Here is a 54,406-nt window from a genome sequence, read left to right as displayed (position 1 = left end):
CAGAGCCGAGCCCGCGATGATCGGGATGTCGTCGCCCGGATACTCGTAGGAGCTCAGCAGCTCGCGGATCTCCATCTCGACGAGCTCCAGAAGCTCCTCGTCATCGACCTGGTCGACCTTGTTCATGAACACGACCATGTAGGGGATGCCCACCTGGCGGCCCAGAAGGATGTGCTCGCGCGTCTGCGGCATCGGCCCGTCCGCGGCGTTCACCACCAGGATCGCGCCGTCCATCTGCGCCGCACCGGTGATCATGTTCTTGACGTAGTCGGCGTGGCCGGGGCAGTCCACATGGGCGTAGTGGCGCGCGTCGGTCTCGTATTCCACATGCGCCGTCGAAATCGTGATCCCGCGCGCCTTCTCTTCCGGAGCGCCGTCGATCTCGTCATATGCCTTGAAGTCGCCGAACTGCTTCGTGATCGCAGCCGTCAGCGTCGTCTTGCCGTGGTCAACATGCCCGATCGTACCGATGTTCACATGCGGTTTCGAACGCTCAAACTTTTCCTTAGCCATGATGCACGGCGCCTCGTCTTTGGGGGTCGTGTGGGACCCGTTGCTGTAATCGCGCGCTGCCTACTTTTGTCTGAGGGAAAAATCAAGCGCTCAAATGCCCGGGCGGTCCGGTGCGGCGGGACGGGCGGGCGGGCGTGAGATGGACGCCGTCCCGGCGGCCGCTTCCGGGGTGATCTCGGTGACATCGACCTCGAAAGTCATGCCCTCTTCGAACGGGTTACGGACCACCTCGTAATCGAACCACTTGGGGTTGTCCTCCAGCCAGGTTTCGATCTGCCCCGCGGCGTTCTGGGCAAGGTTCAGAAGCTGTTCCTCGGCGGTCATGGTGAAGCCCGACCCGACCACAGCATCCCCCGTGAGGCTTTCGAGCACGGTGAACTGCTTGCCGCCGGGCACAAGGTTCTCGCCCAGCGCGTCGTCGAACACGTTGACCGTCAGGACCATGACCGATTTCGGGGCGGCGATCACCGGCACGCCCGGCGGGGCCAGGAGGTAGCCCTCGACGATGATGCCGAGGTGATAGAGCCGCCCCCCGTCGTAGCGGCGGAAGCGGCGATCGATCTCCGAGGTGATGGCCGCCTCGATCTGCTCTTCGGTGGCGACACGTCCGCCGGGCACGGTCTGGGCATTGTCCGCGATCACCACGTTGAAGCCCAGCTCGAAAGCGCCGAGATTGCGCTGTTCGCGCAACTCCGCATGGTTGCCGCATGCGGCCAGAAGTGCTGCGAGCGCGAGTGCCGCGCTGCTCCGGACCCAAACCTGCATCGTCTCGCTCCTGCTCGTTCAGGTGAACTTGTTGTCCCGCGGAAAGCCGCGCGGCGCCATCCGGCCCGTGCCCGCCCGTTTGCCCGACCATTCGGCCAGTTCCGGGTCGGCCACGGTGCGGGTGCGCCCGCCCGCATCCAGCCATTGCAGCCCCTGCGCCCGGTCAAAACTGCGCAGGTCCGATAGTCCGCCATCCTTGTATTTCTGCAAGCGCACCCCCTTGCCGCGGCCCATCTCGGGCAACTCGTCGGCGGCAAAGACCAGCAGCTTGCGGTTCTCGCCGACCGCCGCGATGGCATCGCCCGCCACCGGCCGGGCCAGCAGCGCGCGGTGGGGGGATTTCACGTTGAGCACCTGCTTGCCGGTGCGGGTCTGGGCCAGCACCTCTGTCTCGGGCACGATGAAACCGTCGCCCGCATCCGAGGCCACGATCAGCCGGCGCCCGGGCACGTGCAGAAACAGGTCCACCAGTTCGGCCTCGTTCGGCAAATCCACCATCAGCCGGATAGGCTCGCCCATGCCCCGCCCGCCGGGCAGGGCCGCGCAGGACAGGGTGTAGAACCGGCCATTGGCGCCGAAGGCCAGGAGCTTGTCGGTGGTCTCGGCGTGGAAGATGAACCGACCCTCGTCGCCATCCTTGAACTTCAGCGCCTGATCGAGCGCCACATGGCCCTTCATCGCGCGGATCCAGCCCATTTTCGAGCAGACCACCGTGATCGGTTCGCGTTCGATCATGTCCTCAAGGCTGACCTCGGCCATCTCGGTCGCCACGGCGAAATCCGTGCGGCGCTTGCCCAGGGCCGTGCCCTTGCCGAACTGCTTGCGCACCTCGCGCAGCTCGTCGGCGATGCGCGCCCATTGCAGGGCCTCGTCGGCCAGAAGGTCTTCGAGCTCTGCCCGCTCGGCCATCAGCGCGTCACGCTCGGAGATCAGCTCCATCTCCTCCAGCCGCCGGAGCGAGCGCAGGCGCATGTTGAGGATTGCCTCGGCCTGCACCTCGGTCAACTCGCCCTCGCCCGGCGCGGGGGTCTTGTAGTCGGCCTCGTCCGTGGCGCGGACATGCTTCAGGCTCCAGTCCTCGCGCATCAGCGCGGCCTTCGGATCCTCGTCGTAGCGGATGATGTCGATCACCCGGTCGAGATTGAGGAAGGCCACGAGGAAGCCTTCGAGCACTTCGAGCCGGTGGTCGATCTTGGCCAGCCGGTGACGCGACCGGCGCCCGAGCACGTCGCGGCGGTGATCGAGAAAGGCACGCAGCACCTCGCGCAGGGAGCAGACCTTGGGCGTGCGCCCGTCGATCAGCACGTTCATGTTCAGCGAGAATCGCGTCTCCAGCTCCGACAGGCGAAAGAGCGTGCCCATCAGAACCTCCGGGTCCACGTTCTTGGAGCGTGGCTCCAAGATGATGCGGACGTCATCGGCACTCTCGTCGCGGATGTCGGCGAGGATCGGCACCTTCTTGGTCTGGATCAGGTCGGCGATCTTCTCGATCAGCTTGGATTTCTGGACCTGGTAGGGGATCTCGGTAATCACGATCTGCCACTGACCCCGGCCCAGATCCTCGCGCGCCCAGCGTGCGCGCAGCCGGAACGCCCCGCGCCCGGTGGCATAGGCCTGGGCGATGCTCTCCTTCGGCTCTACGATCACGCCGCCGGTAGGGAAATCGGGGCCGGGGATCATCTCCAACAGGGTCTCGTCGCGGGCGTTGGGCGCGCGGATCAGGTGCAGGCAACCATCGATCAGCTCATGCAGGTTGTGGGGCGGGATGTTGGTCGCCATTCCCACGGCAATCCCGCTCGACCCGTTGGCCAGCAGGTTGGGAAACGCCGCGGGCAGCACTTCGGGCTCGGTCAGGGTGCCATCATAGTTGTCGCGGAAATCGACCGCGTTCTCGGCCAGCCCTTCCATCAACGCCTCGGCGGCGGCGGTCAGGCGGGCCTCGGTGTAACGAGAGGCGGCGGGATTATCGCCATCGATATTGCCGAAGTTCCCCTGCCCATCCACCAGCGGGTAGCGGACGTTGAAATCCTGCGCCAGCCGGGCCATCGCGTCATAGATCGCGGCATCCCCGTGGGGGTGGTAGTTGCCCATTACATCGCCGGAGATCTTGGCGGATTTTCGGAACCCCCCGGTGGCGCTCAGCCGCAGCTCGCGCATGGCATAGAGGATCCGCCGGTGCACGGGTTTGAGGCCATCGCGGGCATCGGGCAATGCCCGGTGCATGATCGTGCTGAGCGCATATTGCAGGTACCGCGCCCCGATCGCGCGGCGCAGGGGCTCGGAGGTCTGGGCCGCGCCCGGCTCTTCGGCGTCCGGATCGTCCATGTTGGGGTCGTCTGTCGTGTCGCTCATAGATGCTGTGTAGCCGCGTCGATTGTCCGGGTAAAGCCGCGCGTGGCGTGATCGAGGCTTGCTCTCCACGCGGCGCGGGGGCACTCAGGGGGCATGACGCAACGCTCCCTCCTTATCACAGGCTGTTCGTCGGGCATCGGCCTCGATGCGGCCCGCGGCCTGCGCGCCCGCGGCTGGCAGGTCTTCGCCGCCTGCAAGAAGCCCCGCGATTGCGCCCGGCTGGAAGCAGAGGGCTTCGTCAGCCCGCGCATCGATTACACCGACACCGCCAGCATCGAGGCCGGTCTGGCGCAAGTGCTGGAGGCGACGGGCGGCAAGCTCGACGCGCTGTTCAACAATGGCGCCCACGCGATCCCCGGCGCGGTGGAGGATTTGCCCACGGACGCCCTGCGCGCCAATTTCGAGGCGAATTTCTTCGGCTGGCACGAGTTGACGCGCCGGGTGATCCCGGTGATGCGCGCCCAGGGCCATGGCCGGATCGTGCAGAATTCCTCGGTACTGGGCTTCGTCACCCTGCCCTGGCGGGCGTCCTACGTGTCGACCAAATTCGCGCTGGAAGGGCTCACCGATACCTTGCGAATCGAGATGGCCGATACCCCGATCCACGTGATCCTGATCGAGCCGGGGCCGATCACCAGCCGGATCCGCGAGAACTCGATCCCCCATTTCGTCAAGTGGATCGACTGGCGCGCCTCGCCCCGCGCGGCACAATACGAAAGCCGACTGCTCAAGCGGCTCTATAACGACAGCGGCCCGGACAAGTTCGAGCTGCCCGCGCAGGCAGTGACCGACAAGCTGATCCACGCACTGGAATCGCCCCGCCCGCGGCCGCGCTATTACGTCACCACGCCGACCTACATCATGGGCGCGGCACGGCGGCTTCTGCCGACCCGCTGGCTCGATCGCTTGATCCGCAAGGCCGGTTGAGCGGTTTTCACCCGCGCGGCCTTCGCTTTTCGCGCGGACCCGACTAGGTAGCCCTGCAACGCAACGACACCGGAAGGATGCCCCATGGCCCAGGACCCTCTTTTCATCGTGATGGCAATCGCCATGCTGGCCGTGGTGGGCATCCTGCTGTTCGGGATCGGCAGTTTCGCCAAGGGCGGCGACTTCAACAAGAAATACGCCAACAAAGCAATGCGCTGGCGGATCGCGGCGCAGTTCATCGCGGTGCTGCTGATCCTGCTGTTCGTGTTCGTGCGTCGGCAAACGACAGGTGAGGGATAGGACATGGTCGTTCTCAACAAGATCTATACGAAAACCGGCGATGCGGGCGAGACCGCCCTCGGCAACGGGGCACGGGTGGCCAAGCATGCGATGCGGGTCGCCGCTTACGGCACGGTGGACGAGACCAACGCCACCGTGGGGCTGGCGCGCCAGCACGCGACCGGCGAGATGGATGCGCAACTGGCGATGATCCAGAACGACCTGTTCGACCTGGGCGCGGACCTGTGCCGTCCGGACATGGAAAAGGACGCAGAGGCCGAATACCCGCCCCTGCGCATGGCCGACAGCCAGGTCGCCCGGCTGGAGGCAGAGATCGACGCGATGAACAAGGATCTCGAACCGCTGCGCAGCTTCATCCTGCCCGGTGGCTCGGCGCTGGCCGCACAGCTGCACCTGTGCCGGACGGTGTCCCGCCGAGCCGAGCGCCTGTCGGTGGAACTGGCCACGATCGAAACGGTCAATCCGGCGGCGGTGAAATACCTCAACCGGCTGTCGGACTGGTTTTTCGTGGCTGGCCGCGTGGCCAACAGCAACGGCGCGGATGACGTGCTCTGGGTTCCGGGTGCGAACCGCTGACCTCAAGGGGCAGCGGCAAAACCATGGGCTTTGGCGCCCGGAAGCGCAGACCGCTGATACCACCCCGTTCCGACCAGTGATGGTCATGGCAGGCTTGGACGAAACGCGGCGTCGCGGACGGAATTGAGGTCGATTTTGACCTGTTTTCCCTGCGCGTAACCCGCTACATCCCTGCCAGAGAGTTTTTGCGCCCGCCCCGGCGGCGCCAAGATAGGAGAGACCCGCTCATGAAGGTTTTGGTGCCTGTAAAGCGCGTGATCGACTACAACGTGAAGGTTCGCGTGAAGGCGGACGGGAGCGGGGTCGATCTTGCCAACGTAAAGATGTCGATGAACCCGTTCGACGAGATTGCCGTCGAGGAGGCGATCCGCCTGAAGGAGGCCGGTGTCGCCACCGAGATCGTCGCCGTGTCCATCGGCGTGAAACAGTCCCAGGAAACCCTGCGCACCGCGCTCGCCATGGGGGCGGACCGCGCCATCCTGATCGTGGCCACCGATGACGTGCACACCGATATCGAACCGCTCGCCGTGGCCAAGCTGCTGGCAGCGGTGGTTCGGGAGGAAGAGCCGGGGCTCGTGCTGTGCGGCAAGCAGGCGATCGACAACGACATGAACGCCACGGGCCAGATGCTCTCGGCGCTGCTGGGCTGGTCCCAGGCGACCTTCGCCTCGGAGGTGAAGATCGACGGCGCGCACGCCCATGTCACCCGCGAGGTCGATGGCGGCTTGCAGACGATCAAGGTGAAACTGCCGGCCATCGTGTCGGTGGATCTGCGCCTGAACGAGCCGCGCTATGCGTCGCTGCCCAACATCATGAAGGCCAAGAAGAAGCCGCTGGATGAAAAGACCCCCGCGGATTACGGAGTGGACATCACCCCGCGGCTGAGCGTGCTGAAGACCGCCGAGCCGGCGGAGCGCGCGGCCGGGATCAAGGTGGGCTCGGTCGACGAGCTTGTGGCGAAACTCAAGGAAGCAGGAGCTGTCTGATGGCTGTTTTGTGTCTTGCGGAAGTGACCGATGGAACCCTGGCCATGGACGCCACCGCCAAGGCGGTCACCGCCGCCGGGGCGCTGGGGGACGTGACGCTGCTCTGTGTCGGGGCGTCGGCCAAGGCGGCTGCCGCCGAGGCCGCGACGATCTCGGGCGTCGCCAAGGTCCTGGTGGCTGAGGATCCGTTGTATGGGCACCGTCTGGCGGAGCCCGTCGCGACCTTGATCGCGTCCCTGGCGGGGGACTATTCGCATGTGGTGGCCCCGGCGACCACGGATGCCAAGAACATCATGCCGCGGGTGGCCGCACTGCTCGACGTCATGGTGCTGTCGGATGTGACCGCGGTGGTGGATGCCGACACATTCGAGCGCCCGATCTATGCGGGCAACGCGATCCAGACGGTGAAATCGGCCGATCCCACCAAGGTGATCACGTTCCGGACCTCCACCTTCGATGTCGCACCGTTGGGCGGGTCCGCCCCGGTCGAGGAGATCGCGGCGGCCGACAACCCGGGCCTGAGCGAATGGGTCGAGGACAAGGTCGCCGAGAGCGACCGGCCCGAGCTGACCTCCGCCGGGGTGGTGGTCTCGGGGGGTCGCGGTGTCGGGTCCGAGGATGACTTCGCCCTGATCGAGAAGCTCGCCGACAAGCTCGGAGCCGCCGTGGGCGCCTCCCGCGCTGCGGTGGATTCGGGCTACGCGCCCAACGACTGGCAGGTCGGGCAGACCGGCAAGGTCGTGGCGCCGGAGCTTTACGTGGCCGTGGGCATCTCCGGCGCGATCCAGCACCTGGCGGGCATGAAGGACAGCAAGGTGATCGTCGCGATCAACAAGGACGAGGAGGCCCCGATCTTCCAGGTCGCCGATTACGGCCTGGTCGCGGACCTGTTCTCCGCCGTGCCGGAACTGACCGAGAAACTCTGAGGCCGGAAACCCGGAAAGAACAAAGCCCCGCCTGCCGCGCGGGGCTTTTTTTCGCCTGGCCCGGGACTACCCGGCAAGGGTCTCCTGCACGCCGGCCCGCCCCGGGCCGATACCGATCCGGTGCAAGGGATCGAGCAAGGACAGAGCGGCTTCGTCCAGAAGGGCTGCCCGCGGCAGGGCCGACAGGATCCGCGCATGGGTGTCGGGCACCTGCATCCCTGCAAAGCCTCTTGCACGCAGCGCAGCCGTCTCCCGCACCTCTACGACGCTGTCGGCCAGTTCCGAGACCGCATGCACCGCCGCGCGGTCTACGAGGAAGGGTTCCTGAGCCATGCGGTCGGTCCCCTCGGCTGGTTTCGGCACCAGCCAAAGCAGGATCCTCGGCCCTTCGAGGGCACGTAGCAAGGCACACATGCCTTCGACCCAGGAGGCGCGCAGTTCCTCCACCACGGTTTCGAACCGGGCGGGGGAAGTCATCTGCATCAGGCGCAACAAGTGCCGCGTGAAATGGATCTCCGAAAGGTCAAGTTCGGGGAAGGCCTTCCGCAGAAGGCGGGTCGGCGCCACGAAGCGGTCGTTGCGACGCGGGTGCACCCGGTAGAACCGGTTGGACATGTTCTGCGCCGCGACCAGCTCGATGACCGTGGCCGCCCCCTTTTCGGCTACGGAAAGCATGGGGTCCGATCGCATCAGGTCGAGCCCCGCATTCATGACACCAAGGTTGACGCAGGCATGGCCCGTGACCGCCTCCACCCGGTCGGGGATCGCGGTTTCGGCATACTTGCCATAGAAACTCGTCCCTCCCAAAAAGGTCACATAGGGCCCTTCGAGGGACCGTTCCGGCCCCCGAAAGGCCATATCGAGGCCGGGATAGAAACACGGCGCGGACTCCGGCGGCGCCACGCCATGACGTTCATATGTCATCTCGCATAACTCATTTTCGACTCACCCGGACCCAACTTGCGGCCAAAGCTTTAGCGAACCCCTAACCCTCTATTTTACCGATATTTTTATCTTTCTGTTTTCCTTGCAGTCGACTCGACGCGCACCGTATGCTGCGACGGCACAAGGATTGAGGCACAGAATGGACATCAAGTCGGTGGGCGTGATCGGCGCCGGGCAAATGGGAAATGGCATCGCCCATGTTTTTGCAGTTGCCGGGTTCGACGTCATGATGACCGACATATCCCAGGACGCGCTGGACCAGGCCATGGCGCTGATCCGGCGAAACCTGGAACGGCAGGTCAGCCGCGAGAAGATCAGCCGTGAAGACATGGAAACCGCCATGGCGCGGATCACCACCACCCTGAAGCTGCCGGAACTGGGCCAGACCGACCTGGTCATCGAAGCCGCGACGGAACGGGAAACGGTCAAATCCGCGATCTTCGAGGACCTGCAACCGCATCTGAAACCCGAGACGATCCTGACCTCGAACACCTCTTCGATTTCGATCACCCGGCTGGCAAGCCGCACGGACCGGCCCGAGCGGTTCATGGGATTTCACTTCATGAACCCGGTGCCGGTGATGCAATTGGTGGAACTGATTCGCGGCATCGCGACGGATGAGGCGACCTACAAGACGCTGCTGGGCGTGGTCGAAAAGCTGGGCAAGACGGCTGCGAGCGCCGAGGATTTCCCCGCCTTCATCGTGAACCGGATCCTGATGCCGATGATCAACGAGGCGGTATATACGCTCTACGAGGGCGTCGGCTCCGTGCGGTCGATCGACGAGTCGATGAAACTGGGCGCGAACCACCCCATGGGGCCGCTGGAGTTGGCGGATTTCATCGGGCTGGACACCTGCCTTGCGATCATGAACGTGCTCCATGACGGGTTGGCGGACACCAAGTACCGCCCCTGCCCGCTGCTGACGAAATATGTCGAGGCCGGCTGGCTCGGGCGCAAGACACAGCGGGGCTTCTACGACTACCGCGGCGAGGTGCCGGTTCCGACCCGCTGAGCGGAGTAACGGCCTTGGAAGGCCGTTGACAAGGATTTTGCAAAATCCTTGCACTAGCGGCCCCTGAGACACAAAAAGCCCCGTTCTGCCGAACGGGGCTTTGTCTTGGGCGGGGCGGCGGCTCAGCCGATGGCGACCGCTTTCACGTCCTCGTCGATATAAGGCACGTATTGCGCGAAATTCTCCGCGAACATCTCCACCAGCTTCTGCGCCTGTGCATCATAGGCGGCGCTGTCCTCCCAGGTGCCCCTGGGATCCAGAAGCGTGGCATCGACCCCATGCACCGTCACCGGCACATCGAAGCCGAAATTCGCGTCCTTGCGGAAGGTGGCATCGGCCAGCGAGCCATCCAGCGCCGCGGTCAGCAGCGCTCGGGTCGCCTTGATCGGCATCCGCGACCCGGTGCCATAGGCGCCGCCGGTCCAACCGGTGTTCACCAGCCAGCAGGTCGCGCCATGCTTGGCGATCTTCTCCTGCAGGAGCTTGCCGTAGACCTCGGGCCGCCGCGGCATGAAGGGTGCCCCGAAGCAGGTCGAAAAGGTCGGCTCCGGCTCGGTCACGCCCCGCTCTGTCCCCGCCACCTTGGAGGTGAAGCCCGACAGGAAATGATACATCGCCTGCGCCGGGGTCAGCCGCGAAATCGGGGGCAACACGCCAAACGCGTCACAGGTCAGCATGATGATGTTCTTGGGATGCCCGCCAAGCGCTGTCTCGGACGCGTTCGATATGTAGTTCAGCGGATAGGCGCAGCGCATGTTCGCCGTCAGGCTGTCATCCTCGAAATCCAGGTCCAGCGTTTCGGGATCGAACACCATGTTCTCGATCACGGTGCCGAACATCTCGGTCGTGGCGTAGATCTCCGGCTCGGCTTCGGCACTCAGATTGATCGTCTTGGCGTAGCAGCCGCCTTCGAAGTTGAAGGTGCCGCGCTCGGACCAGCCATGCTCGTCATCGCCGATCAGGACCCGTTCGGGATCCGCCGACAGGGTCGTCTTGCCGGTGCCCGAGAGGCCGAAGAATACCGCGGTGTCCACCGGATTGCCGACCGCGTGATTGGCCGAGCAATGCATTGGCATGATCCCCTTCTCGGGCAGCATGTAGTTCAGCAGCGTAAAGACCGATTTCTTGTTCTCGCCGGCATATTCCGTCCCGCCGATCAGGATCAGCTTGCGGTCGAAATTCAGCGCGATCACCGTGTCGGACCGGCAGTCATGCTTGGCCGGGTCGGCCTTGAAGCTCGGGCAGTTGATGATCGTGAAATCCGCGGTGAAACTGTCGAGTTCGCCCCGCTCCGGACGGCGCAGCATGTGGCGGATGAACAGCCCGTGCCACGCGAGCTCGGTGATCACGCGCACATCGAGGCGGTGCGCCGGATCGGCCCCCCCGAAAAGGTCCTGAACGAAATATTCCTTGCCCTTCATGTGGGCGAGCATATCCGCATACAGCGCGTCGAAGCCCTCGGAGGACATCTCGGCATTGTTGTCCCACCAGATCGTGTCCGCCACGGAAGGAGTCTTGACCACGTGCTTGTCCTTGGGGGAGCGGCCGGTGTACTTGCCCGTCTCGACCAAGAACGCACCGCCCTTGCCCAGCGTGCCTTCCTCGCGTTTGAGCGCTTCCTGGATCAGCGCAGGCTCGATCAGGTTATAGTGGACTGCGCCCAGCCCGTTGATACCCTGATCCTCCAACGTGAAAGTTGGATTCACCCGTCCATTTGCCATGTCTGAGCTCCTGCTTCGTTACACACCGCCGCCGCGGTCGGGACCCGAAATTCATCGAAGGCGGCGCTCCCGCAGGGCGCCCACCACATGTGCAGGCCGTATACCATGGGGTCCGCGGCGAAGAACAGGACCGTTCGGCACAGTTAGCGCAACCACGCCAGGGTTTAGCGCAATCAGATTTCGTAAAAGTCGCGAAATTAGAGCTTTGTTATTCGATTTGGTGTGATTTGGGGGCGTCATACCCCTGTCTTGACGAGAAACACGTTGATTCTCAGGCGGCGAGCCAACATCGTCGCGACCAAAGGAAGGCAGGCAGCAGCAGAAGGAATTCGCTCATGTCGCGGATCGCACTGGTCGACGACGACCGCAATATCCTGACGTCCGTCTCCATCACACTGGAAGCCGAAGGGTTCGAGGTGGAAACCTATAATGACGGGCAATCCGCGCTCGATGCCTTCACGCGCAGGATGCCGGAGCTGGGTGTTTTCGACATCAAGATGCCCCGTATGGACGGGATGGACCTGCTCCAGCGGGTCCGCCAGAAAAGCCGGATGCCGGTGATTTTTCTGACCTCCAAGGATGATGAGATCGACGAGGTTCTGGGCCTGCGAATGGGCGCGGACGACTATGTCAAGAAGCCGTTTTCCCAGCGCCTGCTGGTGGAGCGTATCCGTGCCCTGCTGCGCCGCCAACAGGCCGTGGCGAACCACGAGGCCGGGGATATCGATGAAAGCAAGGTGATGGTGCGGGGCAACCTGACCATGGACCCGCTGCGCCACGCGGTCAGCTGGAAAGGCGAGGACGTGGCCCTGACGGTGACGGAATTCCTGCTGCTGCAGGCGCTCGCGCAACGGCCAGGCTTCGTCAAGAGTCGGGACCAGTTGATGGACGTCGCCTATGATGATCAGGTTTATGTGGATGACCGGACCATCGACAGTCACATCAAGCGGCTGCGCAAGAAAATGCGATCGGTGGACGAGAACTTCACCGCGATCGAAACGCTCTATGGCATAGGGTACAAGTACAACGAAGAATGACCTTGGCAGCAGACCCCGACCCTTCGCAGAGCGGCCCCTCCGGATCCCTGCATCCGGCGGATGGCGGCGGCGTGGATGCCAAGCGGGCGGACCGGAAGGCCGCGCGCTCGGGTCGGGAACGCTTGCAGCGCGGACTGGCGATCAACAGCTCCCCGCTGGCGCGCAAGATCATCTCCTTCAACCTTCTGGCCCTTCTGGTGCTGGTGGTCGGGGTGCTCTACCTCAACCCGTTCCGCGACAGCCTGGTGTTCCAGCGCGAGCAGGGCCTGGTGTTCGAGGCGCATCTGATTGCGGATGTGTTCGAGGCCGTGGCGGACACGCAAGAGGCGGACGCGGATCTCCGCAGTATCGACATCACGCGGCTGGTGGCATCCCTCGACCTGGCGCCGTCTCTGGAGCTGTTCGTCTTCGATCCGGCGGGCAATATCCTTGCGCGCGCCGAGGGTGCCAAACGATCCGAATGGGTCGCCCTGTCGGAACAGAACGCGCCGAAGCCGACGATCATCACGGATTTTCTCAACGGTATCTGGGAGCTGATCGCCAAGCTCGTTGGACAGGAAAGGTTGCCCCTGTTGCCTCCCGGGGCGGACCAGGCCCGCAGCCTGCTGCCCGGCGCGTTGTCGGGACGCACCACCATCGAGAACAGCGTGGACCCCTCGGGCAACCAGATCTTCGCCGTGGGCACCCCGATCCTGCTGGGCGGGGAGGTCAAGGGGATCGTCGCCCTGACCACGGCGTCGGGGGAGATCGACGCGCTGGTGCAGAACGAGCGGGAGCAGTTCCTGCAGATGTTCATGGTGGCGCTGCTGGTCTCGATCGGCCTGAGCCTCGTGCTCGCCGGGACCATCGCCAATCCGCTGTCCGACCTCGCCGCCGCGGCCGAACTCGGCCGTGATCGCAACGCCCGCAAGATGAACCCCGGCCGCGTCCGGATCCCGGACCTGACCGCGCGCCCGGACGAGATCGGCCGCCTGAGCGGCGCGTTGCGAGGGATGGTTGCCGCGCTTTATGACCGGATCGACGCCAACGAACAGTTCGCGGCCGACGTGGCCCATGAAATCAAGAACCCGCTCGCCTCCCTGCGCTCGGCGACCGGGACGCTGCGGGTGGCCAAGCGCGAAGACCAAAGACAGAGACTGCTTGAAGTGATTGAACACGATGTGCGGCGCCTGGACAGGCTTGTCTCGGATATCTCCAACGCCTCGCGGCTCGACAGCGAACTGGTCAAGGAGGAGGAAGAGACCTTCGACCTGATCCGGATGCTCCGGGCGCTGACCGACTTCCATGCGGAAGAAGCGCAAACCCAGGGGATCGATTTCATCACCGACCTGCCGCCCGGACCGATGACCATCCAGGGGCTGGAGCCGCGCCTCGCACAGGTTTTCGTCAACCTGCTGAGCAATGCGATCTCCTTCTGTGAGAGCGGCGATGCGGTACGGCTCTGGGTGCGCCGGCGCGACAACCGCGCGTTGATCGTGGTCGAGGATACCGGACCAGGCATTCCCGAAGAGGCCCTGACCAAGATCTTCACCCGGTTCTATTCCGAACGCCCGGAGCGGCAATTCGGCAACCACTCGGGCCTCGGCCTCGCGATCTCGAAACAGATCATCGATGCCCATGGCGGCGTGATCTGGGCCGAGAACATCCGCCCCACCGAAGACGACATCACCTCCGCCCCCCTCGGCGCGCGGTTCGTGGTCGGCCTGCCTCTCTGACGATGCACGATGCCGAGATGCTCCACGCCACCAGCGTCGCCGCCTCGGGCCGGGCGTTGCTGATCGCGGGGGCCGCGGGGGCGGGCAAATCCAGCCTGGCGCTGCAATTGATCGCCTTCGGCGCGCGGCTGATCTCGGACGACCGGACCGAGCTGCGCGCGGTGGACGGCACCCTCGTCGCCCATCCCGCGCCCAATATCGCCGGCAAGATCGAGGCCCGCGGGCTCGGGATCCTGTCGGTTCCCGCCGCCCCACCGACGCCGGTCGCAGCCCTCGTCGACCTGGACCAGATCGAGACCGCCCGCCTGCCCCCGTTTCGCATCCGCCGCATGCTTGATGTCGACCTCCCGCTGCTTCACAAGGTGGACAGCCCGTCTTTTGCTGCGGCCCTCTGGCTCTACCTTCACCATGAACGATGGGCCCCGCACCCGCCCGATTGAGCCTGACCCGACATGACCGATACAGCGCCAACGCCCGAAAAGATGCCGCAGAAGATCGTGCTGGTCACCGGGCCGTCCGGCGCCGGCCGGACCACGGCCATCCGCGCCCTCGAAGATCTCGGCTTTGAGGCCATCGACAACATGCCGATCTCGCTGGTTCCCCGGCTGCTGGACGGCCCGCCGTTGGCGCGCCCGCTGGCGCTCGGGCTGGATGCCCGCACGCGGGATTTCAGCGTGACCGCGGTCGCGGACCTGTTGCACCTGCTCGCCGAGGATCCAAGGGCCGATGCGCAACTGCTGTTTCTCGATGCCTCCCCCCGGGTTCTGACGCGCCGGTTCTCCGAGACCCGCCGCCGCCATCCCCTCGCGCCGCTCGAAAGCCCGATGGACGGCATCGCGCGGGAGACCGATCTGCTCGCCCCGATCCGGGCGCGGGCCGACGTGGTGATCGACACCTCCGAGCTGTCCCCCCACGACCTGCGGGCCGAAATGCTGCGCTGGTTCGGCGACCGCGACAGTTTGCGCCTGGCGATCACGGTCCAATCCTTTTCCTACAAACGCGGCGTGCCCCAGGGCACGGACATGGTGTTCGACGTCCGCTTCCTGCGAAACCCGTATTGGGAGGACACCCTACGCCGCCTGGACGGACGCGACGCCCGGGTGCAGGACTATGTGTCCGCGGATCCGCGTTTCGACAGTTTCTTTGACAATATCGCCTCGCTCGTTCGATTGTTGCTGCCCGCCTACCGCGAAGAGGGAAAATCGCACCTCTCCATTGGCTTCGGTTGCACCGGCGGGCAACATCGCAGCGTCACCGTCGCAGAAAAGCTCTCCGCGGCTCTTGTCGCCGAGGGGTGGCAGGTATCTAACAGACACTTGGAACTGTCGCGCCGATCCATCGGGGCGCAGTCCTGAGTGTCAGTTCACCCAATCTGAGCCCAAGGGAGGCCACGTGATTGGAATTGTAATCGTTGCGCACGGGGGTCTCGCGAAAGAGTATCTTCTGGCTGTCGAGCACGTGGTCGGCAAACAGGATGGCATGCGCGCGATCTCGATCGCGGCCGATTGCGACCGCCCGGCCAAGCAGGCGGAAATCTGCGCTGCGGCGGATGCCGTGGATACCGGCGGCGGCGTGGTGATCGTGACCGACATGTTCGGCGGCTCTCCGTCCAACCTTGCGCTGAATGCCTCTGCCCGGGAAGACCGGAGAATCGTCTACGGCGCCAACCTACCGATGCTAATCAAGCTCGCAAAATCCCGCAACGCCCCGGTGCAGGATGCCGTGAGGCTTTCACTCGAGGCGGGGCGCAAGTATATAAACAGCTTCGACGGCAAGGTCTGAGGGAGGCCGGATGATCCGCCAGGAACTGAAGATTATCAACGAGAAGGGCCTGCATGCGCGGGCCTCTGCGAAATTCGTCGAATGCGTCGAAGCCCATGATGCCAGCGCCGAGGTCGAAAAGGACGGGCTGTCGGCGTCGGGCGACTCGATCATGGGGCTGCTAATGCTGGCTGCTTCCAAGGGCACATCGATCCAGGTGGAAACGAAGGGCCCCGCCGCCGAAGAGCTTGCCAAGGCCCTCGAACAGCTCGTCGCCAACAGGTTCGGGGAGAACTACTGACACGCCCGCGCGCCCCGCGTCGGCTTTCCAGTGAGGGACAGCCATGTTAAGCGACCCCATCTCGCTGAAGGATTTGCAGAGTGACTGACAGTTCCGGCCCTTCGAGCCCGTTGGCCGCGCCTTCCACGGACCAGATGCCCGACCGCATCGAGCAACCCTATGACGGTCGCAACCTGTCCTATGCCAAGACCTTCACCAACCCCTGGGCCTCGGCGCTGATCCGGACCATGGAATGGGGGACCGGCAAGATCCGCCTGCTGCGCCTGATCCGAAAATTCGAGAAACAGGGCGTGCCCTCGGGCCAGGGCTTCTGGCGCCCGGCACTCGACACGATGGGGATTGCCCTGACCACGCCCGCAGAGCAGATCGCCCGCATCCCCAGGACCGGTCCGGTCATCATCGTGGCCAACCACCCGCACGGGCTGGTCGACGGGATGATCCTCGCGGACCTGATCGGTCGGGTGCGCACCGATTACAAGATCCTGACGCGCTCGCTGCTCACGGATGTGGAAGAGATCCAGCAATTCATGATCCCCGTGCCCTTCCCGCACGAGGACGATGCGCTGCAGAAAAACCTCGACATGCGCAAGCAGGCCATGGCCCACTTGGCCGCGGGCGGTGTCATCGTGATTTTCCCGTCCGGAGTGGTCGCCTCGTCCGAGACCATGTTCGGCCCGGCGATCGAAGCGGAATGGAACCCGTTCACCGCCAAGATGATCCTGCGCAGCGGCGCCAAGGTGGTGCCGATCCGGTTCACCGGCCAGAATTCGCGTTGGTACCAGATCGCCAATCAGATTTCTCCGGTACTGCGCCAGGGGCTGCTGCTCCATGAGGTCGTACACTCCCTGAACAAGCCGCAGGCCCCGATCGTGGGCGAACCGCTCACCGCCGACGAAATCGCGGCGCGCAAGGACAACCCCCGCGGCTTCATGGAATGGCTGCGCGAGAAGACGCTCAGCCTCACATAATCCCGCGCCGCACCAGGTTCAGACCTGCCAGAAGCAGGAAGACCAGCGTCGCCTGCCGGAACCGATCCTGATCCATCCGGTCCTGCAACCACAATCCCATCGCCATGCCCGCCGCCGCCGGCACCAGAAGCATCGCCGAAAAGGTCAGGGTTTCCACATTGGCCACCCCGGTCCGCAAATGCGTCAGCACCAGCGCGCAACTCGCCAGACCGTACAGAAGCCCCTGCGTCCGCACCTGCTCGGCCTTGGGCGTATCCAGCGCCACGAGATAGGCCACGATGGGCGGACCCCAAATCCCCGAGAACCCGCCGAAAAAACCGGCTATCACGCCCGTCCCCAATTCGGCCCGCCGCCGATAGGCAGGCGCGATGCGCAACCGCCAGCCCAGAAGTTGGCTCGTGGCATAAAGCGCGATCGGGACCCCGATCATCAGCGACAAGATCCGCTCCGGCACAGCCAGCACCAACTGTCCCGAAAGCGCGATGAACACCAGAACCAGCGCCACCAGCCGCCAATGCGTCCGCGCCGTCAGCGACAGGGCGCCCACCCCGCCGCGCAGCGCCTGCCACAGGTTCATCACCAGCGACGGCACCATCAAACCGGCCAGCGCCACCGGCACCGGCACCACCGCCGACAGCCCGGACATCAGGATCAGCGGCATCGCGAACCCCACCGCCCCCTTCACCACACCGGCAAAGACCGCACAAAGCACCAGAAACGCGAGCGTCAGCTCGGACAGGGACAGAAACAGATCCATGGGGGGCTCCTTTGTCTCTGGCCTTAGCCCCCGGCGCCCGAGGCGGCAAGCCGGGACGAATCGACTCGCACGATTTTGCAGCGCAGCGTCGCGGCTGCTCCGAAACAACGCATGGAAACTTTCCGGTTTTTATGCGTTCATCCCTTGCAACAGCACGGCCGCACACTAGGACAAAGACATAATACTTCGTGTGTCGCTGCGCTCGCGAATTTTTCTTGCGCTGCGCTTGCGAAGTCCTTATCCCGGACCAAACCGGAAAACGCTGGAGAACGCCAATGCCCCATGATGGACAGGATCTTTCCCTGAACGATGCCCAGACCGTGGTTCTGCCGGACCTGCTGAACCTGACCGCGGCTGCCGTGCCCCCGGTCGAGGCGGTGCTCGAAAAGGCCGTCGCGATCCTGAAGACGCAACTGGCCGTGGACGGACGCATCTCCGGGGCCCTGGTCGAAGAGCACCAGACCGCCTCCCACGGGCTGGCTTGGCTGGCGACCTATGCCCAATCCCTGCGCCAGATGCAGAAGTGGGCCGAAACCCTGCAAGCCGACGGCAAGTTCGGCGAGGTGGAGCAGCTGATCCACCAGATCGCCTTCGGCGAATACCTCTGGCAGCTCTATGGCGGCATTCCGATGTCCCAGGGCGAAATCCTGCGCCTTCAGGATATCGGGCTGAGCCAGGACGACCAGCGCGGCCTGATGACCCCCGAGATCCAGACCCTGACGCGGTCCGGCAACACCCAGGCCGCCCGCACCCGCCTGGTCGAGCTGATGCAGGAACGCGCGGCGGAAATCACCGTCGGCGCCACCGGCCTCGATGACGAGCTGGAGATGATCCGCGAGCAGTTCCGCCGCTTCTCCGTCGACAAGGTCGAGCCACACGCCCATGAATGGCACCTCAAGGACGAGCTGATCCCGATGGAGATCATCGAGGAGCTTGCCGAGATGGGCGTGTTCGGGCTGACCATCCCCGAGGAATATGGCGGTTTCGGCCTGTCCAAGGCCTCGATGTGCGTCGTCTCGGAAGAGCTGTCGCGCGGCTATATCGGCGTCGGCTCCCTCGGCACCCGGTCCGAGATCGCCGCTGAGCTGATCATCTGCGGCGGCACCGAAGAGCAGAAGCAGAAATGGCTCCCGCGCCTGGCCTCCGCCGAAACCCTGCCCACCGCCGTCTTCACCGAGCCCAACACCGGCTCGGACCTCGGTGCGTTGCGCACCCGCGCGGTGCAGGACGAGAATGGCGACTGGAAGGTGACCGGCAACAAGACCTGGATCACCCACGCCGCCCGCACCCATGTGATGACCCTGCTCGCGCGCACCAAGCCGGACACGACCGACCATCGCGGCCTGTCGATGTTCCTGGCCGAAAAGACCCCGGGCACCGACGAGGCCCCCTTCCCGACCGAAGGCATGACCGGCGGCGAGATCGAGGTGCTCGGCTATCGCGGCATGAAGGAATACGAGCTGGCCTTCGACAACTTCCACGTCAAGGGCGAGAACCTGCTGGGCGGCGAAGAAGGCAAGGGCTTCAAGCAGCTCATGGAAACGTTTGAGTCCGCCCGCATCCAGACCGCCGCCCGCGCCATCGGCGTTGCGCAATCCGCGCTCGATGTGTCCATGCAGTATGCGATCGACCGCAAGCAGTTCGGCAAGTCGCTCATCAACTTCCCCCGCGTCTCGGGCAAGCTGGCGATGATGGCGGTCGAAATCATGGTCGCGCGGCAGCTGACCTATTTCTCGGCCTTCGAGAAGGACGAGGGCCGCCGCTGCGATGTGGAGGCCGGCATGGCCAAGCTGCTCGGTGCCCGCGTGGCCTGGGCCGCCGCCGATAACGGGCTGCAGATCCACGGCGGCAACGGCTTTGCCCTGGAATACGGCATCAGCCGCATCCTGTGCGACGCGCGGATCCTCAACATCTTCGAGGGCGCCGCCGAGATCCAGGCCCAGGTCATCGCCCGCCGCCTGCTCGGCTGACCTGCCCTTTCCGCGTTCCCCAAGCCCCGCGCCACTCGCGCGGGGCTTTTGCGTGCCCGGCTCAGCGCGCCCGGGACAGCACGTCGATAAACCGCGCCCGCGCCTCGGGCGGGGGCCGATTGCCCAATGCGGGCGCAAGTTTGTGTTCCAGGAAATGCCCGGTGGTCGTCAGCCCCTCCAGCACCCCGTGCAGATGCGCTGGCCCGCCCAGCATCACCTCCGGCAAGGGCAGCAGCCGGTCGACCCAGGCCCCGGCGGCCTGTCGCGACACCGCCCGCCCGGTCCGCGGCGAGACGAAGGCCAGGTCCTCGTTCACCCCGCGCACCGCGCAGCCCGACAAATCCAACCCGAACCCCATCTGATCGAGCAGCGCCATCTCCCAATCGAGATAGGCGGGCAACCACCCGGTGCCTTCGGCCAGTGCATCCAGCAGGGCGACCGTCTGGTCGTAGAAGCCGGGGTAGGCCGCCCGCTCCGCCAGGGAAAACCGCGCCAGCGCCAGGGCCGAACTCATCGCCGACAGGGCCAGCCGGTCGCCCAGCACCGCCGCCGCCCGCCCGCGCACCGGCTCCACCGTGAACGCGCCCATGTGATCCTCCAACCGCGCCTTCCAGCGCAGGTCGAGCTGCGCGCCGGGCTGGAGCACCGGGGCCAGCTTGCGCGACACCCCGCCCCGCACCACGCCCAGATGGCGGCCATGGGCCCGGGTGAAGGCCTCGACGATCACCGAGGTCTCCCCATGGGGCCGCACGGACAGAAGCACACCCTCTTCCCGCCACTCGATCAAGCGCGCGCCCCTTTCCTCAGTGTTCCGCAAATACTCTCGCCGAAGGCATCGCCGGGCTCAACCCGCGCTCAGCCCTCCAGCCCGGGCTGGTCCAGCAGATGCCGCCCGGCGCGGTCCTCCACCGCGACGATCCACAGGTCCGGATCCCGCGACCGGGCGCGGGCCAGGGCCGCGTCCACCTCCGCCTCGTCGCCCTCGACCAGAACCTCCCAGGACCGGGTGTCGCGCATCAGATCATAGCGCCGCTCATAGGCGCGGGCCTTGCCGTCCAGCGTGCACAGCTTGACGATCACCGCCCCGGCGGTGCCGTCGCCGCGGGCCTCCACATAGACCGGGATGCCCTCGATCTGGCAGCGCATCATGTAGGCCTGCACCCACAACCCGGCCGCCAGCCGCGCCACGGCTCAGGCGTTCCCGTCCCGGAAATCGAGCCCCATCTCGTCGAAGCGCTCTTTCTCCTCCAGCCAGTTGGGCCGGACCTTCACCTGCAAGAACAGATGCACCTTGCGCCCGAGAAACTCGACCAGCTCCTCCCGCGCGGCCTTGGACACGGCCTTGGCGGTCTCGCCCTTGTGGCCCAGCAGGATGCCCTTGTGCCCGTCCCGCATCACGTAAACCACCTGGTCGATCCGCACGGAGCCATCCTTGCGCTCTTCCCAATTCTCGGTCTCGACGGTCAACTGGTAGGGCAGCTCCTGATGCAGTCGCAGTGTCAGCTTCTCGCGGGTGATCTCGGCGGCGATCATGCGCAGGGGCACGTCGGCGATCTGGTCTTCCGGGTACATCCACGGCCCCTCGGGCAAGGACGCGCCGAGCCAGGCGCGCAGGTCCGCAACCCCGTAGCCCTTCTCGGCCGAGATCATGAAGGTCTCTGCAAACGGGTAGGCCGCGTTCAGGTCCTGCGTGAGTTTGAGCAAGACCTCGGACTTCACCCGGTCGATCTTGTTGATCGCGAGCGCCACGATCTGCTTGGGGTCGCGCCGTTCGTTCAGGGTTTCCAGGATCGCGCGCACCCCGTCGGTCATCCCGCGATGGGCCTCGACCATCAGCACCACGATATCCGCATCCGCCGCCCCGCCCCAGGCCGCCGCGACCATGGCCCGGTCGAGCCGCCGCCGCGGCCGGAACAGTCCCGGCGTGTCCACGAACACGATCTGCGCTGCCCCTTCCAGCGCCACGCCCCGGATCCGCGCCCGCGTCGTCTGCACCTTGTGGGTGACGATGGACACCTTGGCCCCCACCATCGCGTTGGTCAGGGTCGATTTGCCCGCGTTGGGCTCCCCGATCAGGGCCACGAAACCCGCCCGCGTGGGCGCTGCGTTCTCAGTCATGATTGCTCTCTACCTGGGCCAGAAGGGCCTTCGCCGCCGCCTGCTCCGCCTGTCGTTTGCTGCCCGCCTGCGCCTCGGCGCACGCGCCGGTCTCAAGTCGGGCCGAGATCGTGAAGACCGGCGCATGGTCCGGCCCGCTCCGGGCACTTTCGATATAGGCCGGGGGGGGCAGGCCGCGCGCCTGCGCCCATTCCTGCAACGCGGTCTTGGGGTCGCGGGCATCGGCCTCCACTGCCCCGATCCGCTTGCCCCAGAGCCGCAGGATCAGCGCCTTGGCCGCCTCGAACCCCGCATCCCGGTAGACGGCGGCAATCACCGCCTCCATCCCGTCGCCCAGCAGCGCGTCCTTGCGCCGCCCGCCGGTCAGCATCTCCGACCTGCCCAGCCGCAACACATCGCCCAGCCCGATCTCGCGGGCGACCTCGGCGCAGGTCTCCTTACGCACCAGCGCGTTGTAGCGCGGCGCCAACTGGCCCTCGCGGGCCTGCGGGTCCGCCTCCAGCAGCGCCTCGGCCATCACCAGGCCGAGCACCCGGTCGCCGAGGAATTCCAGCCGTTGATTGTCGCTGCGCCCGGCGGTGCTGCGCGAGGCATGGGTCAGGGCCCGCACCAGAAGCTCGGGCCGGTCAAACCGATGCCCGATCCGGTCGCAAAACGCGGAAATCTCCTTGGACAGCTTCACTCCAGCGCCTTGAAGAAACGATCCCCGCGCCAGGTCCAGAAATACAGCATCCGCGATCCCGCGGAACTGAAGATCACCCGGTCCGCACGGCCGATCAGGTTCTCGAACGGCACGAAGCCGACCCCGCCCACGGATTGCGCATAGCGGCTGTCCTGGCTGTTGTCGCGATTGTCGCCGACGAAGAAGAAATGCCCCTCCGGCACCGTGAACTCGGGGGTGTTGTCGCCGAAGCTCTGGTCGATGTTGAGGATCGAATGGCTGACCCCGCCCGGCAGGGTTTCCACGAACTTCTCTTTCTCGCACACCCCGCCCTGGCCCACCGGCGCATTGGCGCAGCGCGGGAAGGACCCGATGGGGCCCTGCCGCTCGAAGATCTCGTCGAAGGTGCCGTCGGGCTCGGTCGGCACCGCCTCGCCATTCAGGATCAGCCGCCCGTCACGGAACTGCACCGTGTCGCCGGGAAGACCGATCAGCCGCTTGATGAAGTCCGAGCCGTTCACCGGATGCCGGAAGACGACGATATCGCCGCGCTCGGGATCCGAGGCGAAGATCCGGCCCGGGATCGGACACATCGAGAACGGGCAGGAAACCTGGCTGTAGCCGTACGCCATCTTGTTGACGAACAGGAAATCCCCGACCAGAAGCGTGTCCTTCATCGACCCCGACGGGATCCAGAACGGCTGGAAGAACAGGGTGCGGAACACGCCGGCAATGACCAGCGCGTAGACCACGGTCTTGACCGTTTCCATGATGCCGCCTTCGGCCTTTTCGGTGGATGCCATATGGTGCCTCGTCGCCCGGGTTTGGCCCGCTTCATGGGCGCGCCGGGACGAGGAGTCAAGCCGAGCGCGCCGCCGCTTCCAGCGGGATCGCGGAGATCACCACATAGGCCTGCGCCCAGGGGTGATCGTCGGTCAGCGACACGTGGATCACCGCCTCGTGCCCTTCCGGCGTCAGCTGCTTGAGCCGCTCGGCCGCCCAGCCGGTGACATACATGGTGGGCTGGCCGGTCTCCAGGTTCTGCACCGCCATGTCGCGCCAGGAAATTCCCATCCTCAGGCCCGTGCCCAGGGCCTTGGAGCATGCCTCCTTGGCGGCCCAGCGCTTGGCATAGGTGGCGGCGGTCTGCTGACGGCTGTCGGCCTTGCGCTGCTCACGCTCGGTGAAGACCCGGTGGCGGAACCGGTCTCCGAACCGCTCCAGCGTGCGCTCGATCCGCTCGATATTGGCGAGATCCGTACCGATGCCGATGATCATGTTGCAGGGACCGTTTTTCTGACTTTCTGGTGCAGCAAAAGTGATGCGCCAAATGCTCCTGCGGCGCAAGGGCCCGCGAGACATTCCCACCGTCAGGCAAAGATGACGAGATCCGCGTGGGCTACCGCCCCGTCGGGGATCACTCAGCGCCTGCGGGCGCCCCGCCCGAGATCCATCCATAAAGATCGCCGAGCTTGCCCTGCATCCATCCCAGCGGAACGCTCGGATCCCAGTCGGGCAGCCCCTCGTAATACCCTGTCGCACTCTCCCAGGCCTGCTGCGGGGCCTCGGACATGGCGTTCCAGATCGTCGCACGGTCCGGCAAGGTCTCCACTTCGGGGATCAGATCGGCACAGTCGAAGGCCGCCACCGCCGCGTCAAAGGCCGCTTGCGGGTCGCCATCCGTGCTGGCCGCGGCCTCCAGCCCGGCCATGTCCCGGGCGGTATCGCAGGTATCCTTGATGTCGTAGGCCAGCGCCCCGGCAATCACCGCCACCCCGAGAAACGGAACCGCTTCCGCCACCACCGAGCTGGAGTTGCGCGCCGCGGCCCGGGTCACACGCCGGGTCACCCGCTCGGAGGTTTGCTGCGCCACCCGCTTGGCCGCGGTGCGCCGGGTTTGGGCCGCGGCGGCCTCGCGGGCGGCAATCGTGGTCATGCCCGCCGCCGACAACGCCCCAGACAGGGCCACCTGCACCCCGGAGACCGTCAGGCTCAGCACGGTCAGAGACATCGAAGCCACCAGCAGCAGCGCCAGAACTGTCCGGCTGAACAGCCCCGCAATCACCCGCAGCCAGCTCACGCGCGGGCGGCGTCCATCCGGCGGCGCATCTCGGCCATGGCGTCGGGCAGACCGCGGAAGATCGCCTCGCCGATCAGGAAATGCCCGATATTCAACTCCCGCACCTGCGGCAGCGCGGCGATGGGGGCGACGGTGTCGTAGCTCAGCCCGTGGCCCGCATGAACCTCCAGCCCGAGGTCGTAGGCGAAGGCCGCCATCTCGGTCAGCCGCGCAAGCTCCGCATCCCGCGCGGCGATGTCGCCCTCGGCGGCCGCGTCGCAATAGGCGCCCGTGTGCAGCTCGATCACCGGGGCCCCGATCCGGTGCGCGGCTTCGATCTGCGCCCGGTCGGCGGCGATGAAGATCGACACCCGGCAGCCCGCCTCGCGCAGAGGCGCGATGAAATGGGCCAGCCGGTTCTCGTCCCGCGCGACCTCCAGCCCGCCCTCGGTGGTGCGTTCCTCGCGCTTTTCCGGCACGATGCAGACCGCATGCGGGACGTGGCGCAGCGCGATCGCCTGCATCTCGTCCGTGGCGGCCATCTCGAAGTTCAGCGGCACGGTCAGCGCCGCCATCAGCGCCTCGATATCCGCGTCTCCGATATGGCGGCGGTCCTCGCGCAGATGGGCGGTGATCCCGTCGGCCCCCGCCTGCTGGGCCAGAACGGCGGCGCGCACCGGGTCGGGGACGGCCCCGCCGCGGGCATTCCGCACCGTGGCCACGTGATCGATATTCACCCCGAGGCGCAATTCCCCGGGTGCCGCAGTCGTCTTGTCCGTCATGATCAGGGGCCTCCTGCCTTCCAAACTAGGGCGCGCGATGGGCCTCGTCAGCCCGCGACTTCGCCTTGACGCGCAACGCCTCGATCTTTTTCTTCAACCGACCCTTGCGGCGCTTCTGGTAGGCGCGCAGCACCGGCAGGCTGAGATGGTACATCACCGCGCCCGCAATGATCCCCGGGATGATTCCGCCCACAAGGTAGGGCCAGAACACCTCGTCGAAAAACCGCGCCAGGTGATCCCATTGCGGCTCCCGGTCGGTGAAGATCGCGACGACGTTGTTCCACAGATCGGCGCCGGCCTCTGTGAACTTGCGCAGAAACGAGGTCTTGTCCTCGGGGTCGAACTCGGTCCCGAGGATGAAATGCCCGGTCTTGAGCGACACGATCCCGATCGGAATATAGGTCAGCGGGTTGCCGAAGAATGTCGCCAAAAGGGACGCCAGGATATTGCCGCGCAGGATCTTGGCCAGGATCGCCGCGATGACGAAATGCACCCCGTAAAGCGGCGTGAAGGTTGTGAACACGCCCGCCGCGATACCCCGCGCGATGGTCTCGGGCGTGTCGGGCAACCGCTGCAAGCGCCGCTTGATGTAATGGAACGCCCGGCCCCAACCGCCCCTCGGCCAGAGGGATTCCGCCACGACCTTCCAGAAGGGACGTTTATCGCGGCGTTTGAAAACCAAGCGGGTCCTCTTTTCGTTTGGCCCGCTCCCCTGAAAGTCAGGGCTTGCGGCTCAGGTCACGGTGTCGTTCCAGGCCCGCCACATCGGTGTCGGCCTGCACGGCGGTCATTACTCGGTGCAAGTGCTCCAGGTCCCGCACTTCTACTTCTAGAAGTAGGCGGTAAAAGTCCGGTTTCCGGTCAACAAAATGCAAGTCGGAAATATTCGCCCGCTGCTCGCCGATCAATGTGCAGATTCGTCCCAGAACGCCCTGATCGTTGCCGATCGTGACATCCAGCCGAACCGCGTGGACCGCGGCATGGCGTCCTGAATGCCATTGCAGGTCGATCCAGCGCCGCATCTCGTCCTCGAACTCCTCCAGCGCCGGGCAGTCGATGGCGTGCACGCGCACCCCGTGGCCGCGATAGGCGATGCCGACGATCCGCTCCCCGGGCACCGGCTGGCAGCAGCGCGCACGCTCGAAGCTCTGGTCGGAATGAAGGCCGACCACCGCGCGATCCGCCGCGACCTCGTCGCCGCCCTGCCCCTGCAACTCGGGATAGAGCACCTCGACCACGTCCCGGGCCGAGATATCCGCGCTGCCCAGGGCCGAGAGCAGCTCCAGCCGCCCGCCATAGCCCAGCTGATGCGCGGCGGTCTTCAGCGCCTTGTCGGTCACGCGCTTGCCCACATGGTCGAACGCCACCCGGGCGAGCTCCTGGCCCAGCTTGACGAAACGGGCCCGGTCCTCCTCGCGCAGGGACCGGCGGATCGCCTGCTTGGCGCGGCCAGTGACCACGATATCGATCCAGGTCGCCTGGGGGCGCTGGCCGTCGGCGGTGATGATCTCGACCGACTGGCCATTCTTCAGCCGGGTCCAAAGCGGCACGCGAATCCCGTCCACCTTGGCCCCCACGCAACTGTCCCCGATCCGGGTGTGAATGCCGTAGGCATAATCCAGTGGCGTCGCGCCCTTGGGCAGCTTGACCACCTCTCCCTTGGGGGTGAAGCAGAACACCTGGTCGGAATACATCTCCAGCTTGACGTGTTCGAGAAACTCGCCGTGATCCTCGGAGCTTTCGAACCGCTCGCTCAGGCTGGCGATCCACTCCGCCGGGTCGACGGCGAAGGGGTTTTCCACCTGCACCCCGTCCCGGTAGGACCAGTGCGCGGCCACGCCGGCCTCGGCCACCTCGTGCATCTGGCGGGTGCGGATCTGCACCTCCACCCGCTTGCCGTCACGGCCCGACACCGTGGTGTGGATCGACCGATACCCGTTCGATTTCGGCTGACTGATATAATCCTTGAACCGCCCCGGCACCGCGCGCCAACGCTGATGGATCGCGCCCAGCACCCCGTAGCAGTCATCTTCGCTGTGGGTGATGACCCGGAACCCGTAGATATCCGACAATCGCGAGAAGCCGAGCTGCTTGGCCTCCATCTTGCGCCAGATCGAATAGGGTTTCTTCGCCCGGCCATAGACATCGGCCTCGATCCCGTGGGCGTCCAGCTCCTTGCGGATGTCGCTGGTGATCTTCTGGACCACGTCGCCGGTCTCGTTCTGCAGCTTGATGAACCGGCGCATGATGGACTGCCGCCCGTCCGGGTTCAGCACCCGGAACGACAGGTCCTCCAGTTCGTCGCGCATCCACTGCATGCCCATCCGCCCGGCCAGCGGCGCATAGATGTCCATGGTCTCGCGGGCCTTCTTGACCTGTTTTTCCACCGGCATGTGCTTGATCGTGCGCATGTTGTGGAGCCGGTCGGCCAGCTTCACCAGGATCACCCGCAGGTCCTTGGACATCGCCATGAAGAGCTTGCGGAAATTCTCCGCCTGCTTGGTCTCGCGGCTCGACAGCTGCAGGTTGGTCAGGTTGGTGACCCCGTTGACCAGCTCGGCGATCTCGCGCCCGAACTGCGATTCCAGCTCGGCAAAGGTCGACCGCGTGTCTTCGACGGTGTCATGCAGCAGGGCGGTAATGATGGTGCTGTCATCCAGCCGCTGCTCGGCAAGAATGGCGGCCACCGCGACGGGGTGGGTGAAATACTCCTCCCCGGAATGGCGCAACTGACCCCGGTGCATCTCGCGACCGTAGTCATAGGCCGCTTCGATCAGGGCCGCGTTCGTCCGGGGGTTGTAGGTCTGGACAAGCGCGATCAGGTCGCGGGCTTCGATCAGGCTGTCCGACGAATCCCGCGGCACGAGATCACGGCTGGCCTTGCGCTTCCATCAGCGCACGCAGCAACTTCTCCTCGGACATGTCGTCCTCGGCGGGCTTGTCCGGCTGGCCGCCGCCCATGAGCATGGCCATGCTGTCCTCTTCGGGCTCGTCCACCTCGATCTGGGTCTGGTTGGACTCGATCAGCCGTTCGCGCAGTGCGTCCGCCGACTGGGTCTCCTCGGCGATCTCGCGCAGGGACACGACCGGGTTCTTGTCGTTGTCGCGGTCGATCGTCAGTTCGGATCCGGCGGAAATCTCGCGCGCGCGATGCGCGGCAAGCATCACCAGCTCGAAGCGGTTGGGTACCTTGTCAACGCAGTCTTCAACCGTCACGCGGGCCATGGATGTCTCCGTTTTGGCAAAGGGGGCAGTGGACAGCATGTAAAGCGTGCAAAATGCCTTGACAAGGCGAAACAGGCTTACTCAAGCGGTCGAATGGCATCTATTTCCGATTTCGGCAGGTTCCGAAGCATTTCCGAGGCCGTTTTGCCAGTCACCGGGTGCCGCCAGAGCGGTGCGACATCCATCAGCGGCACCAGAACGAAGGGCCGGTCCGCGATCCGCGGATGGGGGAGAATCAACTCATTCGGCGTGCGCGCCACCTGCGCGCTGCGCGGCAGGTCGCGCCACTGGGCATAGGTCTCCATGTCCGGCAAGACCTGCGCCCCCAGCGCCAGCAGATCGAGGTCCAGCGTCCGGGCGCCCCACCGCTGCCCGCGCGCACGGCCAAGCCTGTCCTCCACATCGTGCAACACCTTCAGAAGCGCCTTGGCACCGAGCCCGGTTTCCACGGTCACACAGCCATTGACATACTCCGGTTGCGACGGATCCGGAAACGCGGGCGTGGCGAAAAATCGGCTGCGCGCAACGATTTCCAACGGCGCGTCCGCCAACGCCTCGCAGGCCTGACGCAAGGTCACCTTGGGCGTGCGCCCGCCGAGGGGCTGATTTGCGCCAAGCGCAATTATGCCGAATGACTGAATTTTCATGCGCTTGATGGTTGCGGCAGGTCGAAAAAGCCTTACTTTGCTCTATGCGTTTCATCAAACTGCTTTTTATTCACACTCACGAATTTTGGTGGAGCGCATTACCCGGAAGGACCAGTAAATGTTTTATAAAGACGACAGGTTGGCGCTGTTCATTGATGGCTCCAACCTTTATGCCGCAGCCAAGGCGCTCGGCTTTGACATCGATTACAAGCTGCTCCGCCAAGAGTTCATGCGCCGCGGGAAACTGCTGCGCGCGTTCTACTATACGGCGCTGCTTGAGAACGATGAGTATTCCCCGATCCGACCCCTGGTCGACTGGCTGCACTATAACGGGTTCAGCATGGTCACCAAACCGGCCAAGGAATACACCGACAGCCAAGGCCGTCGGAAGGTCAAAGGGAACATGGACATAGAGCTGGCCGTGGACGCGATGGAACTAGCGCCCCACATGGATCACGCCGTCCTGTTTTCCGGCGACGGCGATTTCCGCCCGCTGATCGAGTCGCTGCAGCGGCGCGGCGTGCGGGTCTCGGTGGTCTCCACCATTCGCTCCCATCCCCCCATGATTTCCGACGAGCTGCGCCGCCAGGCGGACAACTTCATCGAGCTCGACGAACTCAAGGAAATCATCGGCCGCCCGCCACGCGAGCCGCGCGAACCGCGCGAGACCGCAGTGGAAACCGCGGACTGACACGCCATCTATGGTGAAACTCACTCAAGACCCGCTGCGGCGGGTCTTGTCACGCGAGGCGGGGGGCATGACGCTGTTCGAGACCATGGCAGGCATATTGGCGGTGATGTTCGGCACCGCCTTCGGCGCGGCCACCATCCTGCCCCTGCAATCGGAGATCGTCTTCACCGCCTTCCAGGTGCAGGCCGCTGTGCCGCTCTGGGCGCTGTTGCTGGTGGCCTCGGTGGGCAATACGCTCGGCTCGGTGCTGAACTACGCGCTCGGCTGGCAGATTCCCCGTTTCAAAGACAAGCGCTGGTTCCCGGTGACCGAGGCGCAGCTCGACAAGGCCCAGCGCTGGTTCGCCAAATACGGGAAATGGAGCCTCCTGCTCAGCTGGGCGCCCCTGGGCGATGCGATCACCGTGGTGGCCGGCATGATGCGGACGCGGCTTTTCGTCTTCATCGCCCTGGTGGGCTTTGCCAAGACCGCCCGCTACATCGCCCTCGCCGCCCTGGTCGAGGGCGGCGTGCGGGTCTTCGCCTGATCCCTACTGCGCGGCGGCATTGACCCGGTCGTGGGCCGCGATGACCTGCGGCGGCCAGGTGCTCTTGATATAGGCCAGAACGGCGACGATCTCCGCATCACTCAACAGATCGCCGAACCCCATCATGTTGCTGCGATACTCCCCACCGATCAGCGCCTCGGTCCCGTATTTCGTGATCTGGAACAGCAGCATGTCCGCATGGTGCCAGGTATGGCCGGTCTCGTCATGGGGCGGCGCGGGCAGACGTCCGTCGGGCCCCGGGCTGCGCCAGTCCGGCACCTGCCCCTCCAGCTGTGCACCGTGACAGGCCGCGCAGTGATCGGCATAGACCGTCGCGCCCAGCGCCACCATCTCCGCATCCTGCCAGGGCAGAAACCCCTCCGCTCGCACCGGCATGGCCAGACACAGCCCCGCCATCAGCCCTGAAATCACACGCATCCGCATCCTCCTGTCTTTCATCCCACCCTCTCGCGGCTTCCCCCACTGGAAGGTCAACCCCCCGCACCCGGCCGCAATTCCCGCTTCGGGACTGGTCAAACGCCCGCCCGACACGTATTTGTAAGGCACAGCCGACAACCCGAGGACCCCGCCATGTCCCTGCCGCCCCTGACCCTCTATCTCGCCGCGCCCCGCGGGTTCTGCGCGGGCGTGGACCGGGCCATCAAGATCGTCGAGATGGCGCTGGAGAAATGGGGCGCCCCGGTCTACGTGCGCCACGAGATCGTGCACAACAAGTACGTGGTCGACGGGCTGCGCGCCAAGGGGGCGGTCTTCGTCAAGGAACTTGACGACTGCCCCGATGACCGCCCGGTGATCTTCTCGGCCCACGGTGTGCCCAAGGCGGTCCCGGCAGAGGCCACGCGCCGTGAGATGGTCTATGTGGACGCCACCTGTCCGCTCGTGAGCAAGGTCCATATCGAGGCGGAGCGTCACCACGCGGGCGGGCTGCAGATGGTGATGATCGGCCATGCGGGCCACCCCGAAACCGTGGGCACCATGGGCCAGTTGCCCGACGGCGAGGTCATCCTGGTGGAAACCGTCGCCGATGTGGCCACGATCACGCCCCGCGATCCCGACAAGCTCGCCTTCATCACCCAGACCACCCTGTCGGTGGACGACACCGCCGATATCGTCGCCGCCCTGCAGGCGCGCTTCCCCGCCATCGTAGGCCCGCACAAGGAAGACATCTGCTACGCCACGACAAACCGCCAGGGTGCGGTGAAGGCCATGGCGCCCAAGGCCGATGCCATGCTCGTGATCGGCGCGCCGAACTCCTCGAACTCCAAGCGGCTGGTGGAGGTCGGACGCAGCGCCGGGTGCGCCTATGCCCAACTGGTCCAGCGCGCCGAGGATATCGACTGGCGCGCCCTCGAAGGCATCTCCTCCATCGGCATCACCGCCGGGGCCTCCGCCCCCGAAGTGCTGGTGAACGAAGTGATCGAAGCCTTCCGCACCCGGTTCGACCTGACCGTCGAACAGGTCGAGACCGCACAGGAAAACGTCGAATTCAAGGTGCCCCGCGTGCTGCGCGAACCTGCCGGGGCCTGAGCGCACAACATCGGCTCTGCCCACCCCCATGGTCCAACCACGTTCCGACGGGGCAGGTCGGGAGTACCCAACACCGTTCGGTGCCGACCGGAAAACGCCGACCGGCAGCTTGACCAGCGCGGATCTCATCGCGCCAGACCCGATGCCTACCGAACCGACGCGCCGAGGCGCGCAATCCCGATCCGGCATTGACCGGCAGGGGCCGCAAGAGACACCGACAAAGGCCTGCTCTGCGCCCCGAACAACGGCGTAAGCCCCCGCGCGGATGCAGCCCGCCCCCCTTCAGCCCTCCCTGGACAAAGACCAAAACCGAACGCCAAGCGCCGCGACGACCTGCCGCGACACGGTCCCGCGACACCATCCCCACCATCACGCCCAGCCCGACTGGCTCGAGGCGACCCGCGCCCCCGACGCCCCCGATCACTCCCCCGCACCGGCCCTCCGCAACATCGCAATCCCCCAAACCGCCCGGCTCACACCACCGCATTAACCTTAACACGCCTCCGCCAAGCTCAACGCGCCCCACCCCTTCATCTGTGCAGAAATACTCCGGGGGGGTGGGGGCTGGCCCCCACGCAGGCCCGCCGCCCGGCGCAAACCCGCTGGTCAAGCGGACCGCTTTCGCCTTACCCTTGGTCCGTTGCGTAACCCGAGGGCCATAGATGATCACCGCCTCTTTCCTGCTCACCGCCTTCGTGGTCGTCCTCGCCCCCGGCACCGGGGTGGTCTACACTCTCGCGCTCGGTCTGGGCCGAGGCCGCCGCGCCGCCGGCTGGGCCGCCCTTGGCTGCACCCTCGGGATCGTGCCGCACCTGCTGGCCGTCACCCTCGGGCTGGCGGCGGTGCTGCACAGCTCGGCGCTCCTGTTCAACCTGGTGAAATTCGCGGGCGTCGCCTACCTGCTCTGGCTCGCCTGGGGCGCGCTGCGCGACGGCGGCGCGCTGCAGGTCCGCGCCGAGACCACCGCCGAGCCCGGCTGGCGCATCGCCCGGCGCGGTGCGCTGATCAACATCCTGAACCCCAAGCTGTCGATCTTCTTTCTCGCCCTCCTGCCCCCCTTTCTGTCGGGCAACCCGGCTACCGCCACCGCCGAGATGGTGCTTCTCGGCGCGGTCTTCATGGCCCTGACCTTCGCCGTGTTCCTCGTCTACGGCGCCTTCGCTGCCCAGGCCCGCGACTGGGTGCTCGGCTCGGCCCGCGCCATGGCCTGGCTCAACCGGTCCTTCGCGGCGGTCTTCGCCCTGCTCGCCGGTCGTCTGGCGCTGGAGCGCGCATGACGCGCAGCCGGCCCGCGTCCTGATGCGGCTGCTGACGGGGGTCGCGGCCTGGCTGCTGGGCGGGGGGCTGATCCTGCTCGCCCGCCTGCTGACCGCGCCGCGCGCGATCTGGCAGGGGATCGAACCTGTACCGCGGCAACGGGTGTATTACGCCAACCACACCAGCAATGCCGACCTCATCCTGATCTGGTCCGTCCTGCCCCCGCGGCTGCGCCGCGCCACCCGCCCCGTGGCCGGCAGCGACTACTGGCTGAAATCCAGGCTCCGCGCCTTTGTCGGGCATGAGGTCGTCCGCGCCGTGATGGTCGAGCGGCGCCCCGAGCATCGCGGCGACGAGGACCCGATCGCGCTGATCCTCGACGCGCTGGACGAGGGCAGCTCGCTGATCATCTTCCCCGAGGGCAAGCGCAACATGACCGACGCCCCGGCCCTGCCCTTCAAATCGGGGATCTACAACATTTCCAGGGCCCGGCCCGCCGTGGACCTCGTCCCGGTCTGGATCGAGAACCTCAACCGCGTGATGCCCAAGGGCCATGTCATCCCGGTCCCGCTCCTGTGTACCGTGTCCTTCGGCGCGCCCATCCGCGTCGAGGAGGGCGAAGAGATCGGCCCCTTCCTCGCCCGCGCCGCCGATGCCATGGTCGCTCTGCGCCCCAATGGGGGCAGCAAGCCATGACCGAGCCCACCCTCCCCTTCGCCTGGGAGATCACCGCCATCGGCGGGCTGCTGGTCCTCGCGACGGTCATCGCGCGGCTGCTGCGCCAGCGCCTGTCGCCCAGCGGCGAGAACGCCACGATCGAGAACCTGAACGCCCGGATCATGGCCTGGTGGGCGATCTCGGCACTGGTGGCGCTCTTCTCGCTGGGCGGCGATGCCGGGGTGGTCACACTCTTCGGGATCTGCGCCTTCGCCGCCCTGCGCGAGTTCATGACGCTGACGGCCAAACGCACGGCGGATCACTGGGCCATCGCGGCCTCGTTCTTCGTGGTGCTGCCGGTGCAGTTCCTGCTGGTGGGTCTGGGCTGGTACGGGCTCTATACAGTGTTCATCCCGGTCTATGCCTTCCTGCTGCTGCCCATTCTCTCGGCGTTGCAGGGCGACCGCACCGATTTCCTCGAACGCGTCGCGGAAACCCAATGGGCGCTGATGATCTGCGTGTTCTGCATGAGCCATGTGCCCGCGCTTCTGACCCTGAACATCCCCGGCGGCGAGGACCGGATGATCCTGCTCCTGGCCTTCCTGGTGATCGTGGTCCAAAGCACCGATGTGCTGCAATACAGCTGGTCCAAGCTGATCGGGCGGCGCAAGATCGCGCCCACCCTGTCGCGCACCAAGACCTGGCAGGGCATGATCGGCGGCATCGCCTCGGCCACCCTGCTCGGCGCGGCACTCTACTGGATCACCCCCTTCGCGCCTTGGCAGGCCGCCCTGCTCGCCTGCCTCGCCGCGACCGTGGGCTTTTTCGGCACCCTGGTGATGACCGCGATCAAACGCGACCGGGGCGTCAAGGACTGGGGCCCGATGTTCGCCGGCCAGGGCGGGTTCATCGACCGGCTCGATTCAGTGCTCTTCGCCGCCCCGGTGTTCTTCCACGTGGTCCGGTTCTTCTTTCACACACCGTAGGGTCTTGCCGCCCGGCCTCGCGCCCGGCAGAAAGACGCCATGAATGACATTCCTCGCAGCGCCCTGATCCTCGGCCTCGCCGGGCTGATCCCGTTCCTCTTCGGCGCGGGCACGCTGGTCTTGCCCGGCCTCGCCGCCTTCGGGATGGAGGTGTTCGGCCCCCGCTTCATCGGCCCTTACGTGCAGATCTTCTACGGCACGATCATCCTCGCCTTCATGTCCGGCGTGCTCTGGGGCTTTGCCACCAAGGCCACAGGCACCGTGGCCACCACCGGCTACGGGCTCAGCGTGATCCCCGCCCTCTGGGCCTTCTTCACCGTGGGCGGCGGGTCGGCCAACGCGCTGACCAACCTGATCGCCGGGTTCATCGGGCTGCTGGCGTTGGACTACCTGTTCTGGCGGCAGGGGCTGGCGCCGCGCTGGTGGATGCACCTGCGGGTGCTGCTCACGGCCATCGTCGTGGCCTGCCTCGCGGTCGGGGTGGTGGTGTGAGCGATCCGCAAACCCTCGCCGTCTACGCGCGGGAGGCGGAGCGCTACCGCGCCCGCTTCGCCGACAAGGGCGCGGATGGGCATCTGCAGGCCTTCCTCGACGCCCTGCCTGCCGGGGCGGATGTGCTCGATCTGGGCTGCGGGCCGGGGCGCGCGGCCGCCCTGATGCAGGCGGCCGGGCACCGGGTGGTGGCGATGGACGCCACGCCCGAATTCGTGGCCCAGGCCCGCGCGCTCGGGGTCGACGCGCGGCTCGCGCGGTTCGACGACCTCGACGCCGCGGCCGCCTTCGACGGGATCTGGGCCAATTTCAGCCTGCTCCACGCGCCCCGCGCCGAGATGCCCGGCCATCTGGCGGCCATCGCCCGGGCCCTGCGCCCCAGCGGGCTGTTTCACCTGGGCCTGAAGCTCGGCACCGGGGAAGAGCGCGACGCGCTGGGGCGGTTCTACACCTACTATACCGACGCGGAGCTGCAGCAGCTCCTGACCGACGCCGGCCTGACGGTGTCGCATACGGATTTCGGCACCGGCGAGGGGCTGTCCGGCCGCACCGATCCCTTCATCATCGTCACCTCCCGGAGGGTCCCCGATGCCTGAGCTTTTCGCCTACACGGACGGGGCCTGTTCGGGCAACCCGGGGCCCGGCGGCTGGGGGGCGCTGCTCATCGCCCGCGACGGCGATACGGTCGTCAAGGAGCGCGCGCTCAAGGGCGGCGAGGCCGAGACCACCAACAACCGGATGGAGCTTCTGGCCGCGATCCACGCGCTGGAAGCGCTGGAACGGCCCGCCAGGCTGACCGTCGTGACCGACAGCGCCTATGTGAAAGGCGGGGTCACGGGCTGGATCCACGGCTGGAAGCGCAATGGCTGGAAAACCTCGACCAAGAAGCCGGTGAAGAACGAGGACCTCTGGCGCAGGCTCGATGCCGCCCAGGCCCGGCACGAGGTGCAGTGGGAATGGGTCAAGGGCCATGCAGGCCACCCGGAAAACGAACGCGCGGACGCGCTGGCCCGGGAAGGCATGGCGCCCTTCAAGCCCGGCAAATCCAAAGCGGGCCGCTGAGCCCCAAGGCGCTTCGAAGCGCCTTGATCAAGCGCCTTGCAAGGCGCTTGGAACGCGATTTCCAAATCGCGTGTCCAAGCCCGTTCGAACGGGCTTGCCCCGCATCAGTCCAACCGCGCGGGCAGGGTCATGCCGCGCAGGATCTCCGCCGCATCGGCCGCCTTCCTGCCCGCCCGCTGCGCCCGCGTGATCTCCACCGCCCCCACGCCGCAGGCCAGCGTGAACCCCTCCAGCACCTGTCCCGCAGCACCCGACCCCTCGGCCAGCCGCGATCCCAGCAGCTTCACCCGTTCGCCCGCTATCTCGCACCAGGCCCCGGGCACCGGCGACAGCCCCCGGATCAGCCTGTCCACCTCGACCGCCGGGCGCGACCAGTCCACCCGCGCCTCTGCCTTGTCGATCTTGGCGGCATAGGTCACGCCCACCTCGGGCTGCGGCTCGGGCACCAGTTCCGCCCGCCGCGCCAGCGCCTCGACGATCAGCCGCGCGCCCAGGGCCGACAGCCGGTCATGCAGGCCCCCCGTGGTCTCCTCCGCCCCGATCGCCACCGCCTCGCGCAACAGCACCGGCCCGGTATCGAGCCCCGCCTCCATCTGCATGATGCACACGCCGGTCTCCGCATCCCCGGCCAGGATCGCCCGGTGGATCGGCGCCGCCCCGCGCCAGCGCGGCAGGAGCGACGCATGGATGTTCCAGCACCCATGCTCCGGCGCGTCCAGCACCGCTTGCGGCAGGATCAGACCGTAAGCCACGACCACCGCGATCTCCGCCCCGAGCGCGGCGAAATCCGCCTGTGCCTCGGCGCCTTTCAGGGACACCGGATGCCGCACCGCAAGCCCCAGCACCTCGGCCCGCGCCTGCACCGGGCTCGGGCGCGGCTTCTTGCCCCGCCCCGCCGGGCGCGGCGGCTGGCAATAGACCGCCGCCACCTCGTGCCCCGCCGCCACCAGCGCATCGAGCACCGGTACCGAAAAGGCGGGCGTACCCATGAAGACCAATCTCATCTTGCCAGCTTCCTTGCCTTGCGCAGCAGCATGTCGCGTTTCGTCTTGCTCAGCCGGTCGAAATACATCCGCCCCGCCAGGTGATCGATCTGGTGCTGCACGCTGGTGGCCCAGAGCCCGACGAAATCCTGCTCCTTAACCGCGCCATTTGCATCCAGGAACCGCACCGTCACCGCCCGCGGCCGGTCGATCTTCGCAAAGACGCCAGGCAGGTTCGGCGACGCCTCCTCATGGCTGCGCAGCTGTGCGCTGGCATGGAGCACTTGCGGATTCGCCATCCGGATCGCCCGGCCCCGCTCCTCGGAGGCATCGACCACCGCCAGCGCCTGCATCACGCCGATCTGCGGGGCGGCCAGCCCCGCGCCCGGCCCCATCCCCGGCATCGCCTCCATCGTGTCGATCATGTCGTCCCAGACGGTGCGGATCTCGTCGGTGATCTCGGCCACCGGGGCGGCGGGGGTCCGCAGCCGCGCATCGGGCCAGGAGAGGAAGGGTCGGATCATTGTCAGACAATTTGCCCGACACTTGCCCGACACGTGCCCGACAAAAATCCGACGCCGCGCCGACCGCCCGATTCAGCCCTCGGCACGGGCACGCTCCCGCTTCAGTTTCACCATCTTGCGGGTGATCATCTGCCGCTTCAGCGGCTTGAGATAATCGATGAACAGCTTGCCGTTCAGGTGGTCGATCTCATGCTGCACGCAAGTGGCATGGAGCCCGCCCCACCTGGCACTGGCGTCCCCGCCCTCCAGCGTGGTCCAGCGGACCTCGACCTCCGCCGGACGCTCCACATCGGCGTACATCTCGGGGATCGACAGACAGCCTTCCTCGTAGGTGTTCATCTCTTCCGAGGACCAGACGATCTCGGGATTGATCAGAACCATCGGGTCCGGCTCGCCATCCTTGGGGGCGCAATCCATGGTGATGATCCGCGTCATCGCGGCCACCTGCGGCCCGGCCAGCCCGATGCCCGGCGCGTCATACATGGTGGCCAGCATGTCATCGGCCAGCTGCCGGATCTCGTCGGTGATCTCGGCGACCGGGTCGACGGTCTTCTTGAGGCGCGGGTCGGGATGGATCAGGATCGGTCGAATGGTCATGCCGGTTGATGTAATCCACGCCCCCCCCGGGCGCAACATCCCCGCCCGGATCGGCGGGCCTTGCACCTGCCCGCCAGACCGTTAGCCTCGCGGCAAACCCGAGGGGACAGGCATGACTTTCGACACCGAGATCGACCGGCGCAACACTGACTGCATCAAATGGGACAAAATGGAGAGCGCCTTCGGCGTCTCGCCCGAGGACGGGCTGGCCATGTGGATCGCGGACATGGATTTCCCGCCAGGCCCGTTTCTGCAGGAGGCCATGCAGGGCCTGCTCGCCCGCGCCGATTACGGCTATTTCTGCGGGCTGGAAAGCTATGAGGACGCGATCATCGGCTGGATGCGCGACCGCCATGGCTGGACCGTGGAGCGGGAGTGGATGTTCACCACCTACGGGCTCGGCAACGGCATCGCCATCACGCTGAACGCCCTGACCGCGCCGGGCGACGAGGTGATCATCTTCTCGCCCGTCTACCACGAGTTTGCCGCCAAGATCACCAAGACCGGCCGGGTGGTGAAGGAGTTGCCCCTGGCGATCGTGGACGGGGTCTACACCATGGATTTCGACGCCTATGCGGGGATGCTGTCGGGGCGCGAGACCATGGTCATCGCCTGCTCGCCCCACAACCCCGCGGGCCGTGTCTGGACACAAGAGGAGCTGACCGCGCTCGCCGATTTCTGCCAGCGTCACGACTTGCTGCTGATCTCCGACGAGATCCACGCGGACCTGACCTTCGCAGGCCACACCCATATCCCGATGCACGTCGCCGCGCCCCAGATCGCCGACCGGCTGGTGATGACCACCTCGGCCTCCAAGACCTTCAACATCGCGGGCGGGCGCACGGGCTGCGTCACCATTCCCGACCCCGACCTGCGCGCGCGGTTTCACCGGTTCTTCAACACGCTCGACATGCAGCCCAACCTGCTGGGCGTGGCCCTCACGCGAGCGGCCTACTCCCCGGCGGGCGCGGCCTGGTGCGACGCGCTCTGCACCTACCTGGAGGGCAACGCCGCGGTCTTCAATGACGGCGTGAACGCCATCCCCGGCCTCTCGGCCATGCCGATGCAAGGCACCTATCTGGCCTGGGTGGATTTCGCGGGCACCGGCATGGAACGGCCGGAATTTTCCGAGCGTGTCTATGGCACAGCCCGCATCGCGGCCACGCCCGGCCATACACTGGGCAAGGGCGGCGAGAGCTGCCTGCGGTTCAATGTCGGCATGCCGCGCGCACGGGTTCAGGAAGCCGTGGACCGGCTGGCCGACGCTTTCGCGGACCTGCAGTGATCCCTACTGCCGGGCAATCAACCCCGCGGGCACGTTCGGCCCCGGATCGTAATCCAGCGGCACGTTCTCGCGGGTGCGGGTCATGCGCTTGAACTCATAGCGCATCTCCGGCCCATCCAGAGCGGCGGTCACGATCAGCGCCTGATAGAGGTGCTCGGATCCCTTGTAGATATCGACCAGCCCGCGCAGATGCGGTGCCCCGTCGGCGCGCAGGGTAAAAGCCTCCGCTCCGAAACTCTGGATCGTGTAGGCCTCCGGTCCGACCTGGACCCGCAGGCGCCGCTTGTCCCGGCGCGCGGCCCGCACCCGGGCCTGATTGAGGCCGTCGCGCACCTCCTTGGGCAGAAACTCCGACATGGCATCCCCTCCTCATGCTGATAAAGAAGATGCGCCGAACGCCGCCAAGATCAAGCGCGACTAGGACCCCGTCTTCCGCGCGCGGGGGCGCAGCACATGGGGCATCTCGGGATCGTAGAGCGCGCTGTCCTTGAAATCGGTGACTTCGCCCAGGGCCGGGCCGACCAGGATCAGGGCCGTGCGCGTGATCTTCTCGGCGCGCACCTTGGCATGGATATCCGCCAGCGTGCCGCGCAGGAACATCTGGTCCGGCCAGCCCACGCGGTAGGCCACGACCACCGGACATCCGGCCCCGTAATGGGGGGTCAGCACGCGCTCGATCTCGCGCAGGTTGCGCACGCCCAGGTGGATCGCCAGGGTCGCGCGGGTTCGGGCGAAATTCTCCAGCGTCTCGTGCTCGGGCATGGAGGTGGATTTCATCGACACCCGGGTCAGGATGATGGATTGCGCCACCTCGGGGATGGTCAGCTCCTGTCCCAAGGCCGCCGCCGCTGCCGCATAAGCGGGCACGCCGGGGATGATTTCGTAAGGAATGCCGTCCGCCCGCAGGCGCCGGATCTGCTCGGCGATGGCGCCGTAGAGCGACGGGTCGCCCGAATGCACCCGCGCCACGTCCTGCCCTCGCCCATGGGCCGCGACAATCTCGGCGTGGGTGTCGTCGAGGGTCATGGGGGCGGTGTCCAGCACCCGTGCCCCGGCGGGCGCGCCCGCCACCACCTCCGCCGGGACCAGAGATCCGGCATAAAGGCACACGGGGCAGGCCCCGATCACCCGCTGCGCCTTGAGGGTCAGCAGCTCCGGATCGCCCGGCCCCGCGCCGATGAAATAGACCGTCATCGCGCATCCTCCCGCATCAGTCGGGCACACCCCGTGAACAGCCGCCGCGACGCGGGCCCATGAGCGTCCCGGCCCGCCACGCGCGGCGAAATATCGAATGCAGGCGCAGCCTGCGCCTTTGGATCACCCCGCATCGGACAGGTCCCCGTCGATCTTGCGCGCATAGCCGCGCGGCGTGTACATGCGCGGCCCCGCGCCCAGTTGCGCGAGCTTCGAATTCGACGAGCCCACCAGCACCACGGTGAGCATGTCGACCTCGTCCACCTCCAGACCGTCGAGCCGGCGATAGCGGATTTCCTCCTCCGGGCGTCCCAGAGAACTCGCCAGCAGGACGGGCGTGTCCGCGGGCCGGTGGGCCAGCAGGATCTCGCGCGCCTCGGCCAAGAGGGTCCGGCGGGTCTTCGAGACCGGGTTGTAGAAGGCGATGACGAAATCCCCCTCCGCCGCCGCCCGCAGCCGCCGCAGGATATCCGCCCGCGGCGTCAGCAGGTCCGACAGGGAAATCGCGCAAAAATCATGGCCCAGCGGTGCGCCCGCCCGCGCCGCCGCGGCCTGCAGCGCGCTCACACCGGGCGCGCAAATCACCTCCACCCGGCGCGCGGCATCCGACACGCCCTGCGCCTCCGGCCCCCGGTCCAAGAGCTCGAACACCAGCGCGCCCATGGCATAGATCCCCGCATCGCCCGAACACACGAGGGCCACGTTGCGCCCCTCCCCCGCCCGTTCCAGCGCGTAGCGGCAGCGGTCCTCTTCCCCGCCCAGGGGGAAATCCGCGCGCGCCTTGCCCGCGGCCAGCGGGCCGAGCAGGTCGATATAGAGGCCGTAGCCCACCAACTCCTCCGCCTCCGCCACCAGGCGGCTAGCCTCGGGTGTGCGCCAGGCCGACTGGCCGGGCCCGATGCCCACGACCGACACCCGTCCCCGTGCCCGGCCGCGCAGCGCGGTGATCGGCGCGGGGGCGCGGGCCAGCGCGCAGGTGGTCGTCGCGGTCTTGCGCTTGGGCTGGACCAGCACCGCGTCCGGCCCCGCAGCCGCCAGCGCCGCGCCTTCCGCGACCCCGTGGCAACCGACCTCGGCAAAGACCACCTCGGACGGGGTGGCGAGCCGCGCGGCCTCCGCCTCCAGTTCGGCCGCGGTGAAGACCCGCAAGGGAACGCCCAGTTCGGCGGCCAGCGCATGCATCGCAGGCTCGTCGGCCTTCAGGCCCAGGGTATTGAGCGAGGCCACGGCACCGGGAGCGACCCCGGCCTCCGCCAGCATCTCGAAGACCTGCGCCCGCAGCACCTGCGGGTCTGCATCCCGCGCGCAACCGGCGCCGAGCGCAAAGCGTTGCGGGTGATAGACCAGCCGGTCCGGCCCACCGGCCAGCGGCGCCTCGGTCACGGCGATCTCGGCCCCCTCGCCAGCGGGCAGGTCGAACAGCGCCTCTCCGGTCAGACGCGCGCCGCCCCCCGACAAGAGCCCCGCCATCACCGATTTCGCATCGCCCGGGTTGGCCAGCCGGTAGCCCGACGGCGGTGCATCCAGCGCCACGCCGAGCGCCACATCCCCCGCCGTCGTCACCGCCGACACCCCGCCCAGAAGGTCCGACAGATCCGCCGCGATCCGGTTCGCGCCCCGGTGCCCGCCCAGAAGCGGCACCACCACGGACCCGTCCTCGGCCACGGCCACAACGGGGGGCTCGGCGGTCTTGTCGGCCAGCAGGGGGGCCACCGCCCGGATCAGGATGCCGGCCGCGCAGACCCCCACCACCGGCACCCCGGCGGCAAAGAGGTCGCGCACATGGGTCAGCGCATTGTCGAAATGGGCATCCGCCCGGTCGACGCGGCCCGCCCGGCCATGCACGGCCCAGCCGCGCGCGGCGGCGATCCGGTGCGCCGTGTCCTCGCCCGCACGCGAAATCGCCACGACCACAAGGGTTACAGCCATGGGTCGGCTCCTTTCGTCACGAGAACCATCGAAAAATAGGGCGCGGGGTCCGGCGCCTCGGCGAGCGGCAGCGCCCGCTCCGCCGGGAGCGTCGCGCGCTCCAGATACACCGCCTGGGCCGCCAGACCTTCGGCCTCCAGCACTCGGCGGATCTTGGCCAGATGCCGACCCACCTTCATGATCACCGCCGTATCCGCCGCGCGCAGCGCCTCCGCAAGTGCCGCCTCCGGCAGCGGCCCCGGGATCACGGTCAGCATCTCGTTGCGGGCCACCAGCGGCCGCGCCGCCCGCGCCGCGCAGGCGGTCATGGAGGTGACACCGGGCACCACCTCCACCGCGAAACGGTCCGCGAGACGGGCATGGAGATACATGAACGAGCCATAGAAGAACGGATCCCCCTCGCACAGGCAGACCACATCCTCCCCCGCCGCCAGCGCCGCGGCGATCTCGGCGGCGGCGGCGTCATAGGCCGCCTGCGCCGGGGCGCGGGCGGGCGTCATCGGCACCTCGATGCGGATCTCGCGCGCGTCCTCGGGGATGGCGGCGGCGGCGATGCCGCGCGCCAGGCTGTCGCCCGCCACCAGCGCCGGATAGGCCACCACCCGCGCGCCCCGGATCAGCCGGTCCGCCTTCAGGGTCAGCAACTCCGGATCCCCGGGGCCGAGACCCACGCCATAGAGAGTGCCGCTCATCGCTTGATCAGGCTCCACTGGGTCACCGGCATGAAGGGCCGCCAGCCGAGGCGCGGGCCCACCGCATCCGCGCGCTGCACCGACAGCTTGGACAGCTCCCCGCCATGGGTCTTGTGAAGCGCCACCAGCACCTGCTCGCTCTCGATGGTCACGGCATTGGCCACCAGCCGCCCCAGCGGGCGGAGGGCGGCCCAGGCCGCATCGAACACCTCGGCGCTCAGGCCCCCGCCGAGAAAGATCGCATCGGGCGCTTCCAGACCCGCAAAGGCGCCCGGCGCCGTACCCTCGATCACCTGCAGTTTCGGCACGCCAAGGGCCAGCGCATTGGCCGCCGCCATGGCACGGCGGTCCGCGCGCGGCTCGATCCCGATGGCGCGGGCATACCGCGCGCCGCGCATCCATTCCACCGCGACCGAGCCGCAGCCGGTGCCCACATCCCACAACAGCGCCCCGCGCATGGGCATCAGCTTGGCCAGCGTGACCGCGCGGACCTCGCGCTTGGTCATGGTGCCGTCATGGGTGAAAAGGTCATCCGCCAGCCCCGGCACCCGGGGCAGCAGCGCGCAATCCGGGGCGGCGATGCACTCGACCGCCAGCGTGTTGAACGGCGGCACAACGTGGTCCCAGGTCTCGGCCACACCGTCGAACCGGGCCTCGTCGCCCCCCCCCATGGCGGCGAGCACGGTCATGCGCGACTGCCCGAAGCCGCGCTCGGTCAAAAACTGCGCGATCTGCGCCGGGGTCTCGGCCCCGGTGGTCAGGATCAGGAGCCGCTGGTCGGGCTGGATGAAGGCGATCATCTGCTCGACGGGGCGGCCATGGACGGTGAGGGTTTCCACATCCGCCAGGCTCCAGCCCATGCGCGCCGCGGCCAGCTGGAAAGCCGAAAGCTGCGGATGATAGGTGATCTCGCCCGGCGGGATCGCCCGCCCGATCCGCGCGCCGACGGAAAACCAAAGGGGATCGCCCGTGGCCAGCACGACGACCCGCCGCCCGGCGAGCCCGGTCAGGGTGTCGATCAGCGCGTCGAACGGGTGCGGCCAGGCGATCCGCTCGGCCGTGACGCTGGCGGAGAGCTGGTGGTGCCGCTCCCCGCCGACGATGACCTCGGCGGCCTCGACCACAGCCCGGGTGGCCGGCAGAAGCCCGGCCATTCCGTCCTCACCGATGCCGACGATATGCAACCACGGCGCGGTCATGGCGACCCACCGCCCGGGCCCCGCGCGGGCCAAGGATCTTGCAAGATCCTTGACAATTTTCTTGCACGAAAATTGGTTGCGCTCATGTCTCCACCTCCGGCAATCCGGCGGCCAAAGCGTTCACGGCCGCCGACGCCATGGCCGAGCCGCCGCGCCGGCCGCGCAAGGCCACGAAATCGCAGCCCCGCGGGTTGGCCGCAAGTTCCGCCTTGCTCTCGGCGGCGCCGACAAACCCCACCGGGAAGCCCAGGATCAGCGCGGGTTTCGGGGCGCCAGCGTCGATCAGCTCCAGCAGGTGAAAGAGCGCCGTGGGCGCGTTGCCGATGGCCACCACCGCACCGCCCAGCAGCGGCTCCCACAACTCCACCGCCGCGGCCGAGCGGGTATTGCCGATCGCCTGCGCGCGCGCGGGCACCTCGGCGCGGTTCAGGGTCACGATCACCTCGTTGCCCGCAGGCAGATAGCGGCGGATGATCCCCGCCCCCACCATCTCGCAATCGCACAGCACCGGCGCGCCCGCCTCCAAGGCGGCGCGCCCGGCCTCGAACGCGCCGTCGGAGAAGGCCAGCCGATCCGCCACATCCACCATCCCGCAGGCATGGATCAGCCGCACCGCCACCTGGTCGAGCCCGCGGGGGAACCTGTCCAGCCGGGCCTCGGCCCGCACGGTCTTGAAGGACTGCGCGTAGATCGCCTTGGGATCGCGCTCATAGGGGCGCATCCCGGCGCCGGACGCCGCCCGCATGGCGCCCAGCCCGGACTTCACCGCCCGGCCCAGCAGCGCCTCGTAGCCGAGCCCGAGAATGCTGGCCTCATGGCTGCGGACATCTTCCGGCTGCCGTTCGGCGGCATCCAGCAAGGGGGCAAGCCGTCCCTCCGCATCGAGGAGCACCAAACCACGCGCGAGGCTTTCGACCTGCACCGCGTCGCGCACCCGGCCCGCCAGGTGGGGGATGTCGGTCAGGGACGGGAACACCTCGGCCAGGACCGGGCCCTCCCCGCGCCATGGCTGGAACGGCCAGACAGCGGCCCCGATCCGGTGGCGCAATCCTTCGAGTGCCGCGATCCCCATCAGGGCCTGCCCCCCCACGGAGCCCGCGCCCGAGAGCTTCCAGACCTCCTGCGCACCGCGGGCCTGTGCCTCGGCGTGGCGCAGGCGCGCGGGCAGGGTGGTGCCATAGCCCTCGGGCAGCTTGCGCGGCAGACCGGGGATGTCGCGCTTGAGCCCGTTGCCCCAGAACGGACCCGCGCCCGGGAACAGGGTGTTCAGCCGCGCGGCCGCATCGAAACGGTCATTGGCGTTGTCCGGACCGTCCGACACCTCCGCCGCGATCCGGGCCCAGACCTCCTGCCAGCCTGCGCCGTCGCCGAGGGCTTTGGCAAAGCCCGCGGGATACCCGAAGGGAAAGTCGAACCCCGCCAGCACCCGGCGCCCGGCCTCCTGCTCGGCGGCGATCAACTCCTCGATCAGCGCCATGGCAGCCTTGCGGGTGGACGGGTTTTCGACCACGGGGCGCGCATCGGGTTGCACGAGCGCGACCCAGATACTGTCCTTGCCGGTTTTGGGCGTCCCGTTCGCCGACCAGTCCGCGACTAGGTAACTGCAGAAGGCCCTGCGCATCACTCTGCGGTGCGGACGGTCTTGCGCGCGCTTTCGGGCCCGTGCGGGTGCTTGGCATGGGGGTAGGGCGCGTGATGATGGTGATGCTCGTGGTCATGGTCGTGGCCGTGGGAGTGGCCGTGATCGTGCCCGTGATGATGGTGGTGATGGTCGTGCCGCGCCTGCGCCTCCAACCGGCACATTCCGGTGCAGAACGTGTCGCAGAGCGTGCAATCGGCCACGTTCGAACCCGGGGCCGAGGCGCCCTGCCCTTCGACGTGGTGATGGTGGCTCTCCTGCACGGCGCCGACCTCGCCCTCGAAGCCCAGCACGGCGGTGCGGTACTTGCACATCACGCAGGTGGACGGAGGCACCGCGCCGAAGGCCGGATGGGTCCGTTCCTCGGCCGTGATCAGACGGGTCTCGCCCGCATCCAGCGACAGCACCTGGGCGCGGTAGCCGCAATCGCCGCAATTGGGCGGCGGGGTGTCGGACATCTGCTCGATCACCCGCTCGGCGAACGTGCGCAACACCTCCGGGTGGTCGCGCAAGTAGCCCGCCTTGACGAACTGGATCTCCGGGTGATCCGCCGCGACCTGGTCGGTGAAGCCGTAGATCCGGTCGATCAGGATGCCGGTGAACAGGAAATAGGGCAGCACCAGCACCCGCTTGTAACCCAGCTTCACCACATGGCGCAGGCACGGCTCCACCAGCGGGAAGGTCACGCCGGAATAGCCCACCTCGCACCAGCCGAAGCCCAGCCCCTCCTGTACCAGCCGCGCGATCTTGGCGACATTGCCATTGGCGTCCGGGTCCGACGCCCCGCGCCCGATCACCACGAGGCAGGTCTCGTGCAGCGCCACCTCGCCCAGCTCGGCATTGGCGCGGGCCACGGCCTGCATCGCCCGGTCCCCGGCGGCGGCAACCATCTTGGGGTCCACGCCCAGCTCCCGCCCGTAGGAAATCTGCATCCCGTGCCTGGCGGCGTAGGTCGAAAGGACCGTGGGGATGTCGTTCTTGGAGTGCATCGCCGCGAACAGCATCCCCGGGACCGCGAGCACCCGGTCGCAGCCCTTCTCGCGCAACCGGTCGAGCCCGTCGCGGATCACCGGGTTGGCGAATTCGAGATAGCCGTATTCCATCTCCCAGCCCGAGGGCAGGTGCACCGGCAGCTTCTCGGCCAGAATCGCGAACTCGTCCACCGCCGCCTGGCTGCGCGAGCCATGGCCGCAGATCATCACGCCGATCTTGGGGGTCGCGGGGGCGCTCATGTCCGGGCCTCGGCACTGTCGGCCTCGGCGGCGTCCGCGGCCTCTTCGGGCTGGTGATCCGCGCGCGACTTTCTGCCCTTCAGCGCCCCGAACAGCCCGATGGCGATCGCCGCCCCGATGGCCGCGCCCGCAACCCAATGGTCATGGCCCGCAAGGCCCGCAAGATGCCCGGGATGGGCAAGGGCAGGTGCGGCACTCATCCCCGCAAGGACGGCAAGGCAGTAAAGAGGCAGCAGGGGCATCGGCGCGGTCCTTTCAAGCAGTTGCCCATCCAGACCTGGCCACACGCAGGACACCGCCGGGGCGGCATCACAGCCTGACGATCCATGCACGGGCCCCCGGGTTGGGTCAGCCGTCGCAATGGCAACCATTCTGGCCCGAAACGGGCGTCGTCGGATGGGTCATATCGCCCGCCCCGCCTGCGCGCAAACCCTTTCGCGACACCGCGGCGGGCCAAAGCGCCGCGCCCCGGCGGCACGGGCTGTGTGCGCGGATGCGGGAACCTCCCTGCGGTCATGCGCGTTTTTTACCGGAGGTTGCCGGGTTACCTGTTGGACACGGACAAAGGAGCATTTCCATGGGACAGCTGATCGACGGCATCTGGCACGACACCTGGTACGACACCGAAAGCACGGGCGGAAAGTTCGTGCGCAGCACGGCCGGGTTCCGCAACTGGATCACCCCGGACGGCGCCCCCGGCCCGACCGGCAGTGGTGGCTTCGCCGCCGAAAGCGGGCGCTATCACCTCTATGTCTCCATGGCCTGTCCCTGGGCGCACCGGACTTTGATCTTCCGCAAGCTGAAGGGGCTGGAGCCGCATATCGACATCTCGGTGGTGCATCCCGACATGCTGGGCGATGGCTGGACCTTCGAGACGGACGATCACGGGGCGACGGGCGACCGGCTCTACGGCCTGCCCTTCGCGCGGGATCTCTACATCAAGGCCGACCCGAAGGTGTCCGGCCGGGTGACGGTGCCGATCCTGTGGGACAAGGCCGGCAAGACGATCGTGTCGAACGAAAGCTCCGAGATCATCCGGATGTTCAACAATGCCTTCGACGGGATCACGGGCGATACCCAGGATTTCTATCCCGAGGCCCTGCGCACCGAGATCGACGCGGTGAACGCGCGGGTCTATTCCGACATCAACAACGGCGTCTACAAGTCGGGCTTCGCCACCACGCAAGAAGCCTATGACGAGGCGGTCACCACGCTCTTCGCGGCCCTGGACTGGGTCGAAGACAGGCTGGGCACTCGGCGCTACCTCGCGGGCGACCGGATCACCGAGGCCGACTGGCGGCTGTTCACGACGCTCGTGCGGTTCGATCTGGTCTATCATTTGCACTTCAAGTGCAACCGCCGCCGGATCGTGGACTACCCCAACCTCTGGGCCTACACGCGGGAGCTGTTCCAATGGCCGGGCGTGGCGGAGACGGTGAATTTCGACCACATCGTGCGGCACTACCACTACAGCCACGAGACGATTAATCCGCACCGGATCATTCCGATCAATCCGCAGATCGACTGGATAGCACCGCACGGCCGCGACCGCCAGATCGCCGCCTGACCTCCGACAGCCAAGGATTTTAAGCAAAATCCTTGGCAAAACTCTTGCTCAAGAGTTTTGCTGCGCGCTGCCCAGGCGGCTGCGTAAAAAGTGCGGGCGGTTCAGTGGGTGGCGTAATGCTCGACCATCGCGGTCAGATCTTCGGGCGGGGTGTCCTCCGGCATCATCGCGCGCGCGTTGGACACGTGATTGAAGATCGAGCCGTCGCTGAAGAACTGCGTGTTGTTCACGAAGATCACGCGGGTATCCGGGCGCCGGTAGCTGGCATAGTCCGCAATCGCCAAGGCGCTGCCCTGACTCAGGGTCAGAGACAGAAGCACGACGTCCACCGGATGCGTGCTGAGGTGCCGCACCGCGTCCTCTTGCGCGCCGACGCAATCGACGACGGCACCTCCGCGCCGAAGGTGCGCCGCCCAGATGCCGGCAAGGCCGGCTTCGCCATGGACGATCAAAACTCGCATTCTTCCCCCGTAGCCGATTCCCGACAATGCGCCTGAAACCGCTGACGGACACCATCCTAGACCAGATCAATCGGAAATGCGCATTCAATTTTGATCCACTGATCGTTTTTTCGGCCTATCGGCAAAAAATCTCTCATTCTTAATGGATTGAGGCGCGAACTTGCCACAAAGCCTGGTTCCGTGACGGATTGACAGCGGCACCTGAACGGGATTGCACCCGGGTCTGAAATACGTTTCATGCGGGCGCATTGACCGTGCAGAGGCAAAGGAAGCATGTTGTGACGACCTGGATCACCATTTGCGACACGTGCAAGCGCACGGACTGGGACGCCCGTGCGCCGGGCCGCACCGATGGCGAAGCTCTCGCCGAGTTGATCGAGACCGCCGCCGCTGCACAGCCCGAGGTCCGCACGCGGCGCCATTCATGCCTGATGGGCTGCACCTCCGGGTGCAATGTCACCGTGCAGGCAGCGGGCAAGATCACCTATACCCTCGGAGATTTCGAAGCCTCGGGCGAGGCCGCCGAGGCAATCGTCGGCTATGCGGCGCTGCACGCCGTCTCGGACAGTGGCCAAGTGCCCTACAAGACCTGGCCCCAGGGCGTGAAAGGGCACTTCGTCACGCGCCACCCGCCCCTGCCGCCCGAAGACGACACCCCATGACGGCAAGCGCGCCCCGCGACCATGGCGGCGGGTTGGATGCGGCAGCGGCCCGGTGGGGCGGGACGCGGGACGCCTGGCTCGACCTGTCCACCGGGATCAATCCGGTCAGCTACCCGATCCCGGACATTCCCGGCCCGGACTGGACCGCCCTGCCGGACGAAAGCGCGTTTTCAGACCTGGTGGCCGCGGCGCGCGACTTCTGGGCGGTCCCGGACGGGCTCGATATCCTGCCCGCACCCGGCGCCTCGGCCCTGATCGCGGCCCTTCCGGGGCTCGTCCCCGCCAGCCGGGTAGAGATCCCGGGCCCCACCTATAACGAGCATGCCGCCGCCTTCGCCGCCCATGGCTGGGCCCAAGGTACCGGCCCCGGGGCGGCCTTCGTCGCCGTGCATCCCAACAACCCCAACGGCAGGCTCTGGCAGGCCGAAGAGATCCCCACCGACCGCGCCCTGACCGTGCTCGACGAGAGCTTCTGCGATATTGCGCCGGAGGCGTCCCTGATGCCACTGGCCGCGCGCCCCCGCACGGTGATCCTGAAAAGCTTCGGCAAGTTCTGGGGCCTTGCGGGTCTGCGGCTTGGCTTTGCCATCGGACAGGCCGAAACCCTGGCCCCCCTGCGCGACCGGATCGGGCCCTGGGCGGTATCCGGGCCTGCCCTGCGCGTCGGCGCGCTGGCCCTGCGTGACGCCGGCTGGGCCGCCAAGACACGGGCCCGGCTGGACCGCGACGCGGCCCGGCTGGACGCGCTGGCCAAGGGCTTCGGCTGGTCGGTGACGGGGGGCACTGGCCTCTTTCGGCTCTACGACACCCCCGACGCGAGCGCGGCCCAGGACCGCCTCGCGCGTCGCCAGATCTGGACCCGGCGGTTCCCCTATTCCGACCGCTGGCTGCGCCTCGGCCTGCCCGGGACGGAGGCAGACTGGGGGCGTGTCGCGCGCGCGCTGACCCCATGACGGAGCATGCGGCGCTCCTGCTTCTGGCGCTCCTGCTCGATGCGGTCTTCGGGGAGCCGGATTGGCTCTGGACCCGCCTGCCCCATCCGGCGGTGCTTATGGGGCGTCTGGTGGCGGGCGCAGACAAGCGGCTCAACAAGCACCGTGACCTGCGCTTTCGCGGCATCCTGGTGATGATCGCCCTCGGCCTCGGCGCGCTGGTCCTCGGTGCGGGCCTGGCCGCCCTCGGCCCCGTGGTCGAGGTGCTGCTTGCCGCGATCCTTCTCGCCCAGCGCAGCCTCGTGGACCATGTGCGCGCCGTCGCGACGGGCCTGAGCGACAGCCTCGCGGCGGGCCGTGCCAAGGTCGCGATGATCGTGGGGCGGGATACCGAACCCCTCGATGCCGCCGGGGTTGCCCGCGCCGCCATCGAATCCGGGGCCGAGAATTTCTCAGACGGGGTGCTCGCGCCGGCCTTCTGGTTCCTGATCGGGGGCCTGCCGGGGCTGCTGCTCTACAAGATCACCAACACCGCCGACAGCATGATCGGTTACCGCACCCCGCGCTACGCGGAATTCGGCTGGGCCGCGGCGCGGTTCGACGACCTGCTGAACTGGGTGCCCGCGCGGATCAGCGCGCTGGTGATCCTGGTTGCTGCGGGACGTCCCGGCGGCTGGCCGGTGATCCTGCGCGACGCGCCCCTGCACCGCTCCCCCAACGCGGGCTGGCCCGAGGCGGCCATGGCCGTCAGCCTCGATGTCGCGCTGTCGGGCCCGCGCAGCTACGAGGGCGCGATCCGCGACTTTCCCTTCGTGCATCCCGACGGCACCCGCACCCCCGGCCCGGCGGAGATCGAGGCCGCCTGCACCGCGCTCTGGCGCTCCTGGGGCGCGATGCTGGCCCTGACCGCCCTGATCGCCGTGCTCTGAGGGCTTGCGGGACCGCGCGGGCCTGCTACCGTTCAATCAAACTGCCCATAGGTGTGCAATATGCTGCGTTTCTCCCTGCTCCTTCTGCTCTCTTTCGGCCTCGCCGGTCCCGTCGCGGCCCAATGCGGCGGCAGCTTTTCGGACTTCGTGGCAGGCCTGAAGACCGAGGCACAGGCCAAGGGCCACGCAAAGGCAACCGTGGATGCCTTCTTCCGCACGGCGGCACAGGACCCCCGCACCCTGCGCGCCGACCGGGCGCAAGGGGTTTTCAAGATGCCCTTCACCGAGTTCGCCCGCCGGGTGATCAGCCAGAACCGCATGGACAATGGCCGCCGCAATGCCGACCGCTTCGACGCGGTGTTCGATGCGGCAGAGACGCGCTTCGGCGTGCCGCGCGGCGTGCTGCTGGCCCTCTGGGCGCTGGAGACGGATTACGGCGCGGTCCAGGGCGATTTCAACACGCTCAACTCGCTGGTCACGCTGGCCCATGACTGCCGCCGGCCCGAACTGTTCCGGCCACAGATCTTCGCGGCGCTGGAGCTTTACGAGGCGGGCGATTTCGACCCCGCCCGCACCACCGGCGCCTGGGCGGGCGAGATCGGCATGGTGCAGATGCTGCCGGAGGACATCCTGACCAAGGGGATCGACGGCGACGGCGACGGCCATGTGTACCTGAAAACCTCGGCGCCCGATGCGCTCCTGAGCGGTGCCAACATGCTCAGCGGACTGGGCTGGCGCAAGGGCGAGCCATGGCTGCAGGAGGTTTCGGTGCCTGCGGATCTCGATTGGGCGGAGACCGGGCTGAACAGCCGCAAATCCGGGCGCGACTGGGCCAGGCTGGGCGTTACCCCGCGCTGGGGCGAGATCGCAGGCGGGCTGGAGGCGGCGCTGATCCTGCCCCAGGGGCGCAAGGGCCCGGCCTTCCTCGCCTATCCGAATTTCGACGTGTTCTTCGAGTGGAACCAGAGCTTCGTCTACGTCACCACGGCGGCCTATTTCGCCACCCGGCTCTCAGGCGCGCCGGTTTTCGACGCGGGCAATCCGGAACCGGGTCTGAACGACGCGCAGATGAAGCAGTTGCAGCAGAAGCTCGCGGCCCGTGGGTACGATGTGGGCGCCGTGGACGGTATTCTCGGGGCCCGGACCCGGGCCGCGGTCCGCGCCGAACAACAGCGCCTCGGCCTGCCCGCAGATGCCTGGCCGACACCGGCTCTCTTGGGGAGGCTGTAGCCTCCGGAGACCACCCGGGCCAAGCGTTTAAGCAAGTCCTTGGCAGACTTGTTCCTTGGCAGACATGTTACGCAAGAGTTGCACGTCTCAGCGGCCTTCCTCAGGGCCGGATGGGAAATGGCAGCTGCTCTTGATTGCATAGCTAGGCCGCCTGCCTGACCGGTCGCATGCGCGGTCGCCCACCATCCAGCGCGGCATCGCTCGCCCGCCCTTTACAACTCAGGCCACCAGCGACTCGGCCTTGCGCAGGTCCACCGACACCAGTTGGCTGACCCCCTGCTCGCCCATGGTCACGCCGAAGAGGCGATCCATCCGGGCCATGGTCACCGCGTGGTGGGTGATGATCAGGAACCGGGTCTCGGTGCGCCGCGTCATCTCGTCCAACAGGTCGCAGAACCGCGTGACGTTCGCATCGTCGAGCGGCGCGTCCACCTCGTCCAGCACACAGATCGGTGCGGGGTTCGCCAGGAACACCGCGAAGATCAGCGCCAGCGCGGTCAGCGTCTGCTCGCCGCCCGACAGCAGGCTCAGGGTGCTCAGGCGTTTGCCTGGCGGCTGGCACATGATCTCGAGCCCCGCCTCCAGAGGATCGTCGGATTCCACCAGAACCAGCTTGGCCTCGCCCCCGCCGAAAAGATGGGTGAACAGCATCGCGAAATTGTCGTTCACCTGCTCGAACGCGGTCAGAAGCCGCTCGCGGCCCTCCTTGTTCAGGCTGGAGATGCCCGTGCGCAGCTTGCCGATCGCCCCTTCCAGGTCGCCCTTTTCGGCCACCAGCCCGTCATACTCTTCCTCGACCGCCTTGGCGTCTTCCTCGGCGCGCAGGTTGACGGCGCCCATGGCCTCGCGCTGACGCTTTAGCCGGTTGACCTCCGCCTCGATGGCGTCGGAGGCGGGCATCGCGTCCGGGCCGACCTTCAGGGTGTCGAGCAGCTGCTGCGGCGTGACCTCCAGCGCTTCCTGAATGCGCTCGGCGGCGAGCGTCACGGTCTCCGCCGCGGCCTCGGCCCGGGCTTCGGCCCGGGCCCGCGCCTCGCGCGCCTCGGAAGCGGCGCGCTCCGCGTCCCGCTCCGCCTGCTCGGCGCTGCGCGCGGCCCCCTCGGCG

General features: G+C 67.0%; 61 protein-coding genes (2 of these 61 cut by a window edge). 29 read left to right on the top strand and 32 right to left on the bottom strand.

The window, feature by feature from the left end; translation table 11 throughout:
- The 3 genes from tuf to parC form a co-directional block, all read right to left on the bottom strand.
- Positions 1-513, bottom strand: partial view of an elongation factor Tu gene (tuf, locus tag DSHI_RS01110; RefSeq protein WP_012176905.1) — the 5' portion only. 663 nt of this gene lie to the left of the window's left edge; 513 of the gene's 1,176 nt are visible here — the first part of the coding sequence; it begins with the start codon at positions 511-513; its stop codon lies off the left edge, out of view.
- Between the two features lie 90 nt (positions 514-603).
- Positions 604-1,278, bottom strand: coding sequence for a hypothetical protein (locus DSHI_RS01105; RefSeq protein ID WP_012176904.1), 675 nt, complete (start codon positions 1,276-1,278; stop codon positions 604-606).
- Positions 1,279-1,296: 18 nt separating this feature from the next.
- Positions 1,297-3,630 carry a DNA topoisomerase IV subunit A gene (parC, locus tag DSHI_RS01100; protein ID WP_012176903.1) on the bottom strand — a complete coding sequence of 778 codons (2,334 nt, stop codon included), beginning with the start codon at positions 3,628-3,630 and terminating at the stop codon, positions 1,297-1,299.
- Between the two features lie 93 nt (positions 3,631-3,723).
- Here parC and DSHI_RS01095 point away from each other — a divergent pair, with 93 nt between their 5' ends.
- From DSHI_RS01095 to DSHI_RS01075, 5 genes are all read left to right on the top strand, one after another.
- Positions 3,724-4,557: an SDR family NAD(P)-dependent oxidoreductase gene (locus DSHI_RS01095; RefSeq protein ID WP_012176902.1), complete on the top strand. Its 834-nt coding sequence runs from the start codon at positions 3,724-3,726 to the stop codon at positions 4,555-4,557.
- Positions 4,558-4,641: 84 nt separating this feature from the next.
- Positions 4,642-4,857: a twin transmembrane helix small protein gene (locus DSHI_RS01090; RefSeq protein WP_012176901.1), complete on the top strand. Its 216-nt coding sequence runs from the start codon at positions 4,642-4,644 to the stop codon at positions 4,855-4,857.
- 3 nt (positions 4,858-4,860) lie between these two features.
- Positions 4,861-5,433, top strand: a complete 573-nt coding sequence (locus DSHI_RS01085; protein WP_012176900.1) for a cob(I)yrinic acid a,c-diamide adenosyltransferase — start codon at positions 4,861-4,863, stop codon at positions 5,431-5,433.
- Between the two features lie 227 nt (positions 5,434-5,660).
- Positions 5,661-6,419 carry an electron transfer flavoprotein subunit beta/FixA family protein gene (locus tag DSHI_RS01080; RefSeq protein WP_012176899.1) on the top strand — a complete coding sequence of 253 codons (759 nt, stop codon included), beginning with the start codon at positions 5,661-5,663 and terminating at the stop codon, positions 6,417-6,419.
- Entirely contained in the window at positions 6,419-7,345 is a 927-nt protein-coding gene (locus DSHI_RS01075) for an electron transfer flavoprotein subunit alpha/FixB family protein (RefSeq protein ID WP_012176898.1), read from the top strand. Before DSHI_RS01080 ends, DSHI_RS01075 begins: the two co-directional genes overlap by 1 nt.
- Before the next feature lie 66 nt (positions 7,346-7,411).
- Here the strand turns inward: DSHI_RS01075 and DSHI_RS01070 are convergent, their stop codons facing one another.
- Positions 7,412-8,269: a DUF6473 family protein gene (locus tag DSHI_RS01070; protein ID WP_012176897.1), complete on the bottom strand. Its 858-nt coding sequence runs from the start codon at positions 8,267-8,269 to the stop codon at positions 7,412-7,414.
- 160 nt (positions 8,270-8,429) lie between these two features.
- On the opposite strand from DSHI_RS01070, the gene DSHI_RS01065 reads away from it, so the two are divergent.
- Positions 8,430-9,305, top strand: a complete 876-nt coding sequence (locus DSHI_RS01065; protein ID WP_012176896.1) for a 3-hydroxybutyryl-CoA dehydrogenase — start codon at positions 8,430-8,432, stop codon at positions 9,303-9,305.
- 122 nt (positions 9,306-9,427) lie between these two features.
- On the opposite strand, the gene DSHI_RS01060 is transcribed toward DSHI_RS01065, so the two are convergent.
- Positions 9,428-11,026 carry a phosphoenolpyruvate carboxykinase gene (locus DSHI_RS01060; RefSeq protein ID WP_012176895.1) on the bottom strand — a complete coding sequence of 533 codons (1,599 nt, stop codon included), beginning with the start codon at positions 11,024-11,026 and terminating at the stop codon, positions 9,428-9,430.
- Positions 11,027-11,361: 335 nt separating this feature from the next.
- Here DSHI_RS01060 and DSHI_RS01055 point away from each other — a divergent pair, with 335 nt between their 5' ends.
- The 7 genes from DSHI_RS01055 (at position 11,362) to DSHI_RS01025 (ending at position 16,808) form a co-directional block, all read left to right on the top strand.
- Positions 11,362-12,063 (top strand): response regulator transcription factor, encoded by a 702-nt coding sequence (locus DSHI_RS01055; protein ID WP_012176894.1) that lies wholly within the window; start codon positions 11,362-11,364, stop codon positions 12,061-12,063.
- Positions 12,060-13,778 (top strand): sensor N-terminal transmembrane domain-containing protein, encoded by a 1,719-nt coding sequence (locus DSHI_RS01050; RefSeq protein ID WP_012176893.1) that lies wholly within the window; start codon positions 12,060-12,062, stop codon positions 13,776-13,778. The genes DSHI_RS01055 and DSHI_RS01050 overlap by 4 nt, the downstream gene beginning before the upstream one ends.
- A gap of 17 nt (positions 13,779-13,795) precedes the next feature.
- Positions 13,796-14,218, top strand: a complete 423-nt coding sequence (locus tag DSHI_RS01045) for an HPr kinase/phosphorylase (RefSeq protein ID WP_245533031.1) — start codon at positions 13,796-13,798, stop codon at positions 14,216-14,218.
- A 12-nt stretch (positions 14,219-14,230) separates the two neighbouring features.
- Positions 14,231-15,133, top strand: coding sequence for an RNase adapter RapZ (rapZ, locus tag DSHI_RS01040; protein WP_012176891.1), 903 nt, complete (start codon positions 14,231-14,233; stop codon positions 15,131-15,133).
- Between the two features lie 37 nt (positions 15,134-15,170).
- Entirely contained in the window at positions 15,171-15,560 is a 390-nt protein-coding gene (locus DSHI_RS01035; protein ID WP_012176890.1) for a PTS sugar transporter subunit IIA, read from the top strand.
- A 10-nt stretch (positions 15,561-15,570) separates the two neighbouring features.
- Positions 15,571-15,840 carry an HPr family phosphocarrier protein gene (locus tag DSHI_RS01030; RefSeq protein WP_012176889.1) on the top strand — a complete coding sequence of 90 codons (270 nt, stop codon included), beginning with the start codon at positions 15,571-15,573 and terminating at the stop codon, positions 15,838-15,840.
- A 134-nt stretch (positions 15,841-15,974) separates the two neighbouring features.
- Complete coding sequence (locus DSHI_RS01025) at positions 15,975-16,808, top strand: lysophospholipid acyltransferase family protein (protein ID WP_050757768.1); 834 nt, start codon at positions 15,975-15,977, stop codon at positions 16,806-16,808.
- Here DSHI_RS01025 and DSHI_RS01020 read toward each other — a convergent pair.
- Entirely contained in the window at positions 16,801-17,565 is a 765-nt protein-coding gene (locus DSHI_RS01020) for a sulfite exporter TauE/SafE family protein (RefSeq protein WP_012176887.1), read from the bottom strand. The two genes, DSHI_RS01025 and DSHI_RS01020, sit on opposite strands and share 8 nt — an antisense overlap.
- A 275-nt stretch (positions 17,566-17,840) precedes the next feature.
- Here DSHI_RS01020 and DSHI_RS01015 point away from each other — a divergent pair, with 275 nt between their 5' ends.
- The gene (locus DSHI_RS01015) at positions 17,841-19,535 is read left to right on the top strand and encodes an acyl-CoA dehydrogenase family protein (protein WP_012176886.1); all 1,695 of its coding nucleotides are present in this window, start codon (positions 17,841-17,843) and stop codon (positions 19,533-19,535) included.
- Positions 19,536-19,596: 61 nt separating this feature from the next.
- On the opposite strand, the gene recO is transcribed toward DSHI_RS01015, so the two are convergent.
- The 12 genes from recO to folK form a co-directional block, all read right to left on the bottom strand.
- Positions 19,597-20,322, bottom strand: coding sequence for a DNA repair protein RecO (gene recO / locus DSHI_RS01010; RefSeq protein ID WP_012176885.1), 726 nt, complete (start codon positions 20,320-20,322; stop codon positions 19,597-19,599).
- Between the two features lie 68 nt (positions 20,323-20,390).
- Entirely contained in the window at positions 20,391-20,723 is a 333-nt protein-coding gene (locus DSHI_RS01005) for a DUF1491 family protein (RefSeq protein ID WP_012176884.1), read from the bottom strand.
- Positions 20,724-20,726: 3 nt separating this feature from the next.
- On the bottom strand, positions 20,727-21,653 hold the full coding sequence (gene era / locus DSHI_RS01000) for a GTPase Era (protein WP_012176883.1): 927 nt from the start codon (positions 21,651-21,653) through the stop codon (positions 20,727-20,729).
- Positions 21,646-22,335 carry a ribonuclease III gene (rnc, locus tag DSHI_RS00995; RefSeq protein ID WP_012176882.1) on the bottom strand — a complete coding sequence of 230 codons (690 nt, stop codon included), beginning with the start codon at positions 22,333-22,335 and terminating at the stop codon, positions 21,646-21,648. Before rnc ends, era begins: the two co-directional genes overlap by 8 nt.
- Positions 22,332-23,117, bottom strand: coding sequence for a signal peptidase I (gene lepB / locus DSHI_RS00990; RefSeq protein ID WP_012176881.1), 786 nt, complete (start codon positions 23,115-23,117; stop codon positions 22,332-22,334). Before lepB ends, rnc begins: the two co-directional genes overlap by 4 nt.
- 55 nt (positions 23,118-23,172) lie before the next feature.
- Positions 23,173-23,592 (bottom strand): holo-ACP synthase, encoded by a 420-nt coding sequence (gene acpS, locus DSHI_RS00985; RefSeq protein WP_012176880.1) that lies wholly within the window; start codon positions 23,590-23,592, stop codon positions 23,173-23,175.
- Positions 23,593-23,731: 139 nt separating this feature from the next.
- Positions 23,732-24,394 (bottom strand): hypothetical protein, encoded by a 663-nt coding sequence (locus tag DSHI_RS00980; protein ID WP_012176879.1) that lies wholly within the window; start codon positions 24,392-24,394, stop codon positions 23,732-23,734.
- The gene (locus DSHI_RS00975) at positions 24,391-25,155 is read right to left on the bottom strand and encodes a pyridoxine 5'-phosphate synthase (RefSeq protein ID WP_012176878.1); all 765 of its coding nucleotides are present in this window, start codon (positions 25,153-25,155) and stop codon (positions 24,391-24,393) included. The genes DSHI_RS00980 and DSHI_RS00975 overlap by 4 nt, the downstream gene beginning before the upstream one ends.
- 25 nt (positions 25,156-25,180) lie before the next feature.
- Positions 25,181-25,837 (bottom strand): DUF2062 domain-containing protein, encoded by a 657-nt coding sequence (locus DSHI_RS00970; RefSeq protein WP_012176877.1) that lies wholly within the window; start codon positions 25,835-25,837, stop codon positions 25,181-25,183.
- A 37-nt stretch (positions 25,838-25,874) separates the two neighbouring features.
- Positions 25,875-27,995 (bottom strand): RelA/SpoT family protein, encoded by a 2,121-nt coding sequence (locus DSHI_RS00965; RefSeq protein ID WP_044028199.1) that lies wholly within the window; start codon positions 27,993-27,995, stop codon positions 25,875-25,877.
- 28 nt (positions 27,996-28,023) lie between these two features.
- Positions 28,024-28,380 (bottom strand): DNA-directed RNA polymerase subunit omega, encoded by a 357-nt coding sequence (rpoZ, locus tag DSHI_RS00960; protein ID WP_012176875.1) that lies wholly within the window; start codon positions 28,378-28,380, stop codon positions 28,024-28,026.
- Between the two features lie 77 nt (positions 28,381-28,457).
- Positions 28,458-29,027 (bottom strand): 2-amino-4-hydroxy-6-hydroxymethyldihydropteridine diphosphokinase, encoded by a 570-nt coding sequence (gene folK / locus DSHI_RS00955; RefSeq protein WP_012176874.1) that lies wholly within the window; start codon positions 29,025-29,027, stop codon positions 28,458-28,460.
- A 118-nt stretch (positions 29,028-29,145) separates the two neighbouring features.
- Here folK and DSHI_RS00950 point away from each other — a divergent pair, with 118 nt between their 5' ends.
- Together DSHI_RS00950 and DSHI_RS00945 are read left to right on the top strand one after the other, a co-directional pair.
- Entirely contained in the window at positions 29,146-29,718 is a 573-nt protein-coding gene (locus DSHI_RS00950) for a LabA-like NYN domain-containing protein (protein ID WP_012176873.1), read from the top strand.
- A gap of 67 nt (positions 29,719-29,785) precedes the next feature.
- Positions 29,786-30,244: a YqaA family protein gene (locus DSHI_RS00945; protein WP_245533030.1), complete on the top strand. Its 459-nt coding sequence runs from the start codon at positions 29,786-29,788 to the stop codon at positions 30,242-30,244.
- A 3-nt stretch (positions 30,245-30,247) separates the two neighbouring features.
- Here DSHI_RS00945 and DSHI_RS00940 read toward each other — a convergent pair whose 3' ends face one another.
- A complete protein-coding gene (locus DSHI_RS00940) occupies positions 30,248-30,661 on the bottom strand; it encodes a c-type cytochrome (RefSeq protein WP_425358981.1) in 414 nt (137 codons plus the stop codon).
- Between the two features lie 174 nt (positions 30,662-30,835).
- On the opposite strand from DSHI_RS00940, the gene ispH reads away from it, so the two are divergent.
- The 7 genes from ispH (at position 30,836) to rnhA (ending at position 36,246) form a co-directional block, all read left to right on the top strand.
- Complete coding sequence (gene ispH, locus DSHI_RS00935) at positions 30,836-31,792, top strand: 4-hydroxy-3-methylbut-2-enyl diphosphate reductase (RefSeq protein WP_012176870.1); 957 nt, start codon at positions 30,836-30,838, stop codon at positions 31,790-31,792.
- Positions 31,793-32,454: 662 nt separating this feature from the next.
- The gene (locus tag DSHI_RS00930) at positions 32,455-33,069 is read left to right on the top strand and encodes a LysE family translocator (RefSeq protein ID WP_012176869.1); all 615 of its coding nucleotides are present in this window, start codon (positions 32,455-32,457) and stop codon (positions 33,067-33,069) included.
- Positions 33,070-33,091: 22 nt separating this feature from the next.
- Positions 33,092-33,745: a lysophospholipid acyltransferase family protein gene (locus DSHI_RS00925; RefSeq protein WP_012176868.1), complete on the top strand. Its 654-nt coding sequence runs from the start codon at positions 33,092-33,094 to the stop codon at positions 33,743-33,745.
- A complete protein-coding gene (locus tag DSHI_RS00920) occupies positions 33,742-34,692 on the top strand; it encodes a phosphatidate cytidylyltransferase (RefSeq protein WP_012176867.1) in 951 nt (316 codons plus the stop codon). Before DSHI_RS00925 ends, DSHI_RS00920 begins: the two co-directional genes overlap by 4 nt.
- Positions 34,693-34,731: 39 nt before the next feature.
- Positions 34,732-35,184: a DUF3429 domain-containing protein gene (locus DSHI_RS00915; RefSeq protein WP_012176866.1), complete on the top strand. Its 453-nt coding sequence runs from the start codon at positions 34,732-34,734 to the stop codon at positions 35,182-35,184.
- The gene (locus tag DSHI_RS00910; RefSeq protein WP_012176865.1) at positions 35,181-35,780 is read left to right on the top strand and encodes a class I SAM-dependent DNA methyltransferase; all 600 of its coding nucleotides are present in this window, start codon (positions 35,181-35,183) and stop codon (positions 35,778-35,780) included. Before DSHI_RS00915 ends, DSHI_RS00910 begins: the two co-directional genes overlap by 4 nt.
- A complete protein-coding gene (gene rnhA, locus DSHI_RS00905) occupies positions 35,773-36,246 on the top strand; it encodes a ribonuclease HI (protein WP_012176864.1) in 474 nt (157 codons plus the stop codon). Before DSHI_RS00910 ends, rnhA begins: the two co-directional genes overlap by 8 nt.
- A 104-nt stretch (positions 36,247-36,350) precedes the next feature.
- Here the strand turns inward: rnhA and fmt are convergent, their stop codons facing one another.
- The 3 genes from fmt to def (DSHI_RS00890) all read right to left on the bottom strand — a co-directional run bounded on the left by fmt (position 36,351) and on the right by def (DSHI_RS00890) (position 38,350).
- Positions 36,351-37,250, bottom strand: a complete 900-nt coding sequence (gene fmt / locus DSHI_RS00900) for a methionyl-tRNA formyltransferase (RefSeq protein ID WP_012176863.1) — start codon at positions 37,248-37,250, stop codon at positions 36,351-36,353.
- Positions 37,247-37,753, bottom strand: coding sequence for a peptide deformylase (def, locus tag DSHI_RS00895; RefSeq protein ID WP_012176862.1), 507 nt, complete (start codon positions 37,751-37,753; stop codon positions 37,247-37,249). The genes fmt and def (DSHI_RS00895) overlap by 4 nt, the downstream gene beginning before the upstream one ends.
- A gap of 72 nt (positions 37,754-37,825) precedes the next feature.
- Complete coding sequence (def, locus tag DSHI_RS00890) at positions 37,826-38,350, bottom strand: peptide deformylase (RefSeq protein WP_044027572.1); 525 nt, start codon at positions 38,348-38,350, stop codon at positions 37,826-37,828.
- A gap of 112 nt (positions 38,351-38,462) precedes the next feature.
- Here def (DSHI_RS00890) and DSHI_RS00885 point away from each other — a divergent pair, with 112 nt between their 5' ends.
- Positions 38,463-39,635, top strand: coding sequence for a MalY/PatB family protein (locus DSHI_RS00885; protein ID WP_012176860.1), 1,173 nt, complete (start codon positions 38,463-38,465; stop codon positions 39,633-39,635).
- A 3-nt stretch (positions 39,636-39,638) separates the two neighbouring features.
- On the opposite strand, the gene DSHI_RS00880 is transcribed toward DSHI_RS00885, so the two are convergent.
- The 8 genes from DSHI_RS00880 to DSHI_RS00845 form a co-directional block, all read right to left on the bottom strand.
- A complete protein-coding gene (locus DSHI_RS00880; protein WP_012176859.1) occupies positions 39,639-39,992 on the bottom strand; it encodes a hypothetical protein in 354 nt (117 codons plus the stop codon).
- A 60-nt stretch (positions 39,993-40,052) separates the two neighbouring features.
- Positions 40,053-40,829: a precorrin-4 C(11)-methyltransferase gene (cobM, locus tag DSHI_RS00875; RefSeq protein WP_012176858.1), complete on the bottom strand. Its 777-nt coding sequence runs from the start codon at positions 40,827-40,829 to the stop codon at positions 40,053-40,055.
- Positions 40,830-40,952: 123 nt separating this feature from the next.
- Entirely contained in the window at positions 40,953-42,758 is a 1,806-nt protein-coding gene (gene cobJ, locus DSHI_RS00870; RefSeq protein ID WP_012176857.1) for a precorrin-3B C(17)-methyltransferase, read from the bottom strand.
- Positions 42,749-43,450: a precorrin-2 C(20)-methyltransferase gene (cobI, locus tag DSHI_RS00865; RefSeq protein WP_012176856.1), complete on the bottom strand. Its 702-nt coding sequence runs from the start codon at positions 43,448-43,450 to the stop codon at positions 42,749-42,751. Before cobI ends, cobJ begins: the two co-directional genes overlap by 10 nt.
- The gene (locus DSHI_RS00860) at positions 43,447-44,649 is read right to left on the bottom strand and encodes a bifunctional cobalt-precorrin-7 (C(5))-methyltransferase/cobalt-precorrin-6B (C(15))-methyltransferase (RefSeq protein WP_012176855.1); all 1,203 of its coding nucleotides are present in this window, start codon (positions 44,647-44,649) and stop codon (positions 43,447-43,449) included. The genes cobI and DSHI_RS00860 overlap by 4 nt, the downstream gene beginning before the upstream one ends.
- 82 nt (positions 44,650-44,731) lie before the next feature.
- Entirely contained in the window at positions 44,732-45,370 is a 639-nt protein-coding gene (locus DSHI_RS00855) for a precorrin-8X methylmutase (RefSeq protein WP_044028195.1), read from the bottom strand.
- A gap of 899 nt (positions 45,371-46,269) precedes the next feature.
- A complete protein-coding gene (locus DSHI_RS00850; RefSeq protein ID WP_012176853.1) occupies positions 46,270-47,520 on the bottom strand; it encodes a sirohydrochlorin chelatase in 1,251 nt (416 codons plus the stop codon).
- Positions 47,517-47,762 (bottom strand): DUF6732 family protein, encoded by a 246-nt coding sequence (locus tag DSHI_RS00845; RefSeq protein ID WP_012176852.1) that lies wholly within the window; start codon positions 47,760-47,762, stop codon positions 47,517-47,519. The genes DSHI_RS00850 and DSHI_RS00845 overlap by 4 nt, the downstream gene beginning before the upstream one ends.
- Before the next feature lie 335 nt (positions 47,763-48,097).
- Here DSHI_RS00845 and DSHI_RS00840 point away from each other — a divergent pair, with 335 nt between their 5' ends.
- Entirely contained in the window at positions 48,098-49,087 is a 990-nt protein-coding gene (locus tag DSHI_RS00840; protein WP_012176851.1) for a glutathione S-transferase family protein, read from the top strand.
- Between the two features lie 101 nt (positions 49,088-49,188).
- Here the strand turns inward: DSHI_RS00840 and DSHI_RS00835 are convergent, their stop codons facing one another.
- A complete protein-coding gene (locus DSHI_RS00835) occupies positions 49,189-49,548 on the bottom strand; it encodes a response regulator (RefSeq protein WP_012176850.1) in 360 nt (119 codons plus the stop codon).
- Positions 49,549-49,826: 278 nt separating this feature from the next.
- Between DSHI_RS00835 and DSHI_RS00830 the strand changes: the two genes are divergently transcribed.
- From DSHI_RS00830 to DSHI_RS00815, 4 genes are read left to right on the top strand one after another with little or no spacing between them, the layout of a single operon-like run.
- Positions 49,827-50,210 carry a DUF1636 family protein gene (locus DSHI_RS00830; protein ID WP_012176849.1) on the top strand — a complete coding sequence of 128 codons (384 nt, stop codon included), beginning with the start codon at positions 49,827-49,829 and terminating at the stop codon, positions 50,208-50,210.
- On the top strand, positions 50,207-51,163 hold the full coding sequence (locus DSHI_RS00825) for a threonine-phosphate decarboxylase (protein WP_012176848.1): 957 nt from the start codon (positions 50,207-50,209) through the stop codon (positions 51,161-51,163). The genes DSHI_RS00830 and DSHI_RS00825 overlap by 4 nt, the downstream gene beginning before the upstream one ends.
- A complete protein-coding gene (cbiB, locus tag DSHI_RS00820) occupies positions 51,160-52,071 on the top strand; it encodes an adenosylcobinamide-phosphate synthase CbiB (protein ID WP_012176847.1) in 912 nt (303 codons plus the stop codon). Before DSHI_RS00825 ends, cbiB begins: the two co-directional genes overlap by 4 nt.
- A gap of 60 nt (positions 52,072-52,131) precedes the next feature.
- Positions 52,132-53,301 carry a lytic murein transglycosylase gene (locus tag DSHI_RS00815; protein ID WP_012176846.1) on the top strand — a complete coding sequence of 390 codons (1,170 nt, stop codon included), beginning with the start codon at positions 52,132-52,134 and terminating at the stop codon, positions 53,299-53,301.
- Between the two features lie 219 nt (positions 53,302-53,520).
- On the opposite strand, the gene smc is transcribed toward DSHI_RS00815, so the two are convergent.
- Positions 53,521-54,406, bottom strand: the final stretch of a protein-coding gene (gene smc / locus DSHI_RS00810) for a chromosome segregation protein SMC (protein WP_012176845.1). The gene runs 2,567 nt beyond the window's last position; the window shows 886 of its 3,453 coding nt (coding positions 2,568-3,453); its start codon lies beyond the right edge, outside the window; it ends in the stop codon at positions 53,521-53,523.

The sequence above is a fragment of the Dinoroseobacter shibae DFL 12 = DSM 16493 genome, assembly GCF_000018145.1.
GTDB lineage: Bacteria > Pseudomonadota > Alphaproteobacteria > Rhodobacterales > Rhodobacteraceae > Dinoroseobacter > Dinoroseobacter shibae.
Note: the sequence above shows the minus strand (reverse complement) of the source record. Positions and strands in the feature narration are given on the sequence as shown.

What these genes read in the sequence shown, in the direction of transcription:
- rnhA (WP_012176864.1), top strand. Translation starts at nt 35,773, where the DNA reads ATGCCTGAGCTTTTCGCCTACACGGACGGGGCCTGTTCGGGCAACCCG.
- DSHI_RS01095 (WP_012176902.1), top strand. Translation starts at nt 3,724, where the DNA reads ATGACGCAACGCTCCCTCCTTATCACAGGCTGTTCGTCGGGCATCGGC.
- cobI (WP_012176856.1), bottom strand. Translation starts at nt 43,450, where the DNA reads ATGAGCGGCACTCTCTATGGCGTGGGTCTCGGCCCCGGGGATCCGGAG.
- DSHI_RS00850 (WP_012176853.1), bottom strand. Translation starts at nt 47,520, where the DNA reads ATGAGCGCCCCCGCGACCCCCAAGATCGGCGTGATGATCTGCGGCCAT.
- DSHI_RS01065 (WP_012176896.1), top strand. Translation starts at nt 8,430, where the DNA reads ATGGACATCAAGTCGGTGGGCGTGATCGGCGCCGGGCAAATGGGAAAT.
- DSHI_RS01050 (WP_012176893.1), top strand. Translation starts at nt 12,060, where the DNA reads ATGACCTTGGCAGCAGACCCCGACCCTTCGCAGAGCGGCCCCTCCGGA.
- DSHI_RS01055 (WP_012176894.1), top strand. Translation starts at nt 11,362, where the DNA reads ATGTCGCGGATCGCACTGGTCGACGACGACCGCAATATCCTGACGTCC.
- DSHI_RS00835 (WP_012176850.1), bottom strand. Translation starts at nt 49,548, where the DNA reads ATGCGAGTTTTGATCGTCCATGGCGAAGCCGGCCTTGCCGGCATCTGG.
- parC (WP_012176903.1), bottom strand. Translation starts at nt 3,630, where the DNA reads ATGAGCGACACGACAGACGACCCCAACATGGACGATCCGGACGCCGAA.
- ispH (WP_012176870.1), top strand. Translation starts at nt 30,836, where the DNA reads ATGTCCCTGCCGCCCCTGACCCTCTATCTCGCCGCGCCCCGCGGGTTC.
- DSHI_RS00930 (WP_012176869.1), top strand. Translation starts at nt 32,455, where the DNA reads ATGATCACCGCCTCTTTCCTGCTCACCGCCTTCGTGGTCGTCCTCGCC.
- era (WP_012176883.1), bottom strand. Translation starts at nt 21,653, where the DNA reads ATGACTGAGAACGCAGCGCCCACGCGGGCGGGTTTCGTGGCCCTGATC.
- DSHI_RS00880 (WP_012176859.1), bottom strand. Translation starts at nt 39,992, where the DNA reads ATGTCGGAGTTTCTGCCCAAGGAGGTGCGCGACGGCCTCAATCAGGCC.
- DSHI_RS00885 (WP_012176860.1), top strand. Translation starts at nt 38,463, where the DNA reads ATGACTTTCGACACCGAGATCGACCGGCGCAACACTGACTGCATCAAA.
- DSHI_RS00940 (WP_425358981.1), bottom strand. Translation starts at nt 30,661, where the DNA reads ATGGCGGGGCTGTGTCTGGCCATGCCGGTGCGAGCGGAGGGGTTTCTG.
- cobJ (WP_012176857.1), bottom strand. Translation starts at nt 42,758, where the DNA reads ATGGCTGTAACCCTTGTGGTCGTGGCGATTTCGCGTGCGGGCGAGGAC.
- rpoZ (WP_012176875.1), bottom strand. Translation starts at nt 28,380, where the DNA reads ATGGCCCGCGTGACGGTTGAAGACTGCGTTGACAAGGTACCCAACCGC.
- DSHI_RS01090 (WP_012176901.1), top strand. Translation starts at nt 4,642, where the DNA reads ATGGCCCAGGACCCTCTTTTCATCGTGATGGCAATCGCCATGCTGGCC.
- DSHI_RS01060 (WP_012176895.1), bottom strand. Translation starts at nt 11,026, where the DNA reads ATGGCAAATGGACGGGTGAATCCAACTTTCACGTTGGAGGATCAGGGT.
- fmt (WP_012176863.1), bottom strand. Translation starts at nt 37,250, where the DNA reads ATGAGATTGGTCTTCATGGGTACGCCCGCCTTTTCGGTACCGGTGCTC.
- DSHI_RS00945 (WP_245533030.1), top strand. Translation starts at nt 29,786, where the DNA reads ATGACGCTGTTCGAGACCATGGCAGGCATATTGGCGGTGATGTTCGGC.
- DSHI_RS01070 (WP_012176897.1), bottom strand. Translation starts at nt 8,269, where the DNA reads ATGACATATGAACGTCATGGCGTGGCGCCGCCGGAGTCCGCGCCGTGT.
- DSHI_RS00840 (WP_012176851.1), top strand. Translation starts at nt 48,098, where the DNA reads ATGGGACAGCTGATCGACGGCATCTGGCACGACACCTGGTACGACACC.
- DSHI_RS01025 (WP_050757768.1), top strand. Translation starts at nt 15,975, where the DNA reads ATGCCCGACCGCATCGAGCAACCCTATGACGGTCGCAACCTGTCCTAT.
- rapZ (WP_012176891.1), top strand. Translation starts at nt 14,231, where the DNA reads ATGACCGATACAGCGCCAACGCCCGAAAAGATGCCGCAGAAGATCGTG.
- folK (WP_012176874.1), bottom strand. Translation starts at nt 29,027, where the DNA reads ATGAAAATTCAGTCATTCGGCATAATTGCGCTTGGCGCAAATCAGCCC.
- DSHI_RS00920 (WP_012176867.1), top strand. Translation starts at nt 33,742, where the DNA reads ATGACCGAGCCCACCCTCCCCTTCGCCTGGGAGATCACCGCCATCGGC.
- DSHI_RS01085 (WP_012176900.1), top strand. Translation starts at nt 4,861, where the DNA reads ATGGTCGTTCTCAACAAGATCTATACGAAAACCGGCGATGCGGGCGAG.
- DSHI_RS00925 (WP_012176868.1), top strand. Translation starts at nt 33,092, where the DNA reads ATGCGGCTGCTGACGGGGGTCGCGGCCTGGCTGCTGGGCGGGGGGCTG.
- DSHI_RS00855 (WP_044028195.1), bottom strand. Translation starts at nt 45,370, where the DNA reads ATGCGCCCCTATGAGCGCGATCCCAAGGCGATCTACGCGCAGTCCTTC.
- DSHI_RS00825 (WP_012176848.1), top strand. Translation starts at nt 50,207, where the DNA reads ATGACGGCAAGCGCGCCCCGCGACCATGGCGGCGGGTTGGATGCGGCA.
- DSHI_RS01015 (WP_012176886.1), top strand. Translation starts at nt 17,841, where the DNA reads ATGCCCCATGATGGACAGGATCTTTCCCTGAACGATGCCCAGACCGTG.
- DSHI_RS01105 (WP_012176904.1), bottom strand. Translation starts at nt 1,278, where the DNA reads ATGCAGGTTTGGGTCCGGAGCAGCGCGGCACTCGCGCTCGCAGCACTT.
- def (WP_044027572.1), bottom strand. Translation starts at nt 38,350, where the DNA reads ATGACCATTCGACCGATCCTGATCCATCCCGACCCGCGCCTCAAGAAG.
- DSHI_RS00815 (WP_012176846.1), top strand. Translation starts at nt 52,132, where the DNA reads ATGCTGCGTTTCTCCCTGCTCCTTCTGCTCTCTTTCGGCCTCGCCGGT.
- def (WP_012176862.1), bottom strand. Translation starts at nt 37,753, where the DNA reads ATGATCCGACCCTTCCTCTCCTGGCCCGATGCGCGGCTGCGGACCCCC.
- DSHI_RS00950 (WP_012176873.1), top strand. Translation starts at nt 29,146, where the DNA reads ATGTTTTATAAAGACGACAGGTTGGCGCTGTTCATTGATGGCTCCAAC.
- acpS (WP_012176880.1), bottom strand. Translation starts at nt 23,592, where the DNA reads ATGATCATCGGCATCGGTACGGATCTCGCCAATATCGAGCGGATCGAG.
- cbiB (WP_012176847.1), top strand. Translation starts at nt 51,160, where the DNA reads ATGACGGAGCATGCGGCGCTCCTGCTTCTGGCGCTCCTGCTCGATGCG.
- lepB (WP_012176881.1), bottom strand. Translation starts at nt 23,117, where the DNA reads ATGGCATCCACCGAAAAGGCCGAAGGCGGCATCATGGAAACGGTCAAG.
- DSHI_RS01030 (WP_012176889.1), top strand. Translation starts at nt 15,571, where the DNA reads ATGATCCGCCAGGAACTGAAGATTATCAACGAGAAGGGCCTGCATGCG.
- DSHI_RS00915 (WP_012176866.1), top strand. Translation starts at nt 34,732, where the DNA reads ATGAATGACATTCCTCGCAGCGCCCTGATCCTCGGCCTCGCCGGGCTG.
- DSHI_RS00975 (WP_012176878.1), bottom strand. Translation starts at nt 25,155, where the DNA reads ATGACGGACAAGACGACTGCGGCACCCGGGGAATTGCGCCTCGGGGTG.
- DSHI_RS01045 (WP_245533031.1), top strand. Translation starts at nt 13,796, where the DNA reads ATGCTCCACGCCACCAGCGTCGCCGCCTCGGGCCGGGCGTTGCTGATC.
- DSHI_RS01020 (WP_012176887.1), bottom strand. Translation starts at nt 17,565, where the DNA reads ATGGATCTGTTTCTGTCCCTGTCCGAGCTGACGCTCGCGTTTCTGGTG.
- cobM (WP_012176858.1), bottom strand. Translation starts at nt 40,829, where the DNA reads ATGACGGTCTATTTCATCGGCGCGGGGCCGGGCGATCCGGAGCTGCTG.
- DSHI_RS00860 (WP_012176855.1), bottom strand. Translation starts at nt 44,649, where the DNA reads ATGACCGCGCCGTGGTTGCATATCGTCGGCATCGGTGAGGACGGAATG.
- DSHI_RS01075 (WP_012176898.1), top strand. Translation starts at nt 6,419, where the DNA reads ATGGCTGTTTTGTGTCTTGCGGAAGTGACCGATGGAACCCTGGCCATG.
- DSHI_RS00845 (WP_012176852.1), bottom strand. Translation starts at nt 47,762, where the DNA reads ATGCCCCTGCTGCCTCTTTACTGCCTTGCCGTCCTTGCGGGGATGAGT.
- DSHI_RS01080 (WP_012176899.1), top strand. Translation starts at nt 5,661, where the DNA reads ATGAAGGTTTTGGTGCCTGTAAAGCGCGTGATCGACTACAACGTGAAG.